This window comes from Lachnoclostridium sp. An118, from assembly GCF_002160985.1.
Taxonomy (GTDB): Bacteria; Bacillota; Clostridia; order Lachnospirales; family Lachnospiraceae; genus Claveliimonas; species Claveliimonas stercoravium.
In genome coordinates, this window is record NZ_NFLQ01000001.1 from 1 (window position 1) to 57,671 (window position 57,671).

General features: G+C 55.3%; 53 protein-coding genes, 1 tRNA gene and 1 pseudogene (1 of these 55 running past the window's edge). 45 read left to right on the forward strand and 10 right to left on the reverse strand.

Translation table 11 applies throughout. The annotated features are described in order from the left end of the window. Positions 1-124: 124 nt before the first annotated feature. The 12 genes from B5E62_RS00005 (at position 125) to thrS (ending at position 14,704) form a co-directional block, all read left to right on the forward strand. Positions 125-1,675: a YifB family Mg chelatase-like AAA ATPase gene (locus B5E62_RS00005; RefSeq protein WP_087172739.1), complete on the forward strand. Its 1,551-nt coding sequence runs from the start codon at positions 125-127 to the stop codon at positions 1,673-1,675. A gap of 75 nt (positions 1,676-1,750) precedes the next feature. Further along, positions 1,751-2,872, forward strand: coding sequence for a DNA-processing protein DprA (dprA, locus tag B5E62_RS00010; RefSeq protein WP_442911345.1), 1,122 nt, complete (start codon positions 1,751-1,753; stop codon positions 2,870-2,872). A gap of 99 nt (positions 2,873-2,971) precedes the next feature. Next, entirely contained in the window at positions 2,972-5,047 is a 2,076-nt protein-coding gene (gene topA, locus B5E62_RS00015) for a type I DNA topoisomerase (protein WP_087172741.1), read from the forward strand. A 95-nt stretch (positions 5,048-5,142) separates the two neighbouring features. After that, on the forward strand, positions 5,143-5,925 hold the full coding sequence (codY, locus tag B5E62_RS00020) for a GTP-sensing pleiotropic transcriptional regulator CodY (protein WP_087172742.1): 783 nt from the start codon (positions 5,143-5,145) through the stop codon (positions 5,923-5,925). 11 nt (positions 5,926-5,936) lie between these two features. Continuing rightward, positions 5,937-6,308 (forward strand): hypothetical protein, encoded by a 372-nt coding sequence (locus tag B5E62_RS00025; protein ID WP_143468778.1) that lies wholly within the window; start codon positions 5,937-5,939, stop codon positions 6,306-6,308. Positions 6,309-6,432: 124 nt separating this feature from the next. Further along, positions 6,433-6,717, forward strand: a complete 285-nt coding sequence (locus tag B5E62_RS00030; RefSeq protein WP_033125856.1) for a co-chaperone GroES — start codon at positions 6,433-6,435, stop codon at positions 6,715-6,717. 76 nt (positions 6,718-6,793) lie between these two features. After that, complete coding sequence (groL, locus tag B5E62_RS00035; protein ID WP_087172744.1) at positions 6,794-8,413, forward strand: chaperonin GroEL; 1,620 nt, start codon at positions 6,794-6,796, stop codon at positions 8,411-8,413. 125 nt (positions 8,414-8,538) lie between these two features. Further along, positions 8,539-9,033 carry a DUF6106 family protein gene (locus B5E62_RS00040; RefSeq protein WP_087172745.1) on the forward strand — a complete coding sequence of 165 codons (495 nt, stop codon included), beginning with the start codon at positions 8,539-8,541 and terminating at the stop codon, positions 9,031-9,033. Between the two features lie 105 nt (positions 9,034-9,138). Continuing rightward, positions 9,139-10,593 (forward strand): IMP dehydrogenase, encoded by a 1,455-nt coding sequence (gene guaB / locus B5E62_RS00045; protein ID WP_087172746.1) that lies wholly within the window; start codon positions 9,139-9,141, stop codon positions 10,591-10,593. Between the two features lie 65 nt (positions 10,594-10,658). After that, positions 10,659-11,693 carry an aldose epimerase family protein gene (locus B5E62_RS00050; protein ID WP_087172747.1) on the forward strand — a complete coding sequence of 345 codons (1,035 nt, stop codon included), beginning with the start codon at positions 10,659-10,661 and terminating at the stop codon, positions 11,691-11,693. Between the two features lie 82 nt (positions 11,694-11,775). Next, positions 11,776-12,471 carry a peptidoglycan recognition protein family protein gene (locus B5E62_RS00055; RefSeq protein ID WP_242957675.1) on the forward strand — a complete coding sequence of 232 codons (696 nt, stop codon included), beginning with the start codon at positions 11,776-11,778 and terminating at the stop codon, positions 12,469-12,471. Between the two features lie 481 nt (positions 12,472-12,952). Next, the gene (thrS, locus tag B5E62_RS00060; RefSeq protein WP_087172748.1) at positions 12,953-14,704 is read left to right on the forward strand and encodes a threonine--tRNA ligase; all 1,752 of its coding nucleotides are present in this window, start codon (positions 12,953-12,955) and stop codon (positions 14,702-14,704) included. A gap of 162 nt (positions 14,705-14,866) precedes the next feature. Here the strand turns inward: thrS and B5E62_RS00065 are convergent, their stop codons facing one another. After that, positions 14,867-15,061, reverse strand: a complete 195-nt coding sequence (locus tag B5E62_RS00065; RefSeq protein WP_087172749.1) for a hypothetical protein — start codon at positions 15,059-15,061, stop codon at positions 14,867-14,869. 143 nt (positions 15,062-15,204) lie between these two features. Between B5E62_RS00065 and B5E62_RS17095 the strand changes: the two genes are divergently transcribed. Beyond that, complete coding sequence (locus B5E62_RS17095; RefSeq protein ID WP_206414288.1) at positions 15,205-15,393, forward strand: hypothetical protein; 189 nt, start codon at positions 15,205-15,207, stop codon at positions 15,391-15,393. A gap of 67 nt (positions 15,394-15,460) precedes the next feature. Here the strand turns inward: B5E62_RS17095 and B5E62_RS00075 are convergent. Both B5E62_RS00075 and B5E62_RS00080 read right to left on the reverse strand, forming a co-directional pair. Continuing rightward, a pseudogene (locus tag B5E62_RS00075) lies at positions 15,461-15,943 on the reverse strand (dicarboxylate/amino acid:cation symporter); the annotation flags it as partial. Between the two features lie 321 nt (positions 15,944-16,264). Continuing rightward, positions 16,265-18,265 carry an NAD(P)/FAD-dependent oxidoreductase gene (locus tag B5E62_RS00080; protein WP_087172752.1) on the reverse strand — a complete coding sequence of 667 codons (2,001 nt, stop codon included), beginning with the start codon at positions 18,263-18,265 and terminating at the stop codon, positions 16,265-16,267. Between the two features lie 262 nt (positions 18,266-18,527). Here B5E62_RS00080 and B5E62_RS00085 point away from each other — a divergent pair, with 262 nt between their 5' ends. The 4 genes from B5E62_RS00085 (at position 18,528) to B5E62_RS00100 (ending at position 21,577) form a co-directional block, all read left to right on the forward strand. Next, positions 18,528-19,313 carry a shikimate kinase gene (locus B5E62_RS00085; RefSeq protein WP_087172753.1) on the forward strand — a complete coding sequence of 262 codons (786 nt, stop codon included), beginning with the start codon at positions 18,528-18,530 and terminating at the stop codon, positions 19,311-19,313. Further along, positions 19,313-19,822: a YqeG family HAD IIIA-type phosphatase gene (locus B5E62_RS00090; protein ID WP_087172754.1), complete on the forward strand. Its 510-nt coding sequence runs from the start codon at positions 19,313-19,315 to the stop codon at positions 19,820-19,822. The genes B5E62_RS00085 and B5E62_RS00090 overlap by 1 nt, the downstream gene beginning before the upstream one ends. A gap of 84 nt (positions 19,823-19,906) precedes the next feature. Then, positions 19,907-20,464 carry an elongation factor P gene (gene efp / locus B5E62_RS00095; protein ID WP_033125844.1) on the forward strand — a complete coding sequence of 186 codons (558 nt, stop codon included), beginning with the start codon at positions 19,907-19,909 and terminating at the stop codon, positions 20,462-20,464. 186 nt (positions 20,465-20,650) lie between these two features. Then, positions 20,651-21,577, forward strand: coding sequence for a DUF5688 family protein (locus B5E62_RS00100; protein WP_087172755.1), 927 nt, complete (start codon positions 20,651-20,653; stop codon positions 21,575-21,577). 96 nt (positions 21,578-21,673) lie between these two features. Here the strand turns inward: B5E62_RS00100 and B5E62_RS00105 are convergent. After that, positions 21,674-21,745 (reverse strand) — tRNA-Arg (locus B5E62_RS00105). Positions 21,746-21,900: 155 nt separating this feature from the next. On the opposite strand from B5E62_RS00105, the gene B5E62_RS00110 reads away from it, so the two are divergent. From B5E62_RS00110 to B5E62_RS00120, 3 genes are all read left to right on the forward strand, one after another. Further along, a complete protein-coding gene (locus tag B5E62_RS00110; RefSeq protein WP_087172756.1) occupies positions 21,901-22,551 on the forward strand; it encodes a hypothetical protein in 651 nt (216 codons plus the stop codon). A 62-nt stretch (positions 22,552-22,613) separates the two neighbouring features. After that, a complete protein-coding gene (locus B5E62_RS00115) occupies positions 22,614-23,321 on the forward strand; it encodes an AzlC family ABC transporter permease (RefSeq protein ID WP_087172757.1) in 708 nt (235 codons plus the stop codon). Next, the gene (locus B5E62_RS00120) at positions 23,312-23,644 is read left to right on the forward strand and encodes a branched-chain amino acid transporter permease (RefSeq protein WP_087172758.1); all 333 of its coding nucleotides are present in this window, start codon (positions 23,312-23,314) and stop codon (positions 23,642-23,644) included. The genes B5E62_RS00115 and B5E62_RS00120 overlap by 10 nt, the downstream gene beginning before the upstream one ends. Positions 23,645-23,668: 24 nt before the next feature. Here B5E62_RS00120 and B5E62_RS00125 read toward each other — a convergent pair whose 3' ends face one another. The 4 genes from B5E62_RS00125 to B5E62_RS00140 all read right to left on the reverse strand — a co-directional run bounded on the left by B5E62_RS00125 (position 23,669) and on the right by B5E62_RS00140 (position 26,569). Beyond that, complete coding sequence (locus B5E62_RS00125) at positions 23,669-24,499, reverse strand: hypothetical protein (RefSeq protein ID WP_087172759.1); 831 nt, start codon at positions 24,497-24,499, stop codon at positions 23,669-23,671. After that, positions 24,493-25,194, reverse strand: a complete 702-nt coding sequence (locus tag B5E62_RS00130; RefSeq protein WP_087172760.1) for an ABC transporter ATP-binding protein — start codon at positions 25,192-25,194, stop codon at positions 24,493-24,495. Before B5E62_RS00130 ends, B5E62_RS00125 begins: the two co-directional genes overlap by 7 nt. A gap of 2 nt (positions 25,195-25,196) precedes the next feature. Then, positions 25,197-25,565, reverse strand: coding sequence for a GntR family transcriptional regulator (locus B5E62_RS00135; protein WP_087172761.1), 369 nt, complete (start codon positions 25,563-25,565; stop codon positions 25,197-25,199). A 107-nt stretch (positions 25,566-25,672) separates the two neighbouring features. After that, positions 25,673-26,569 carry a deoxyribonuclease IV gene (locus tag B5E62_RS00140; RefSeq protein WP_087172762.1) on the reverse strand — a complete coding sequence of 299 codons (897 nt, stop codon included), beginning with the start codon at positions 26,567-26,569 and terminating at the stop codon, positions 25,673-25,675. Between the two features lie 213 nt (positions 26,570-26,782). Here B5E62_RS00140 and argS point away from each other — a divergent pair, with 213 nt between their 5' ends. Together argS and B5E62_RS00150 are read left to right on the forward strand one after the other, a co-directional pair. After that, positions 26,783-28,549 (forward strand): arginine--tRNA ligase, encoded by a 1,767-nt coding sequence (gene argS / locus B5E62_RS00145; RefSeq protein WP_087172763.1) that lies wholly within the window; start codon positions 26,783-26,785, stop codon positions 28,547-28,549. 10 nt (positions 28,550-28,559) lie between these two features. Continuing rightward, positions 28,560-29,750 (forward strand): alanyl-tRNA editing protein, encoded by a 1,191-nt coding sequence (locus B5E62_RS00150; RefSeq protein WP_087172764.1) that lies wholly within the window; start codon positions 28,560-28,562, stop codon positions 29,748-29,750. 60 nt (positions 29,751-29,810) lie between these two features. On the opposite strand, the gene B5E62_RS00155 is transcribed toward B5E62_RS00150, so the two are convergent. Beyond that, positions 29,811-30,302, reverse strand: coding sequence for a prolyl-tRNA synthetase associated domain-containing protein (locus B5E62_RS00155; protein ID WP_087172765.1), 492 nt, complete (start codon positions 30,300-30,302; stop codon positions 29,811-29,813). 180 nt (positions 30,303-30,482) lie between these two features. On the opposite strand from B5E62_RS00155, the gene B5E62_RS00160 reads away from it, so the two are divergent. The 23 genes from B5E62_RS00160 to B5E62_RS00270 all read left to right on the forward strand — a co-directional run bounded on the left by B5E62_RS00160 (position 30,483) and on the right by B5E62_RS00270 (position 56,231). Beyond that, positions 30,483-31,436: a CPBP family intramembrane glutamic endopeptidase gene (locus B5E62_RS00160; protein WP_087172766.1), complete on the forward strand. Its 954-nt coding sequence runs from the start codon at positions 30,483-30,485 to the stop codon at positions 31,434-31,436. Between the two features lie 174 nt (positions 31,437-31,610). Next, a complete protein-coding gene (locus tag B5E62_RS00165; protein ID WP_191383982.1) occupies positions 31,611-32,720 on the forward strand; it encodes a C40 family peptidase in 1,110 nt (369 codons plus the stop codon). A 216-nt stretch (positions 32,721-32,936) separates the two neighbouring features. After that, complete coding sequence (locus tag B5E62_RS00170; RefSeq protein ID WP_076778019.1) at positions 32,937-34,049, forward strand: C40 family peptidase; 1,113 nt, start codon at positions 32,937-32,939, stop codon at positions 34,047-34,049. 184 nt (positions 34,050-34,233) lie between these two features. Then, entirely contained in the window at positions 34,234-34,584 is a 351-nt protein-coding gene (locus B5E62_RS00175; protein WP_087172767.1) for an ATP-binding cassette domain-containing protein, read from the forward strand. A 31-nt stretch (positions 34,585-34,615) separates the two neighbouring features. Further along, positions 34,616-35,107, forward strand: a complete 492-nt coding sequence (locus tag B5E62_RS00180; protein WP_162610233.1) for a LytTR family DNA-binding domain-containing protein — start codon at positions 34,616-34,618, stop codon at positions 35,105-35,107. 21 nt (positions 35,108-35,128) lie between these two features. Beyond that, positions 35,129-35,854, forward strand: a complete 726-nt coding sequence (locus B5E62_RS00185; RefSeq protein WP_087172769.1) for a hypothetical protein — start codon at positions 35,129-35,131, stop codon at positions 35,852-35,854. Between the two features lie 150 nt (positions 35,855-36,004). Then, complete coding sequence (locus B5E62_RS00190) at positions 36,005-36,838, forward strand: ABC transporter ATP-binding protein (protein ID WP_087172770.1); 834 nt, start codon at positions 36,005-36,007, stop codon at positions 36,836-36,838. A 2-nt stretch (positions 36,839-36,840) separates the two neighbouring features. After that, the gene (locus B5E62_RS00195) at positions 36,841-37,560 is read left to right on the forward strand and encodes an ABC transporter permease (RefSeq protein ID WP_087172771.1); all 720 of its coding nucleotides are present in this window, start codon (positions 36,841-36,843) and stop codon (positions 37,558-37,560) included. A gap of 194 nt (positions 37,561-37,754) precedes the next feature. After that, a complete protein-coding gene (gene rpsB / locus B5E62_RS00200) occupies positions 37,755-38,525 on the forward strand; it encodes a 30S ribosomal protein S2 (RefSeq protein WP_157888426.1) in 771 nt (256 codons plus the stop codon). Between the two features lie 66 nt (positions 38,526-38,591). Continuing rightward, positions 38,592-39,512, forward strand: a complete 921-nt coding sequence (gene tsf, locus B5E62_RS00205; RefSeq protein WP_087172772.1) for a translation elongation factor Ts — start codon at positions 38,592-38,594, stop codon at positions 39,510-39,512. A gap of 173 nt (positions 39,513-39,685) precedes the next feature. Next, a complete protein-coding gene (locus tag B5E62_RS00210; RefSeq protein WP_087172773.1) occupies positions 39,686-42,421 on the forward strand; it encodes a DEAD/DEAH box helicase family protein in 2,736 nt (911 codons plus the stop codon). Between the two features lie 30 nt (positions 42,422-42,451). Next, entirely contained in the window at positions 42,452-43,138 is a 687-nt protein-coding gene (locus tag B5E62_RS00215; protein WP_087172774.1) for a response regulator transcription factor, read from the forward strand. Continuing rightward, entirely contained in the window at positions 43,135-43,989 is an 855-nt protein-coding gene (locus B5E62_RS00220; protein ID WP_087172775.1) for a sensor histidine kinase, read from the forward strand. Before B5E62_RS00215 ends, B5E62_RS00220 begins: the two co-directional genes overlap by 4 nt. A 173-nt stretch (positions 43,990-44,162) precedes the next feature. Further along, positions 44,163-44,849: an ABC transporter ATP-binding protein gene (locus B5E62_RS00225; protein WP_087172776.1), complete on the forward strand. Its 687-nt coding sequence runs from the start codon at positions 44,163-44,165 to the stop codon at positions 44,847-44,849. Next, positions 44,842-47,448 (forward strand): ABC transporter permease, encoded by a 2,607-nt coding sequence (locus B5E62_RS00230; protein ID WP_087172777.1) that lies wholly within the window; start codon positions 44,842-44,844, stop codon positions 47,446-47,448. Before B5E62_RS00225 ends, B5E62_RS00230 begins: the two co-directional genes overlap by 8 nt. A gap of 81 nt (positions 47,449-47,529) precedes the next feature. Further along, positions 47,530-48,192 (forward strand): hypothetical protein, encoded by a 663-nt coding sequence (locus B5E62_RS00235; RefSeq protein ID WP_143468779.1) that lies wholly within the window; start codon positions 47,530-47,532, stop codon positions 48,190-48,192. 32 nt (positions 48,193-48,224) lie between these two features. Then, a complete protein-coding gene (locus tag B5E62_RS00240; RefSeq protein WP_087172779.1) occupies positions 48,225-49,097 on the forward strand; it encodes a LysR family transcriptional regulator in 873 nt (290 codons plus the stop codon). 165 nt (positions 49,098-49,262) lie between these two features. Beyond that, positions 49,263-50,132, forward strand: a complete 870-nt coding sequence (locus B5E62_RS00245) for a YitT family protein (protein WP_087172780.1) — start codon at positions 49,263-49,265, stop codon at positions 50,130-50,132. 155 nt (positions 50,133-50,287) lie between these two features. Then, a complete protein-coding gene (locus B5E62_RS00250) occupies positions 50,288-51,682 on the forward strand; it encodes a peptide MFS transporter (RefSeq protein ID WP_087172781.1) in 1,395 nt (464 codons plus the stop codon). 73 nt (positions 51,683-51,755) lie between these two features. After that, complete coding sequence (gene pepT, locus B5E62_RS00255) at positions 51,756-52,982, forward strand: peptidase T (RefSeq protein WP_087172782.1); 1,227 nt, start codon at positions 51,756-51,758, stop codon at positions 52,980-52,982. A gap of 2 nt (positions 52,983-52,984) precedes the next feature. Then, positions 52,985-54,298 (forward strand): M18 family aminopeptidase, encoded by a 1,314-nt coding sequence (locus B5E62_RS00260; protein WP_087172783.1) that lies wholly within the window; start codon positions 52,985-52,987, stop codon positions 54,296-54,298. Between the two features lie 28 nt (positions 54,299-54,326). Then, positions 54,327-55,187: a YitT family protein gene (locus B5E62_RS00265; RefSeq protein ID WP_087172784.1), complete on the forward strand. Its 861-nt coding sequence runs from the start codon at positions 54,327-54,329 to the stop codon at positions 55,185-55,187. 33 nt (positions 55,188-55,220) lie between these two features. Continuing rightward, on the forward strand, positions 55,221-56,231 hold the full coding sequence (locus tag B5E62_RS00270) for an asparaginase (RefSeq protein ID WP_087172785.1): 1,011 nt from the start codon (positions 55,221-55,223) through the stop codon (positions 56,229-56,231). A 41-nt stretch (positions 56,232-56,272) separates the two neighbouring features. Here the strand turns inward: B5E62_RS00270 and B5E62_RS00275 are convergent, their stop codons facing one another. Next, on the reverse strand, positions 56,273-57,671 hold the 3' portion of the coding sequence (locus B5E62_RS00275; RefSeq protein WP_242957676.1) for a choice-of-anchor I family protein. 1,511 nt of this gene lie beyond the right edge of the window; only the last 1,399 of its 2,910 coding nucleotides appear in the window; the start codon falls outside the window, past its right edge — the gene reads right to left on this strand; its stop codon occupies positions 56,273-56,275.

Genomic DNA, 57,671 nt, shown 5'->3' on the forward strand with positions numbered 1-57,671 from the left:
ACGGTAAGGAAACAATAACATCTGATGGAGAGGGAAGCCCTCCTTCAGTTATTCATTTAGACTTTGTAACTATTAACCCGTAGTCATTATTGACTACACCATTATTATACTAGGAGGAGTGCCTATGAGTCTTGGCATGGTATATTCCGCAGCCCTTCATGGCATGGAGGTGAAATTCATCCGCGTGGAGGCGGATCTGAGCAACGGTCTGCCCATGTTCCACATGGTGGGCTATCTGTCCTCAGAGGTGAAGGAGGCGGGAGAGCGGGTGCGCACAGCCATCCGCAACAGCGGTCTGGAGGTCCCTGTGAAAAAGACAGTCATCAATCTGTCACCCGGCAGCGTGCGAAAGAGGGGGGCTTCCTTTGACCTGCCCATCGCTCTGTCTATCCTGGCGTCCCAGGGCCTGGTGGGCCGGGAGGCGCTGGAGCAGGTGCTGGCAGTGGGGGAGCTGGGGCTGGACGGCAGCATCCGGGACGTGCCGGGCGTGCTGCCCATAGTGTGGGAGGCAAGGAAGCAGGGATATAAGCTGTGCATTGTGCCGGCAGGCAACGAGGCGGAGGCAGCCCTTGTGGAGGGTATCCCTGTGCTGGCAGCAGGCAGCCTGGCCCGGCTTCTGGACCTGCTGTCAGGAAAAGATCTGTCCCAGCCTAGGTCTGTGAACTCCCTGTCGGCAGGCAGCGTGGAGCCAGTCTTTGAGGGTGATTTCCAGGAGGTGAAAGGGCAGGGAGCTGTGAAGCGGGCGGCGGAGATTGCTGTGGCGGGCGGCCACAATTTCCTCATGATTGGCCCTCCCGGCAGCGGAAAGTCCATGATCGCCAGGAGGATTCCCACCATACTGCCGCCTCTTGAGATGGAGGAGGCTTTGGAGATCACAAAGATATACAGTGTTCAGGGGCTGCTGGAGAAGGATACGCCCCTCATCCGGCGGCGCCCCTTCCGGGAGGTGCACCACACGGCCACAAAGGCAGCTCTCATAGGAGGAGGGTTGATCCCGGCCCCAGGGGAGATATCCCTGGCCCACAAGGGCGTCCTCTTTCTGGACGAGCTGACGGAGTTTCCCCGGTCTGTGTTGGAAGTGCTGCGCCAGCCCCTGGAGGAGAAGAGGATACGCCTCACAAGAAAACAGGGAGTCTACGAGTTCCCGGCGGATTTTATGCTGACGGCTGCCATGAACCCCTGTCCCTGCGGCTATTATCCGGACATGGACAGGTGCGCCTGCACGCCCGTCGGCATCAGCCAGTATCTGGGGAAGGTCAGCCAGCCCTTCCTCAGCCGCATCGACATCTGCATGGACACCCCTGCCGTGGACTACAGGAACCTGAAGGGCGGTCCGGGGCAGGAGGCGGAGGAGACGTCGGAGAAGATACGGGAGAGGGTCTGGCTGGCCAGAGAGAGGCAGATGAGGCGGTATGAAGGGGAGCCGGGCAAGACAAACGCGTCCCTTCCGGCTAAAAAGATACCGGAGTACTGCGCCCTGGGCACGAAGGAGGAGCGGGTCATGGAGAGAGCCTTTGAGCAGATGGGGCTGACCGCCAGGACCTATCACAAGGTGCTGAAGGTGGCCAGGACCATCGCGGACCTTGACGGAAAAGAGGAAATCCAGTCCTGCCATCTGGCGGAGGCCATCGGATACCGCCTGCCGGACGCGAAATACTGGGGAAACCTGCGCTGACAGCGCCGGGACCAGGTCGGAGAAAATAAGACAGGAAAAGACATGATAGGACAGAGAGTGCAAAAAAGAGGAGGGATGAGTGTGAAGTACGAGTACTGGCTTGCCTGTATCCGCCCGCTGGCGGGAGGGAAAAAGGAGAGGCTGAGAAGCTGCGCCGGCAGCGGGGAGGCGGTATATAATATAGAAGAAAAAAGGCTTGAGGAGATGGAGTTCCTGACAGAAAAGGACAGGCAGGTGATCTTAAGCTTCCAGAAAAAGAAGGACCTGGCGGCAGAATACGACAGGCTCCTGGAGAAGGGGATACGCCTTGTGCCCTGCCATGACACGGCCTACCCCAGACGGCTGAGGGAGTGCGCCGGTCATCCCTACGCCCTGTTCGTGAAGGGCCGCCTGCCCGCTGATGACAGGCTCTCGGTGGCCATCGTGGGAGCCAGGCAGTGCAGCGCCTACGGGGAGAGGCAGGCCCTGGCGTTCTCGGAGTACCTGGCGGGCCGGGGCGTCCAGGTCATCAGCGGCATGGCCAGGGGCATCGATGGCGCGGCGGGAAGAGGAGCCATAAACGGAGGTGGAGACACATATGCTGTACTGGGGTCAGGAGTGGATGTGTGCTACCCTCGCCAGAACAGAGGGCTTTACGGGGATATCCTGAAAAAGGGAGGCATCCTGTCGGAGCAGCTTCCGGGCGCTGCCCCGAGGAGAGAGAATTTCCCCGCCAGGAACAGGATCATCAGCGGCCTGGCGGACGCGGTCCTTGTGATGGAGGCCAGGGAGCGCAGCGGTTCCCTCATCACGGCGGACATGGCTCTGGAGCAAGGAAGGGACGTGTATGCCCTGCCCGGGCCCGTGGACAGTCCCCTGAGCCGGGGCTGCAACCAGCTGATCCGGCAGGGGGCGGGGATACTTCTTGGACCGGAGGAACTGCTGGAGGAGCTGGTCAGCGAGCCTGCTCTGGCGGCTCTTTTGACGGGCGAAACGAGGGGAAAAAGAGAATGTGAAAAATCAGACAAAAATAAAAAAGTGCTTGAAAGTGCCGAAAATATAGTGTATAGTTGTCTCGGTTTGTATCCCAGGGACATCAGCTCGCTGCTGGAGGAGACAGCTCTTGCGCCGGCAGCCCTCATGGAACAGCTGGTATCTTTGCAGCTTAAGGGATACGTCAGGGAAATTTCAAAAGGCCATTACATCCGCGCCGTATGACCGGCCAGGGAAAACGGACGGGGAAATCGGACGGAAAAATCGGACGAAGAAAACGGGCGGGGAAATGGCACCAGGAAGTATTGGAGGAAGAAAATAAAAATGGCTCATTATCTTGTAATCGTGGAGTCTCCGGCAAAGGTGAAGACGATCAAAAAATTCCTTGGGAGCAGCTATACAGTCATGGCTTCCAACGGACATGTGAGGGACCTGCCCAAAAGCCAGCTCGGAATTGACGTGGAGCATGACTTTGAGCCCAAATATATCACCATACGCGGAAAGGGAGAGATCCTCGCGGCCCTCAGGAAGGAAGTAAAAAAGGCTGACAAGGTCTATCTGGCAACCGACCCGGACCGGGAGGGGGAGGCCATCTCCTGGCATCTGTGCAAGGCCCTGAAGCTGGAGGACAAGAAGACCTACCGCATCAGCTTTAACGAGATCACAAAGAACGCGGTGAAGGCTTCCATCAAGAGCGCCAGGGAGATCGATATGGACCTGGTGGACGCCCAGCAGGCCCGCCGTGCCCTGGACAGGATCGTGGGGTACGAGATCAGCCCTCTTTTGTGGGCCAAGGTCAAGAGGGGCCTCAGCGCCGGGCGGGTGCAGTCCGTGGCGCTGCGTATCATTGCGGACAGGGAGGATGAGATTAACGCGTTCATCCCGGAGGAGTACTGGACCCTGGAGGCTATCCTGAATGTAAAAGGGGAGAAGAAGCCCCTCCGGGCCAAATTCTACGGCACGGAAAAAGAAAAAATGACCATCCACTCCAAAGAGGAGCTTGATAAGATACTGAAGGATCTGGAGCATGCATCCTACAGCGTGGAGGAAGTGAAGAAGGGAGAGCGCTTTAAGAAGGCTCCCGTCCCCTTCACGACCAGTACCATGCAGCAGGAGGCATCCAAGGTCCTGAACTTTGCCACCCAGAAGACCATGCGCATCGCCCAGCAGCTCTACGAGGGAATTGACATCAAGGGCAACGGCACGGTAGGTCTGATCACCTACCTGCGTACAGACTCCACCCGCGTGTCTGAGGAGGCGGAGAGCAGTGTCCGGGACTTCATCGGAAAAAGCTACGGGGAGCAGTTTGTGGCCACCGGCACCGCGAAGCAGTCTGACAACAAGAAGATACAGGACGCCCACGAGGCCATCCGCCCCACGGACGTGACCAGGACTCCCGCAGCCATGAAGGACTCCCTCACAAGGGACCAGTTCCGGCTGTATCAGCTCATCTGGAAGCGGTTTGTGGCGAGCCGCATGCAGCCCGCCAAATACGAGACGACCTCCGTGAAGATAGACGCAGACGACTATCGGTTCACAGTGGCTGCCTCCAAGGTTGTCTTTGAGGGCTTCCGCACCGTGTACACGGAGTCCGACGAGGAGAAGGAGGAGTCCAACGTGCTGCTGAAGGGACTGGATGAGAATTCCGTCCTCACCAAGAAGGAGTTTGATACAAAGCAGCATTTCACACAGCCCCCGGCACACTACACGGAGGCAGCTCTCGTAAAGACGCTGGAGGAGCTGGGCATCGGGCGGCCAAGTACCTACGCCCCCACCATCTCCACCATCATTGCCAGAAGGTACGTAGCAAAGGAGAACAGGAACCTGTATCTGACGGAGCTGGGAGAAGTGGTGAACAACATCATGAAGCAGTCCTTCCCGGCCATCGTGGATGTGAACTTTACCGCCAACATGGAGGGCCTCCTGGACAAGGTGGCAGAGGGAAAGGTGGAGTGGAAGTCAGTCATTGAGAACTTCTACCCGGACCTTGACCAGGCGGTGAAGACAGCGGAGAAGGAGCTGGAGACCGTGAAGATCGAGGACGAGGTCACAGACGTGATCTGTGAGGAGTGCGGACGCAACATGGTTATCAAGTACGGCCCCCACGGCAGGTTCCTGGCCTGTCCCGGCTTCCCGGAGTGCCGCAACACAAAGCCCTATCTGGAGAAGATCGGCGTCAAGTGTCCCAAGTGCGGAAAGGACATCGTGATACGCAAGACGAAGAAGGGCAGAAGATATTACGGCTGCGAGGACAACCCGGAGTGCGATTTCATGTCCTGGCAGAAGCCGTCGGAAAAGAAATGCCCGAAATGTGGCGGATACATGGTGGAAAAGGGCAGCAGGCTTGTCTGTATGAACGCGGAATGCGGATACAATGAAAACAACAGAGAAAACCCATAGAAATTATTTATAAAAAATGCGCAGAAATTAACAGAAGATTGTTGATGTTTCCAGAATTGTATGATAATATATTCAACAAAGGATGGAGGTTGCGTATGAGTGTACAATTATTAGATAAAACAAGAAAAATCAATAAATTACTGCACAACAACAACTCCAGCAAGGTTGTCTTTAACGATATCTGTGAGGTGTTGACGGAAATCCTGAATTCCAACGTGCTGGTCATCAGCAAGAAAGGGAAGGTCTTAGGTGTCAGCAGGTGCAGTGGTGTAGGTGTGATCACGGAACTCATCAAGGGAGAGGTCGGATGCCATATAGACGAGATGCTCAACGAGCGTCTGCTGAACATCCTCTCAACAAAGGAGAACGTCAATCTGGAGACCCTGGGATTTTCGCAGGAGACGGCAAAGGGCTACCAGGCTATCGTCACCCCCATTGAGATCGCGGGAGAGAGGCTCGGGACCCTGTTCATTTACAAACAGGGAGAGGACTACGAGATTGACGATATTATCTTAAGTGAATATGGAACGATGATCGTAGGGCTGGAGATGCTCCGGTCCGTCAATGAAGAAAATGCGGAGGAGACGCGCAAGGAGCATATCGTTCAGTCAGCTATCAGTACACTTTCCTTTTCCGAGCTGGAGGCCATCATCCATATTTTCGACGAGCTGGAGGGCACGGAGGGCATACTGGTCGCCAGCAAGATTGCCGACCGCGTCGGCATCACCAGGTCTGTTATCGTAAATGCGCTGCGCAAGTTCGAGAGTGCGGGCGTGATCGAGTCCAGGTCTTCGGGCATGAAGGGGACATACATCAAGGTAGTCAATGACTATGTCTTCACAGAGCTGGAGAAGATAAAGGCAGAGAGAAATAAATAAACAATCTGAGCGTGATCAATACAGATGAGGAAGAGAAAGGGTATCGGGAAACTGATGCCCTTCTTTTGGGAAGGAGGACGACTATGTACGAGGGAAGCACTGCAGTGCTCAGGATGCTCCACGTCTACCTGGAGGGGGAGCTGATGGATGAAAGAGAATATGTCTGCAGGATCACTGCATATGACCCGGACAGAGAGTATATGTATATGACAGTGGAGGAGGGGGAGCTGACGGACCTCTCCCTGGATGCAGAGTACGACTGCAGCATAAGGCCGGAGGAGGTGAGCTGTCAGGGCTCGGTGAAGGAGCGGTATTTTGACAGAGAGGGGAGCCGGCTCATTTTCTCTGTGGAAAATGGATTTTATAAAAATAATATAAACTGAAATAAAGTGTGTTGACAAAACAAATGGAGAGTGCTATTTTATTACTAGAGTTTATTAGCACTCTCCATTTAAGAGTGCTGACAAATATAAAATTTATATAGATAGCTTAAAGGAGGAACCATTCATGAAATTAGTACCATTGGGAGACAGAGTTGTATTGAAACAGTTAGTTGCTGAAGAGACTACAAAGTCCGGTATCGTCCTGCCGGGACAGTCCAAAGAGAAACCCCAGCAGGCTGAAGTGATCGCAGTTGGCCCGGGCGGAGTAGTGGACGGCAAAGAAGTGGAGATGCATGTGAAGGAAGGCCAGCAGGTTATCTATTCCAAATATGCGGGAACAGAGGTGGAGCTGGACGAGGAAAGCTACATCATCGTGAGACAGAGCGACATCCTTGCAGTGATCGAGTAGTAAGCAGTACAGAGATAGAGAAGATAAGCAATATAAGCATAGAAACCTAAATCGGAAAACAGGAGGATTGATTATCATGGCAAAGGAAATCAAATACGGAGCAGATGCCAGGGCAGCACTGGAGTCAGGCGTAAACCAGCTGGCAGATACAGTAAGAGTGACACTTGGACCTAAGGGAAGGAATGTTGTCCTCGACAAGTCATTCGGCGCACCTCTTATCACAAACGACGGTGTGACCATCGCAAAGGAGATCGAGCTGGAGGACGCTTTTGAGAACATGGGCGCACAGCTCATCCGTGAGGTTGCCTCCAAGACAAACGATGTGGCTGGTGATGGTACTACAACAGCTACTGTACTTGCACAGGCAATGGTACACGAGGGAATGAAGAACCTGGCAGCAGGGGCCAACCCCATCGTGCTGAGAAAAGGTATGAAGAAAGCTACAGATAAAGCGGTAGAGGCTATCCAGGGCATGAGCAGCAAGGTGACAGGCAGAGACCAGATCGCAAGAGTAGCAGCTATCTCAGCCAGCGACGACGAAGTAGGCGAGATGGTAGCAGAGGCTATGGAGAAGGTTTCCAACGACGGTGTTATCACTATCGAGGAGTCCAAGACAATGAAGACAGAGCTGGATCTGGTAGAAGGTATGCAGTTCGACCGCGGATATGTATCTGCTTACATGTGCACAGACATGGATAAGATGGAGGCAAATCTGGAAGATCCATATATCCTTATCACAGACAAGAAGATTTCCAACATCCAGGAGATCCTTCCGCTGCTTGAGCAGGTTGTGCAGGCAGGCGCAAGACTCCTCATCATCGCTGAGGACGTGGAGGGCGAGGCTCTCACCACACTTATCGTAAACAAACTGCGCGGTACATTCAACGTGGTAGCTGTCAAAGCTCCCGGATATGGCGACAGAAGAAAAGCCATGCTGGAAGACATCGCTATCCTGACAGGCGGACAGGTGATCTCTGACGAGCTTGGACTGGACCTGAAAGAGACAACACTGGATCAGCTTGGACGTGCAAAATCCGTAAAAGTCCAGAAAGAGAACACAGTCATCGTAGACGGACTTGGAGAGAAAGACGCTATCCAGGCTCGTATCGCTCAGATCAAAGCACAGATCGAGGAGACAACATCTGACTTTGACAGAGAGAAGTTACAGGAGAGACTTGCCAAACTGGCAGGCGGTGTTGCAGTCATCCGTGTGGGAGCTGCCACAGAGACAGAGATGAAAGAGGCAAAACTCCGCATGGAGGACGCTCTTGCAGCTACAAGGGCAGCCGTTGAGGAAGGTATCATCGCAGGCGGCGGTTCCGCATACATCCACGCTTCCAAGGAAGTGGCAAAACTTGCCGACACTCTGGAAGGTGACGAGAAGACAGGTGCAAATGTTGTGCTGAAGGCTCTTGAGGCTCCTCTGTTCCACATTGTTGCCAACGCCGGACTGGAGGGCGCTGTCATCATCAACAAAGTAAGAGAGTCCGAGCCCGGACAGGGATTCGACGCATACAAAGAGGAGTATGTGGACATGGTGAAAGCCGGAATCCTGGATCCTGCAAAGGTTACAAGGAGCGCTCTGCAGAATGCGACAAGCGTGGCATCCACACTGCTGACAACAGAGTCCGTTGTTGCAAACATCAAAGAAGAGACTCCTGCAGCACCGGCAGGCGGCGGAATGGGCATGATGTAATCACGCTTCTTTATAAAGATGAAAATTTAGAAAACTCCCCCCGGGGAGTTTTCTTTTTATATTTGGATGTGCTATAATGTCCACAGGCAAATCCTGCCTGAGAAACTGACATTGGAGGAAGAAAGATGGGTGACTTCTATACAGAGCAATTGGTCAAGAAGAAGACAGACGGGAAGGATATAGCGATGAAAATCCTGCTGATCGTGCTGACAGTAATCAGCTTTTTTATCGCTTTTTTAATGCCCCTTTTAATTCTTGTGCCTATACTGTTTGTTGTGGCTGACGTATTTCTGTTCAGGAGGATGGATGTGGAGTACGAATACATTTACATTAACGGAGACCTGGACATTGACAAGGTGATGCACAAGGAGCGCAGGAAGCACATGCTCTCTGTAAATGTGAAGGATATGGAGCTGCTTGCCCCGGAGGGAGCCTTCCAGCTGCAGTCCTACAAAACAGGAAAGATTTATGATTACAGCAGCGGCATCACATCTGCCCCGAACCGCTATGTCCTCGTATTTACAAGGGCAGGGGAGACGGCAAAGATACTTATTGAGCCAAACAGCGACCTGGTGGAGGGCTTTTTCCTCATGGCGCCAAGAAAAGTTATCCGGAAATAGCAGGCACGACAAAATTGGTGCAATAAAGGAAAAGTTGTTGACAAAGACAGCAGTCTTTGGGTATGATAGCAGTTAAACATGACAAAAGAAAGAGAGGAATAAACGATGGGTAAAATTATCGGAGAGGGAATCACATTTGACGATGTGCTTTTAGTGCCAGGATACTCAGAGGTAATCCCAAATCAGGTAGACTTGTCCACATATCTTACAAAGAAGATCAGACTGAATATTCCCATGATGAGTGCCGGAATGGACACGGTCACAGAGCACCGCATGGCTATCGCCATGGCGCGCCAGGGCGGCATTGGTATCATCCATAAAAATATGTCTATTGAACAGCAGGCGGAAGAGGTAGACAAGGTAAAGCGTTCAGAGAACGGCGTTATCACGGATCCATTCTATCTTTCCCCGGAAAACACACTGGCAGACGCCAATGAGCTGATGGGCAAATTCCGGATTTCCGGTGTCCCCATCACCGAGGGCAGAAAGCTGGTGGGTATCATTACCAACCGTGACCTGAAGTTTGAGGAGGACTTTACAAAGAAGATCAAGGAGTCCATGACATCTGAGGGACTGATCACCGCAAAGGAGGGCATCACCCTGGAGGAGGCCAAGAAAATCCTGGCCAAGGCGAGAAAAGAGAAATTACCCATCGTTGATGATGATTTCAACCTGAAGGGGCTGATCACCATCAAAGATATAGAGAAGCAGATCAAATATCCTCTGTCTGCCAAGGATGAGCAGGGACGTCTCCTGTGTGGCGCTGCCCTTGGGATCACAGCCAACTGCCTGGAGAGAGCCCATGAGCTGGTGAATGCCAAGGTGGACGTTGTGGTGCTTGACTCTGCCCACGGACACTCTGCCAATGTGCTGCACACCATTGACATGGTCAAGAGCAAATTCCCGGATCTGCAGGTCATTGCAGGTAATGTGGCAACAGGCGCGGCTGCTGAGGCGCTCATCAAGGCCGGCGCTGACGCGGTCAAAGTCGGCATCGGTCCGGGGTCCATCTGCACGACACGTATCGTGGCCGGTATCGGCGTGCCCCAGATCACGGCGGTCATGGACTGCTATGAGGTGGCGGACAAGTACGGTATCCCGATCATTGCCGATGGAGGGATCAAGTACTCCGGCGACATGACAAAGGCCATTGCCGCAGGCGCCAATGTATGTATGATGGGAAGCATCTTTGCGGGATGCGACGAGAGCCCGGGAACTTTCGAGCTGTTCCAGGGAAGAAAGTACAAGGTATACAGGGGCATGGGATCTATTGCAGCCATGGAGAACGGAAGCAAGGACCGCTACTTCCAGGAGAACGCCAAGAAGCTTGTTCCCGAGGGCGTAGAGGGCCGCGTGGCATACAAGGGAACTGTGGAGGACACGGTGTTCCAGCTCATGGGCGGACTCCGGTCCGGTATGGGATACTGCGGAACATCTACCATTGAAGAGCTGAAGACCAATGCGCGCTTTATCAAGATCTCAGCAGCATCCTTAAAGGAGAGCCATCCCCATGATATCCATATCACGAAGGAAGCTCCCAACTACAGCGTGGACGAATAGAAAGAGATTTCAGGACGAAGCCTGCCCTTTTTGGGCGGGCTTCTGACAGACAGGGGGTAAAGCATATGACAGAGACATTTGGAAAGACATCCGCAGGGTGGGAGACCACTCTGTACACACTGGAAAACAAAAACGGCATGCAGATCGCAGTATCAGATTACGGCGCCACTCTGGTGAAGGTGCTTGTGCCGGACCGGGAAGGAAAGCTGGTCGATGTAGTTCTTGGCTATGATGATGCGGCCGGATATGAGGCCGGAGACAAATTTTTCGGAGCTATCGTGGGAAGAGTGGCCAACCGCATCGGAGGCGCCTCCTTTGAGCTGAATGGAAGGACGTATCAGCTGGACAAAAATGACAATGGAAACAATCTCCACAGCGGCATGGACTTCTACAGCAAGCGGATGTGGAGAGTGGAAGAGTACGGGAAGGATCACATCGTGCTGAGCCTTCACAGCCCGGACGGAGATCAGGGATACCCGGGAGAAGTGGATATCACAGTCACCTACACCCTGACAGGGGACAATGAGGTGAAGATCCACTATCACGCTGTGCCAAAGGAGGATACCCTTCTCAACATGACCAACCACAGCTACTTCAACCTTGCAGGGCAGAGCTCGGGCACTATCCTGGACCAGGAGGTGTGGATCGATGCGGACGCCTACACAGAGGCGGACGCCCAGTCCATCCCCACAGGAGAGATCACACCGGTGGAGGGAACTCCCATGGATTTCCGGGAGGAAAAGCCTGTAGGCCGGGATATAGAGGAGGACTACCAGGCCCTGAAGTTCGGCGGCGGCTACGACCACAACTGGGCCCTGAATGGCTCCGGCTTCCGGAAGGTGGCCAGCCTGAGCTGTGAGAAGAGCGGCATCTCCATGGAGGTGTACACGGACCTTCCGGGCATGCAGCTCTACTGCGGCAATTTCCTGGAGGGAGATGCGGGAAAGGGCGGATGCGCTTACGGAAAGCGGAGCGGCGTCTGCTTTGAGACCCAGTATTTCCCGGACGCTGTGCACAAGGAGGATTTTGCCGGTCCCGTGGTGCGGGCGGGGGAGACATACGACACAGTCACCAGCTATAAATTTACATCCGGCAGATAAAATTTATAAAATCATAAGTAAGTCTTCACATTTTCTTTTTCTGAATATGATAGAATAAACAGGTAAAGAGGTTGGAGATCATATGATGAACAGCAGAGCGGGAAGAATAAAGAAGAGAAGGACTAAAGTACAGCATCAGAGACAGATGAAAAAATACTGGAAGGCAGGGCTGATCATTCTGGCAGCCCTGCTTGCTGCTTTAGCGGTCGTCCGGGTGGTCCGCCCCCAGTGGCTGGGCGGCGGGTACATAGAGTACGACAGCGCCCAGGTGGATGCCTCCAGGCCGGACATAGACGTGGAACTTTTGACTGTCAATCCCTACTCCAGACCGGGGGACGCCACCGGGCGCATCAACGGCATCGTGATCCACTACACGGCCAATCCCGGCTCCACGGCCATAGATAACCGGAATTACTTTGAGGGCCTCAAGGACAGCCATGAGACCCAGGCCAGCAGCAACTTTATCGTGGGCCTGGACGGGGAGATCGTCCAGTGTGTGCCTACCTGGGAGGTGGCCTACGCCTCCAACTCCAGGAATATCGACACAGTGTCCATCGAGTGCTGCCATCCTGATGAGTCGGGGAAATTCAACGATGCCACCTACCGCTCCATGGTGCAGCTCACCGCCTGGCTCTGCCTGAAGTTCGGGCTGGATGAAAATGACGTCATCCGCCACTACGACGTCACAGGCAAGAACTGTCCCAAGTACTTTGTGGAGAACCAGGAAGCCTGGGACCAGTTCCGGGCGGACGTGGGGGCGGCCATAGAACGGACTTAGAGGCGTTATGCCTTTTCATCCTTGCCTTTTCGCGGATAAAAGGATTGACTTTTTCCGCCAGATGGATATAATAAAAAATAGCTGGCAGGTCCAAAGCATGGACAAAAAAGCTGGCGAAGAATAAAAACACAATCTCAGACAGGAAAGGCACAGACGGAAACGAGTAGTCCTCCGGAGCTATCCAGAGAGAGGGGCAGGATGCTGGAAGTCCCTTATAGCAGATGGACGATGAAAACCATTCCCGAGCCGCACTGCAGAACGGCCAGAAGGCCCAGTAAGCGGTGACGCAGCCCGCGTTAAGGGACAGGATTTTATTTTGAGGAAATGAAATCCTTTTGAGTGAAAAATAAAGGTGGAACCGTGCAGAGAATTGCACCCTTGCGGAGGACGAAGAAGCAGTCCCGGCAGGGGTGTTTTTTGTTTTAGAGAAAAGTCCTCTGATAGCTGTCTGGATGAAAGCAGAGAAAGGAGAAGAAAGACTATGAAAGTGAGCATGAAAGACGGGTCTGTCCAGGACCTGACATTCGCGGACGATGTGGGACAGGAGGCGTTCCGCCACACCACATCCCACATCCTTGCGCAGGCAGTGAAGCGTCTCTGGCCGGACACAAAATGTGCCATCGGACCGGCTATCAAGGACGGATTTTACTACGATTTTGAATTCAGCTTCCCGTTCACAACAGAGCATCTGGCAGACGTGGAAAAAGAGATGAAGAAGATCGTGAAAGAGGCCCTTCCCCTGGAGAGGAGCGCGGTCAGCAGAGAAGAGGCATTAAAGCTCATGGAGGACAGAGGCGAGCCCTACAAGGTGGAGCTTATCGAGGAACTTCCCGAGGGCGAAGAGATCAGTCTCTATAAGCAGGGCGAGTTCGTGGACCTGTGCGCAGGCCCCCACGTGTCCAACACAAGCGTAGTGAAGGCGTTCAAGCTCCAGAGCGTGGCGGGCGCCTACTGGCATGGCGACGAGCACAACCAGATGCTGACAAGGATCTACGGCACCTCCTTCCCCAAGGCGGCGGAGCTGGACGAGTATCTGGCCAAGATCGAGGAGGCGAAGAAGAGGGACCACAGAAAGCTGGGCAAAGAGCTTGGACTTTTTGCTATCATGGAGGAGGGGCCGGGCTTCCCGTTCTTCCTTCCCAAGGGTATGGTGCTCAAGAACCTGCTCATCGATTACTGGAGAAAGCTGCACACGAGAGAGGGCTATGTGGAGATTTCCACACCTATCATCCTGAGCCGTCATCTCTGGGAGAACTCCGGACACTGGGATCACTATAAGGACAATATGTATACCACAGTCATTGATGATGAGGACTATGCAGTGAAGCCTATGAACTGTCCCGGAGGCATGCTTGTCTACAAGGTGGAGCCCCGATCCTACAAGGACCTGCCCATGCGGGTGGGTGAGCTGGGACTGGTGCACCGCCACGAGAAATCCGGACAGCTCCACGGCCTGATGCGGGTGCGCTGCTTTACGCAGGATGATGCCCACATTTTTATGACAGAGGACCAGGTCCAGGATGAGATCAAGGGCGTGGCCAGACTGATCGACGAGGTGTACTCCAAATTCGGCTTTAAATACCACGTAGAGCTCTCCACAAGGCCCGAGGACAGCATGGGTACGGACGAGGAGTGGGAGATGGCTACAAACGCCCTCAGAGGCGCTCTGGAGTCCCTTGGACTGGACTATGTGGTGAACGAGGGAGACGGAGCCTTCTACGGCCCGAAGATCGACTTCCACCTGGAGGACTCCATCGGAAGGACATGGCAGTGCGGAACCATCCAGCTTGACTTCCAGATGCCCCAGAGATTTGACCTGGAGTACACGGGAGCGGATGGAGAGAAGCACCGCCCCATCATGATCCACAGAGTGGCATTCGGCTCCATCGAGCGTTTCATCGGTATCCTCATCGAGCACTATGCCGGAAAATTCCCGGTATGGCTCTCACCTGTGCAGGTGAAGATACTTCCCGTATCCGAGAAATTTGCCGACTATGCAGAGAAGGTGTCTGACGCGCTGAAGGCGGCAGGCGTCCGCGTGGAGACGGACGACAGGAGTGAGAAGCTGGGCTACAAGATCCGCAGCGCCCAGATGGAGAAAGTTCCCTACATGCTCATCGTCGGCGAGAAGGAAGTGGAGGGAGAGTGCGTCTCCGTCCGCAGAAGAGACGAGGGAGACATCGGCAGCATGAGCGTGGATGAGTTCGCAAAGCTTGTGCTGGGAGATAAATAGGACGCTTGTAAGCAGGACGCTTCTGGACTGCGGTAAAACAGGGGACTGAAAGATAAAATATAAAAGGAAAAGGCAGCAGTGCCCGGGGAAAACGCTATGTGCATGACCCGGTGCGCTGCTGCCTTTTTCTGTAATGCTGTTTTCTGCTATTGCTATTTGCTGTTATCCCATCATGACCATGTGGGCGATGGAGGCCGCGTCGTCAGAGTGGCTCTGGCGGCAGACCAGGATGCTGCAGATGTAGTCCTCCTCCAGGTCCAGCTCCTGGCTGATCTTTGTTACGGTCTGGCCTGCGTCGTTGAGCTCCAGGACCTGCTCTATCTCCCTTGTGACCTGTTCCAGTGTTTTTTCTGCCATTGGTTTATCCTCTCTTTTGCTTGAAATGTAGTTTCTATTTTATAAGAAGAGGGTGGAAATGTCCAGAGGAAGATCGTTTTATATCACTTTGTAGATATAGTAGGAGCGGGAAAGGAGTGAAAGCATGAGGATGCGCGCCTGCGATGAAGATCATCCTGGAACTGCCCAGCGCATCCTTGAGGATATGCGGGACTTTCCCGGAGAGAGCTGGCAGAAAGATCGGGGGTCTCCATCAGGCAGATCCAGCTTTTGGAACAGAGGCAGAGAGATCAACAGGGCTCTCCCGGAAATCTGGCCGGCGGGCTGATACGAAAAATCCTAGGCAGGCGTGAACTCGTACGAGCGGCGCCTGCCCAGGATGGATTTGGGTTTTGTGATCTGTTTAAAAATCTGTCTGCCTTAGCTGTTATATACGTCCTCGTCCAGCATCTTCAGGCTCTTTGACACTAGCGTGGTGCCGGTCAGGTCTCCCACGTTGTTTGCCATTGTGGCGAATGGGTCAAGGATCGGCCATACAGCCGCCATGACCGGGATGAGCGTCAGGCCCACATCTCCGATGATGGTCTGGATGATGATGGTGGACATGACGATTCCGGAACCCTTTACGCCGGCGGCGCCGATGGAGAGGATCAGACTTAAGAAAATAAACTGGAAGATCCTTTCCGGCGTGATGTCAAGCCCGAACAGGTTGCAGGCGAAGATCGCGATGACACTGTACTGGATAGCGGCTCCGTCCATGTTACATGTATTTCCCAGGGGAAGGGTAAATCCGTAAACCTTTTCCGAACATCCCAGCCTCTCCTCCGCAATCTTGATGGATACAGGAAGTGTGGCCGCTGATGAGGTAGTGGTGAAGGCAACCAGCATGGATGTGGATATCTTTTTAAAGAATTTCCCTCACATTCCTTTCTGTAGAGCATTACATACAAGAAGTTACAATGTTCTGGTAAATCGGCCGTCCTACCTAAAACTATTTGATCGTATCACGGGTTAAAGTGTATTAAAAATTCATATTATTTATAAATATTATGTGGAATGTTTATTTATGCATTGCGGTCTGTCAGGGAAAAGAAATGCCCCCGTGATGCTCCAAAGACCCAGGCGGGTCCGGATATCACGGGGGCATTCGCCTGTGAACACAACCGGGTTCATCTATAAAAAAGGATATTTCGACTGGCCCCGGAGCTTTTATCGGGGTGCGCTCTACAGGTATCCCAGTCTGTCTAATGTGGCAAGCACCATGTGGCGGCCTGCGTCGGTTCCGTCTATGATGCGGCGTGCCCGCACGGAGTCACCGATGTTGAGGATCTCTGTGTCTTCACCCTCGAAGCCTTCCACAATGTCGTTCCAGAGGGGCGCGTGAGCCTTCATGCCCAGGCATACAAAGCCGTAGTCGAATGGCAGCTCCTCCTCCTGGCCGTCGCGTTTCACCGTGAAGGAGTGGGGGTTGACTTTCAGCAGAGCTGTGTTCACAAGCTGTGTCACGCTGTGCTTTTTCATGCACTCCTTCATGCTGGAAGTGGTGGAGGCATCCAGCCCCTTGCCGATGACGGGCATCATTTCGATAATGGTTGTCTCTGCGCCTCTGGGGGCGAAGAATTCTACCACGTCAAGACCTACCGCGCCGCCGCCGATGACGATGACCTTCTTGCCGTTCATGTCTTTGTCAAAGGCCGGGATGTCATCCATCAGATCCTTGATGCCGTACACGCCTGTATCCTCTTTGCCCAGATTTTCATGAAGTCCTTCGATGGGCGGAAGAAGCGGTACAGAGCCGGTAGCGTTTACAACCAGGTCCGGGCTGTAGGGTCTGATCATATCCACAGTCACGTCCACACCTGTCTTGATAGTCAGGTTTTCCAGGCTCTCTGCCCGGTGCTTCAGGTATGTCGGGAAATCTGCCAGACGTTTCTTGGCCGGAATTCTGGAGATTTCCACGGAAAGTCCGCCTACATGATCCTGCTTTTCCAGAAGTGTGACATGGCAGCCCACCTCAGCAGCTGTGCAGGCAGCTTCCAGTCCGGCTGTACCGGCGCCCACAACAACGACATTGCAGGGTTTGTTCACTTTCTGTTTTTTGTAGGCCTCTCCGTTGATAAGATCCGGGTTCACGGTACAGCGCAGCGGCTTGTTGCCTCCGATACGGTTGCCCACGCAGCCGATGTTGCAGGAGATACATTTGCGGATGTCTTCCACGTTGCCGTATCTTGCCTTGTTGCACCAGTCAGGATCTGCGATCAGGCCGCGGCCCATGCCGATCAGGTCTGCGTCGCCCCTTGCCAGGATGTCCTCTGCCACCTGGGGGTTGCGGATGTTTCCAATGGCAATGGTAGGCTTGTGGAATTTATCCCGGACAGCCTTTGCCATGTAGGAGCGCCATCCGTCCTCTAAATAGTTGGCGTCGATCTGGTACTGGATGGAAGGGTTCAGGGCAGAGGAGGTGTCGAACATGTCCACACCGTCATTTAAAAACTCCAGGTACTCCAGGCAGTCCTCCACTGTGTTTCCGCCCTCTACCAGCTCGTCCACGCTCAGACGAAGGGAGATCGGCACTCTCGGACCAACGGCCGCGCGGACTTCGTCGATGACCATGCGGCAGAAGCGTGCGCGGTTCTCGGCACAGCCGCCGAACTCGTCTGTACGGTTGTTCATGGTAGGTGAGAGGAACTGGCTGATCAGGTAGGAGTGTCCGGCGTGGATCTCCACCATGTCAAAGCCTGCGTTTACCGCGCGGCGCGCAGCAGCGCCGTAATCCTTTGCAATGCTCTCAAGCTCTTCTCTTGTCAGCGGGCGTGGCTCTTCGCCGCCTTCTTTGGAAGGAAGATTGGAGGCGGAGACAGGCTGCATGCCGATCCTTGAGGACATGGCAGAAGCGCCGGCGTGGTTCAGCTGTACGCCCATGCAGGCGCCGTATCTGTGACAGGCCTCTGTCAGATTGAAGAGACGGGGAATGTAGCAGTCCTTGTCAATGCGCAGCTGTGTGGTTCCGTTGGAGCCCTCCGGATATTTCACGCACACATTTTCCACGATGATGAGCCCCGTGCCGCCTCTTGCGCGCAGCTCATAGTATTTGATGTGCTCATCACTCAGCTCTCCTGTATGCCCGGCAAAGTCGCTTCCCATGGGCATCATGACAACACGGTTCGGGAGTGTCATACCGTTGATCGTGAGGGGGCTGAAGATGTGTTTGAAGTTGTTCTTCATTTGATTTACCTCCGTTAATGTAGTTTTTCAGATAAGCAGAACTTCGCTATAACAACAGTATAAAACATTGTTAAAGATAAAACAAATTCATGTTTTTGCGGCTGACGATAGAATATATCTATGGTTTTCGGAAAAGGGCTGCAGGAAAGGGGAGAGCCACTGATTTTTCACTCATTCTCATTGAAAATCCGCATATGTTTTGATATAATATGAAAATGTATTTTCGGAAGACATATCATAGACATAATAGGAGAGAAAAGCGATGAACGATTTGGAGATGTACCGTGAACAGCTTGCGCTGTGTGACGACAAGATTATTGACGCGCTGGTAGAGAGGAACGCCATAGTGGAGAAGATCATGGCGTACAAAGAAGAGTACGGTATGCCGATCCTCCAGCCCCAGCAGGAGGCAAAGCAGGCGGCGCGCCTGAAGGAAAAGCTTGGAGACAACAAATACAGAGAAGAGATATACGATGTTTTCCGCCGGATCAACCGCAACAGCAAGCGCATCCAGGCAAGGAAGCTGTTTGACTATAATATCATCCTTATCGGATTTATGGGAGCCGGCAAGACGACCATCTCCGATTACCTGAGCACCATGTTTGCCATGAACATCGTGGAGATGGACCAGGTGATCGAGGAGCGGGAGGAGATGAGCATCCAGGATATTTTCGCTACATACGGAGAGGAGTACTTCCGCGAGCTGGAGACAGGTCTGCTGGTCGAGATGCAGTCCAGGAAGAACACGGTCATCTCCTGCGGAGGCGGCGTGGCCATGCGGGAGAGAAATGTGGCTGAGATGAAGAAGAACGGCCGGGTCGTGCTCCTGACCGCAAGTCCTGAGACTATTTACGAGAGAGTGAAGGACAGCAACAGCCGCCCTGTCCTCAATGGAAGAAAGAATGTGCAGGGGATTTCAGAGCTGATGGAGCAGCGCCGGGAGAAGTATGAGGCGGCTGCGGACATCGTGGTGAACACAGACGGAAAGACTGTGCTCCAGGTCTGCGAGGAGATGATCCAGAAGCTGACGGAGATGGAAGGAAAGTGATGTTTGAGCGATTTTTTCCCGACAGATATGTGGCTTCCACATATATAATAGATTACGAAAAGCTGTATGAGGAGGGCGTGCGGGGCCTGATCTTTGACATCGACAACACCCTGGTCCCCCACGGAGCCCCTGCTGACGAGCGTGCGGTGAGGCTCTTTGCAAGACTGAAGGATATCGGCTTCCGGTGCTGCCTTATCTCCAACAACCAGGAGAAGCGGGTGAAGACCTTCAACGAGCCCATCCGGGTGGACTATGTCTACAATGCCCACAAGCCCTCTGTGAAAAACTACATCAAGGCCATGGAGATCATGGGCACAGACCGGGAGAGCACGGTCTTTATCGGGGACCAGCTCTTTACCGACGTGTGGGGGGCAAAGAGGGCAGGCATCCCCAATATCCTCGTAAAGCCCATTCATCCCAGGGAGGAGATCCAGATCGTGCTGAAGCGCTATCTGGAGAAAATCGTGCTCTATTTTTACAGAAAGAGCCTGAATGGAAAAAAAGGTTGAAAAAAGCCCCAGAGTATTATAAAATGGAACAAGTGAAAAAGAACGACATGTACTATCTGAAGGTACAGTTTAAGGAGGATCATAATGGTTTCAGCAGGAGATTTTAAAAACGGATTAACCGTGGAGATTGAGGGAAATATCTATCAGATCCTTGATTTCCAGCATGTAAAACCCGGAAAGGGTGCGGCTTTTGTCCGTACTAAATTAAAAAACATCATCAACGGCGGTGTTGTGGAGAAGACCTTCCGCCCAACAGAGAAGTTTGAGACAGCCCATATCGACAGAAAGGATATGCAGTATCTGTACTCAGACGGAGACCTCTACAACTTCATGGATATGGAGACATTTGACCAGCTGGCTGTCAATGCGGACGTTGTGGGTGACTCCCTCAAATTCGTAAAGGAGAACGACACAGTAAAGGTCATCTCCCACGAGGGCAATGTATTTGCCATTGAGCCGCCTATCACGGTCGAGCTCCGTGTGACAGAGACAGAGCCGGGCGTGAAGGGAGATACAGCTACAGGAGCTACAAAGCCGGCTATCGTGGAGACAGGCGCGCAGATCATGGTTCCGCTCTTTGTAAACCAGGACGATGTGCTGAAGATCGACACACGTACAGGCGAGTATCTGTCCAGAGTTTAGTATGCAGTTTGAAAAGTAAAAGAATGATGAAAAGGCCTTGCATTTTATGCAGGGCTTTTTTATAATATAAGTCACCATAATATTCATTCCGGCAAAGCCGGGTCGTACCATTTTTGAGTGTCTGTCTTCAGATCAGCCTTTTTCCAGGCAGCGTTTCACAAAAAAACATGCAGAGAAAGGAGCAGTATGTCATATGAACAGTTTATAGAGCAGATGGAGGCGGAGCTTAAGGGCCGTCTTGGCGCAGGCAGGACCCTCTATGTCAGGGAGGCGACGAAAAACAATGGGAAGGAGAGAAAAGGGGTCGTGTTCTGCGAACCCGGAGTCAATGTGTCACCAACCATTTACCTGGAGGAGTACTACGAGAGATACCGGCAGGGCTGTTCCCTCGAGCAGGTGGCAGACCAGATCATGAGCCTCTACAGTCATGTGCGGATGCAGCACTCCTGGGAGGGGGAGTTCGTGACAAAGTATGTCAATGTGAGGCCCAGGCTGATCTATCAGCTCATCAGCAGGGAGAGGAACAGAGAGCTGCTTCTGCAGGTGCCCCACTTCCCCTGTCTGGACCTGGCCATTGTCTTCCATGTGCTGGTGGACATGAAGGAGGAGGACAGGATTGCCACCATGCTTGTCAGAAACGAACATTTGAAGTGGTGGAAGGTCACCAGGGAGGAAATATACCGTGAGGCCTGTGCCAATACACAGAAGCTCCTTCCGGAGCGGTTCACCACCCTTTACGCCCTTCTTGCCGGGAGCGGGGAGGAGCCGGGCGCGCTGGAGGAAGGACCGGAGGAGCCGGGGGGAAGCATGTACGTCCTCAGCAACTGTATCCGGAATTTCGGAGCCGCGGCTGTCCTGTATCGGAATGTCCTGAAAAATATAGGGAAATACCTGGAGGAGGACTTTTACGTGCTCCCCAGCAGCGTCCATGAGGTGATCATCGTTCCGGACAGCAGCGCTCCCTCCTGGCAGGAGACTGCCACGATCGTAAAGGAGATAAATGAGACACAGGTGAGAGAGGAGGAGGTCCTCTCGGATGTTCCCTATCACTACAGGAGAGAGGAGGACAGGCTGGCCATGCCCCCCTGGGCGGCAGACAGCCCGGAGAGCTGAAGGAGGATCATGTGGGGGCGCGTGCAAGCACCGCGGTCACCATCCGGGTGTATCGCACAAAAAAAGAGGAACAGCCGTTGAAGCTGTTCCTCTTTACGTCTCTGACCAGAGTCGAACTGGCGCACCTGCCTCCGGAGGGCAGTGCTCTATCCACTGAGCTACAGAGACAAGTAGTATAATAGCATAACCAGCCTGGAAATTCAAGGGGTAAATTTTAAAAAACTGCCCGGCGGGCTGCCTTGACTTTTTAAATATTTGCGAGTATCATTTGTAGTGCCCCTTGTCTGCCGGCGCCTGATGATCACATTGTAATGGAGGTTGTCATGAAAGAAAACAGAAAAAAAGGCAGTCAGGGCGCGGGGAGCAGAAGACGCATGACAGGGATTGCTGTCTGTGTGCTGCTGGCCGTGACCGCGGTGGCTGCCGGAGCCGTTTACAGAGGGGAAAAAGCTGCCAGGGACAGAGAGGAACAGACCGTACCTGTCCAGAGTGAAGACGTGCAGACAGAGAACAAAGGATGGCGGGAGGCGGAGAGTAATCCGCTCAGGGAGGAGACAGACTCCGAGATCACGGAGGCAGTCCGGAGATACTACGAAGAGAGGACTGCGCAGAGCCCGTTTGCGGAAGGGTATGAAAATCTGAAGACCTACACGAAGCGGGGAAAGTACAAGGACACATATCTGGCGTTTGTCCGCTATGATATGAAGATAAAGGATATCTACACCATGGCTCCCGGATTGGAGATCCTCTATATAGAGCCGGATGAAGAGACAGGAGAGCTCTGTGTGGAGGAGGAGCTGCCGGATGAAGGGACCCGGGATGCAGCGCAGCTTCTGGCATCTCAGGAGGATGCCGGGCAGCTGATGGCGGAGGTGCAGGCGGCCTACGACCAGGCCGTGGCGTCAGACGCCATCCTGGCGGAGGCCCTGGCTGACCTGGAGGCGGCCTCGGCAGGGCAGCAGAGTGGGGAGTAAGGCGGGACGGCCAATGGCCGGACCGGATAAGATACGAGAAAGATAAAAAGGACGCAGGAAGTATGACAGGATACAGACATGCATTTCGGAAGGCGTTCCCGTATACGATACCTGTAATGACGGGGTATCTGTTTATCGGGATCGCCTTCGGCGTGATGTACGCGGAGAAAGGGTATAATTTTTTGTGGGCCATGCTGATGAGCCTTCTGGTGTACGCAGGCTCGGGACAATATCTGGCAGTGAATTTTTTCGTGCCGGGTATTTCTTTTGTCCAGGTCATTTTTATGACGCTGATGGTGAATGTAAGACATATTTTTTATGGGATATCCCTGCTGGACAGATTTCATTCCATGGGGAAGAAGCGATGGTACATGATATTCGGACTGACAGACGAGACCTACTCTCTTCTGTGTACCACAAAGGTGCCGCCTGATGTGGAGGAGGAGAAATTCCTCTTTGCCATCTCCATCATGGACCAGTCCTACTGGGTCATCGGCTCGGTCATCGGCTCCCTGGCGGGAACACTTATCCCCTTCAGCTCGGAGGGGATAGACTTTGCCATGACGGCTCTGTTCGTGGTGATATTTGTAGAGCAGTGGATGGATAAAAAGAACAGGGTGCCGGAAGTGACCGGGGTGGCGGCGGCGTTTGTCTGCCTGCAGATATTCGGGGCGGACAGCTTTGTCCTTCCCTCTATGCTGCTCATTGTGCTCGTCCTCTTTGTGGGGCGCACACGCCTTGAGGGAGAGGAGGCGAAGGTATGCCGTTGAGTGTGGGAATGTCGCTGCTCATCATCCTTGCGGTGGCCCTGACCACCTTTGCGACAAGAGTGGTCCCCTTCCTCATCTTTCCCAGGGGGAAGGAGATACCGGATGTGGTCCAGTATCTGGGAAGGGTGCTGACGCCGGCTGTCATCGGCATGCTGGTGGTCTACTGCCTGAAAACAACGCCGGTGCTCTCGGCCCCCTATGGGATACCGGAAGCAGCGGCGGTGCTGGTCACGGCCGCGCTCCATGTCTGGAAGAGGAACAACCTCCTCAGCATCGGAGCCGGCACAGTGCTGTATATGTTTCTTGTGCAGGCGGTCTTTTAAAGGGCCGCCTGCCATTCTTTTGCTTTATGAGAGATTGATCTTCTTCCGCATGACAAAGTAGGACAGGAGGTAGAGGATGACTGTCAGGCAGAGGGACAGGACAAGGCTCAGGTTCATGATGTCCATGAGATAGCCTGCCAGGTCAATGGACTCGGCAGCTGTGCTCGCGGCGCTGGAGTTGATGGCAATGCTGTTGCTCAGGATGCCCTGCACGCCCATGGCCACTGTGGCCGCGATGGAGGTGATGGTGGTGATCACAAAGTAGGAGACCACAGCGCCCAGCACCTTGTGGCTGTTAAAGAGCTGCCCCAGGACGACCGATGCCTCTATGACGATCACATTGCCAAAGGCGCTCACAACAACGAGGAGCAGCATGTAGAGCAGGAAGAGGTTGAAGTCTCCCTGGCCCTGGAAGCCCAGCAGGCGGATGAACTCATCCCAGTGTTCGCTTAAGGGCACCGTGATGACGGGGACAGCCATCAGGATGTAGGCGCACAGGTAGATGAGCAGCATGTCGATGAAGCTCCAGATGCTCCCGGCAATGGTCTTGGACAGGAGGTGCATCCCCCTTGTCACCGGGAGGGTGTTGGTCAGATACCCCTCGTCTGAGAACAGATTTTTGTAAAATCTCACGGCGATGACAATGCAGGTCCCAAAGGAGACACCGGCAAACAGGATGATGTAGATCACAAAGGTCAGTGTCAGGAGGAACTCGTTGATCTCATCTGCCTCAAAATCAATCCTTCCCGTCAGGAAAACGCGCCCGAACACGGTGGCGACCACCAGGAAAATATGGATGATGAGCAGGAATTTTGTGATGGATCTTAAGTCGTATTTAATAAGTTTTCCTAGCATCTGAACACCTCCCTGAATAAAGCGTCTACAGATTTGCCCTGGTCCATCCGGATCTCGTCCACTGTCTGGTTCAGCACGAGCTGCCCCTGCCTGAGGAAGAGCACCCGGTCGAGGATGTTCTCAATGTCCGTGATGAGATGGGTGGACAAGAGGATGGTGGCATCCTCGCTGTAGTTCGTGAGGATGGTGCGCAGGATGTAATCTCTTGCGGCGGGGTCCACGCCTCCGATGGGTTCGTCCAGGATGTACAGGCGGGCGTCCCGGCTCATGACAAGAGCCAGCTGTACCTTCTCCTTTGTGCCCTTGGACAGAGTGCGCATCCTGGCGTTCACGTCGATCTCCAGGTCCGTCATCATGTGGTAGGCTCTGTCCGTCACGAAGTTCTCGTAAAAATCCGCAAAATAGGAGATGATATCTCTGATCTTCATGGACGGGTCCAGATAGCTGCGCTCCGGAAGATAGGAGACAAGCTTCTTTGTCTCTACCCCGGGTGCCATGCCGTCCACCAGGACCACGCCCTCCGTGGGGATGAGCAGGTCGTTGACGAGCTTGATCAGCGTGCTCTTTCCGCTGCCGTTTGGTCCCAGGAGCCCTACGATCTGACCGGGGGCCAGTGCCAGATTCAGATTGGTGAGGGCGTAGCACATGTTGTTATACTTTTTGGAAAGCCCCTTACATTCTAATATCGGCTTCATACTCAGTGTTCCTCCTTTACTGCTTCCTCGATGAGAGAGAGCGTCTCTTCGTCCCGGAAGCCTAGACTTCTCATTTTCTCAAAGAACTCCGCGATATGGCGGGAAGCCTGTTCTTTTTTCATTTCCTTTAGCATCTGTTCATCCTCCGTGATAAAACGTCCGCTGGTCCGCTGGGCATATACAAGACCGCTCCGCTCCAGCTCGGAGAGAGCCTTCTGCATCGTGTTGGGATTTACCGCGGCCTCCACCGCCAGGTCCCGCACGGAGGGAAGCTTGTCACCGGGCTTGTATATTCCGGCTATGATGTCCTGCTGGATCCGTTCCATAAGCTGCAGGTAGATGGGGCGGTCATTATCTAAGTCCCATGGCATGTGATCACCTCGCTTTTCTTGTGACATGTATGGCTGTAAAAAATAAAATGTATTATCTATATAGTACAATAATACATTTGGAGGAAAAAGTCAAGAAAAAAGCCGGACTAAAAGCCGGCAATTTTTTTTAGAAGTTCCGGGTCAAAGGAGCCCTGCCGGAGCATCTCGATCTCATATTTGTAGGGAGCGAAGGATTTCTTCGGCTGGGTGGGGGAGGGGACGTAGGGGGTCTCCAGTATCTTCGGCACATCCTCAAAATCCGGGTGGTGTACAATGTAGTTCAGCGCCTCAAAGCCAATCTGTCCGAAGCCGATATTGGCGTGCCTGTCCTTGGCGGCGCCGGCCGGATTTTTGCTGTCGTTGATGTGGAAGACGGCAATCTGGTCCTTCCCGATGAGGTGGTCAAACTCCTCCATCACGCCGTCGAAATCGTGGATGATATCGTAGCCGCTGTCGCTGGTGTGGCAGGTGTCAAAGCAGACCCTCAGCTTGTCGCTGCAGGTGACACCGTCGTAGATGCGGGCCAGCTCCTCGAAGCTGCGGCCGATCTCAGAGCCCTTTCCGGCCATGGTCTCCAGGGCGATGCACACCGGGGTGTCCGGTGTCAGGATGTGGTTCAGGCCCCGGATGATCTGGCCGATGCCTGCGTCCACCCCGGCTCCCACATGCGCCCCGGGGTGCAGGATGAGGACCCGGCTCCTGCAGGCGGCGGCCCGCTCCAGCTCCAGGGCCAGGAACCGCTCTGCCAGTTCATAGGTCTCAGGCTTGACCGTGTTCGCCAGATTGATGATGTAGGGAGCGTGGACGACGATATCATCGATCCCATGTTCCTCCATGTACTCCCAGGCGGGCCCTATGTTCAGCTCACTGATCTCTTTTCTTCTCGTGTTCTGGGGAGCGCCGGTGTAGAACATGAATGTGTCCGCCCCGTAGGAGACAGCCTCCTTCGCGGAGCCCAGGAGCATGTCCTTCCCGCTCATTCCCACATGAGAACCTATTTTCATATTGTGATCCCTCGTTTCTGAAAAGTCTGTTGTCAGCCCGTTTTGCGTCCGGGTCTGGCAATGAGGGTAGCACACCCGGGCGGAAAATGCAAGAAAGAAAAAAGTGCATAATATGGAAAAGAGGATGTTGAGAGAAAAGCCCGATCATGGTAGACTTATATAATAGTGTCAGGATGCAGAGGGCATCCCGGCCGCAGGAATGGAGGAAAAAGAATGAAACAGCTGATAGATATGATCACGGAAGAGATGGAAGAGGCGTTTGAGGCGGCGGGGTATGACCGCTCCTACGCCAAGGTCACCCTGTCCAACAGGCCGGACCTGTGCGAGTACCAGTGCAACGGCGCCATGGCGGGAGCGAGGGCCTACAAAAAAGCTCCCTTTATGATCGCCCAGGACGTGGTATCCCAGGTGAGGGGGGGAGGCTGCATCCTGTCTGTGGAGGTAGTGAAGCCCGGCTTCATCAATATCAAACTGGACGATAAATATATAGCAGGCTATCTGAATGAGATGGGGGAGGACAGAAAGCTGGGAGTGGAGGAGAGCAGCACACCCCAGACGATCCTCATCGACTACGGCGGACCCAATGTGGCCAAGCCTCTCCATGTGGGACATCTCCGCTCCGCCATCATCGGGGAGAGCATTAAGCGTATCTGCCGGCTCATGGGACACAAGGTGCTGGGGGACATCCACATGGGAGACTGGGGCTACCAGATGGGCCTCATCATCACAGAGCTGAGGAAGCGCCAGCCGGAACTCCCCTACTTTGACGACTCCTATGAGGGAGAGTATCCCGAGGAGGCACCCTTTACCATCGGGGAGCTGGAGGAGATCTACCCCACAGCCAGCGCCTACGCAAAAGAGCATGAGGACTACCGGGAGGAAGCATTGCATGCGACCTATCTCCTGCAGAACGGGCACAGGGGATACACGGCTGTGTGGAAGCATATCATGGCGGTGTCTGTGGCGGACCTGAAGAAGAACTACAGCAATCTGAACGTGGAATTTGACCTCTGGAAGGGAGAGGCCGACGCCCAGCCCTACATCCCGGATATGATCGAGAGGCTGAAAAAAGAAGGGTTCGCCCGGGTGGACCAGGGGGCTCTCGTCATCGACGTGAAGCGTGAGGATGACACAAAGGAAATCCCGCCCTGCATGATACAGAAGTCAGACGGAGCTTCCCTCTACGGCACCACGGACCTTGCCACCTTAGTACAGAGAGAGAAGGACTATCATCCGGACCAGGTCATCTACGTGGTGGACAAAAGACAGGAGCTCCACTTTACGCAGGTGTTCCGGGCTGCCAAGAAGACAGGCATCGTGCCGGAGGAGACAAGACTGAGGTTCCTGGGCTTTGGCACCATGAACGGCAAGGACGGAAAGCCCTTCAAGACAAGGGAGGGAGGCGTTATGCGCCTGGAGAGCCTGATCGCGGAGATCGACGAGGAGATGTACCGCAAGATCACGGACAACCGGACCGTGGGAGAGGAGGAAGCAAAGGAGACGGCGAAGACCGTGGGACTTTCTGCCATCAAGTACGGCGACCTCTCCAACCAGGCGGCCAAGGACTATGTCTTTGACGTGGACAGGTTCACCTCCTTTGAGGGAAATACAGGTCCCTACATCCTCTACACCATCGTGCGCATCAAGTCCATCCTGGCCAAATATACAGAGGCAGGCGGGGCGCTTGAGGGACTTGCCATCGCGGGAGCCCACGGGGATGAGGAGAAGGCCCTCATGCTGGAGGCGGCCAAGTACAACGGCATGATGGAGACAGCCTTTGAGGAGCTGGCGCCCCACAAGGTATGCGCCTACATCTATGAGCTGGCCAACGCCTTCAACCGGTTCTACCACGAGACGAAGATCCTGGCAGAGGAGGATAAGGAAGTGCAGAAGAGCTACATCGCCCTTCTCGTGCTGACAAAGAGGATACTGGAGAGCTGTATCGACGTGCTCGGCTTCGAGGCGCCGGAGAGGATGTAGGTGTCGGGAAATGACTGGAAAACTGTTTTACGAGGACAGCCACATGAAGGAATTTGAAGCCCGGGTCCTCTCCTGCGAGGCCTGCGAGGAGGGAGGCGGCTTCTGGACCGTGCTGGACCAGACCTGCTTTTTCCCGGAGGGGGGCGGCCAGTATGCGGACACCGGATACCTGGGAGAGACAAAGGTGGTGGATGCCCGGGAGAGGGACGGCATTGTGTACCACAGGACAGAAGCTCCCCTGGAGCCGGGGAAACTGGTCCGGGGCCGGATCGACTGGGAGGAGCGCTTTGAGAAGATGCAGCAGCACACCGGGGAGCACATCGTCTCCGGCCTCGTCCACAGCCGCTTTGGATACAACAACGTGGGCTTTCACCTGGGCAGCGACTACTGCACCATGGATTTTGACGGCCCCATTTCCCCGGAGGAGCTCCGGGAGATCGAGTGGGAGGCCAACCGGGCGGTGGCCCTGGACCTGGAGGTCATTGTGCAGTATCCCTCAAAGGAGGAGCTGGGGCACATGGAGTACCGGAGCAAGATAGAGATAGAGGGACAGGTCCGTATCGTGAGCGTGCCCGGCTATGACGTGTGCGCCTGCTGTGCGCCCCATGTGGACCGGACGGGTGAGATCGGGCTCATCAAGCTGGTGAACCGGATGAACTATAAGGGCGGCGAGCGCATCACCATGCTCTGCGGCTTCCGTGCCCTTCGCGATTACGATTCCAAGCTGACGGCCGCCAGGGAGATAGGAGCTCTCCTGTGTGAGAAGGAGGACCAGATCGCGGGGGCAGTGAGAAGGCAGAAGGAGGAGCTGGAAAAGCAGAAGTATGAGAATGGAAGGCTCATGCATCAGCTCCTTGTTTTCCGGGCAAAGGAAATTCCTGTTGAGGGATCGATGACCGCGGTTTTTACTGACGACATCAGGGGCGATGTGCCGAGGGAGCTGATGAACCTCCTGCTGGAGAGGGGGGCTTTTATCTGCGGCGTATTTGCGGCGGCCGGGGACGGAGGATGGCGGTATGTGATCGGCAGCAGGCAGGCGGACGTGCGGCCGCTCGGGAAGGCCCTGAACAGCCGGTTTGAAGGCAGGGGCGGAGGAAAGCCGGGCATGGTCCAGGGGACCCTGACAGGCAGCGAGGCGGATATCCGCGCGGCGGCAGAGGGATTTATAAAAGGATCCGGGACAGAAAAGGGAACGGAATAGAAAAGAGACAGGAGTATCTCCCCGAGAGGGGCTCCTGTCTCTCTTTCTGTCAGGATGGCTTTACAGCCTGATCTTGATCACGTCCACATCCAGGTCCCAGAGGAACTTGTCCAGGTCCTTGAAGGACAGGAAGACAGTGGCTGTGTTCTCCAGGGGATGGATGCCCAGGCTCTTGCAGCGGCTCAGATCCTTGTCGATGAAGAATTCTACCGCGTGGTCCGTGTCGTTCATCAGTCCGAAGGGGGATACGCTTCCCTGTTTCAGCCCCAGATATTTTTCCAGGCGCTCCTCAGAGGCAAAGCTTAAGTTGCCGGCCCCGAGCGTGCGGCTCAGTGCCTTCAGGTCCACCTTTTTCTTTTCATCGCAGGTGACAAGGAAGTGACGTTTTCCCTTGGCGTCCCGCAGGAACAGGTTCTTGCACAGAGTCCCCTTCTGAGGCAGGCCGAGACGGTCCATGTCCTCCATCGTGTGGACGGGCTCGTGCTCGACCACTTCATATTTAATGCCCAGCCTGTTCAGGGCATCGTAAACGCGCTGTTTCTGATCTTCCATGATAAATCAAGCTCCTTTCGTGGGGTGTTTCTATTATTATAGGGCGAAACCGGGAGAAATGAAAGAGTTTATAGTTTTTTAATTGCAACTTTTCTGTTTCGGAAGTAGAATATAGAAGAATTTTGAGGTCCTGCCGGAAGGCGGGGCGTACAATGATCCAGAAAGCGAGGCTTATGATATATGAGTAATCCGTGGGAAGATCCAAACCAGGAGCAGAGAGCAGGCGGCGAACCCCACAAAATGCCCCAGGGCATGCCGACGGGGCCGGTGATGCCCCCTGTCAGGAAGGGTATCTGGTACGCCTGGACCCCCCTGATCATCAAATACCTCATCAGTATCTGCGTCAGCATGGCGGCTGTGATGGGGTACACATTTATCTATATTTCACGCCACTATGAAGAGACGGTGGGAGCCATGCAGGACCAGCAGGATATGCTGGACCTCTCTGTCTCCATCTCGGAGAGGATGCTGCAGTACACCACTCAGCTGGAGGGGATCACAGCCCTCATCGTCATCCCTGTCATTTTGTATATGTTCCACAGGGACAGGAAAAATGAGCGGCTGGCGGGCGTGATACCCAACCGGAAGGCGCCCCTGTGGAAGTACGGGGCCGTGGCCGGGATAGCGGCAGCACTGTGCGTGGGGCTGAACGATCTGATCCTGATATCAGGTATTTCCAGCTACAGCGCCAGCTACCAGCAGACCTCCGACTCTCTCTACAGTGCTCCCTTCGGAATGCAGCTCCTCTGTCTGGGAGTCCTGGTCCCCATTTCGGAGGAGCTAGTCTTCCGGGGGATGATGTTCAAACGGCTGAGAGAGCAGTCCGGATTTATGCACGCGGCCATCTTCTCCAGCGTGGTGTTCGCCCTCCTCCATGGGAATATGGTACAGATGCTGTACGCCTTTGCCACGGGCATGATGCTCAGCTATGTCTATGAAAAATATGGCTCCGTGAAGGCGCCGGCCACGGCCCATGTGGTGATGAACCTCATCTCTGTCACGGCCACCCGGTTCGGCCTTTTTGGATGGCTGATGGAGGACAGACTGCGCATCAGTGTTGTAACGGTGCTGTGCGGGGCCCTTGCGGCTGCCATGTTTGTCCTGATCCAGAGGATTGATGAGCGGCCGCTGTGATAACGCCGGGTTTGTAAAAATGTGTACAGAATGTGACGAAAGTGTGAAAATGTTACAAAAATATTAAAAAATATTGCGAAACGGTGACTGGTCCAGTATAATAGAGGCTGTTGAAGACAGAAATGAAGGCAGGATAGCCATAGCAAAATGACCGGAAAGGACGATGCAATAACGATGAGGAGATATGGGAGAGTGTTTCTCGCTGCGGTCCTGGCCAGCTCCGTGGCCGTGACACCCGTACTGGCAGCGCCGGACACAGAGGAACTTGAGAGCAGTAAAGCAGCGGCCCAGAGTGAGGCGGATTCGCTGCAGGAGCAGCTTACAGAGCTCCTCAATAAAGCGGGGGAGCTTGAGGAGGAGATGATCGCCACCGGCGAGAAGATCATACAGGCGCAGGACGACCTGGAGGCTGCCCAGCAGAAGGCGGAGGAGCAGTACGCATCCATGAAGGTGCGCATCCAGTACATGTATGAGAACGGACAGTCCACTGCCATAGAGACGCTCCTGTCCGCTACGGATTTTTCGGATTTTATCAACAAGGCGGAGTATATATCCAATGTACATACCTATGACAGGAAGCAGCTCCAGGCTCTGGAGGAAACAGAGAATGAGATCAAGGAGCTGAAGGACACGCTGGAGGAGGAGCAGGCCAAGCAGGAGTCCATGCAGGCCGAGTACGAGGCCCAGGAGACAGAGCTGAACGCGACTCTCGAGGCGAAGAAGGCTGAGGTAGCCGACTATGACCAGCAGATCCAGGCGGCAGCCGAGGCGGCGGCAGCGGAGGCAGCCCAGCGGGCGGCGGAAAGCCAGAGCTCACAGACTGACAGTGCCGTCTCTTCGACAGGAAGCGGCGGCTCCGGAGGCAGTTCTACAGGGACCTCGAGCGGAAGTGGAACGTCCGGCTCCACCGGTTCATCCGGAAGTTCATCCGGCAGTACCTCCAGTGGAAATACATCGACTGCCCAGGCGATCGTAAACGCGGCTTACAGTCAGCTGGGAGTTCCCTACGTGTACGGCGGCTCCACGGCAGGTGTGGAGTTTGACTGCTCCGGACTTGTCCAGTACTGCCATGCGGTGGCAGGCATTTCTCTTCCCAGGACCTCCCAGGCACAGGGAGGCTGCGGCGTGGCGGTCAGCGATCCCCAGCCGGGAGACATTGTGTGCTACGGAACTCATGTAGGTATCTACATAGGGAACGGTCAGATGATCCATGCGCCCAAGCCGGGGGATGTGGTCAAGATCGCCAGCGTGTACGGGTCGCCCTGGTACAGAAGATGCTGGTAGGGACCTGCGGGGAAAGCAGGAGATATGGAAAAAGGACAGTGCTCTGTCGCCGCTGCGGCGACAGGGCGCTTTTTTCTGTCAATGCGGACAAATTTCCTTCTGCGAATTTTCGGAAATTGTTGAAATAAATGAAAAGATGTAGTAACATGTAATTTGAATAAGTGGAAACTGAATTCATAAGAGTATAAATAATTTACAACAGACAGGTGGGAGAATATGAAGAGAAAAATCGCACAGGCTTTTATCACGGCAGCGCTGATCAGCTCCATGGCAGTCAGCCCCGTCTTCGCTACGCCCTCTGTGGAGGACCTGCAGAATGACAAGGCGGCGGCAGAGGACGAGGTGGTTTCGCTCCAGTCAGAGCTGACAGGCATCCTGGACAAGATCAGCACGCTGGAGGCAGACCTGCAGAAAAAGCAGGAGGAGATCGACCAGGCGAACATAGACCTGGAGGAGGCTATTGTCCAGCAGGACCAGCAGTACGAGGATATGAAAAAGCGTATCCAGTACATGTACGAGTCCGGAAGCGGAAATGAACTGGAGCTGCTCCTGTCGGCGGAAAGCTTTTCCGATCTGGTGAACAAGGCCGAGTACATAAAAAATGTGCATACATATGACAAAGAAAAGCAGGAGGAGTACATAGCTACAACGAAGAAGATAGAGAAGCTCTCCGAGAGCCTCCAGGAGGAGGCGGAGAGCATGACGCAGATGCAGAGCCAGCTGGAGGAGGACAAGACTTCCCTGGGCACCATGATCGAGGGAAAGCAGTCCGAGATTGCCCAGCTGGACGCGGACATCCAGGAGGCGGTGGCGGCCCAGCAGGCGGCGGAAGAGGCCCGCAGGCAGCAGGAGGCGGCAGCGGCAGCAGCCGCAGCCCAGGACACCGCACCCAGCCAGCCGTCTAACGGCGGCTCCGGCGGGGGCAGCTCCAGCGGAGGCAGCGGTTCCGGAGGCGGCAGCAGCACGGTGGTACCTCCCCAGGGGAGGGACGGATGGGCGGTAGTGGCCTATGCGAGACAGTTCCTGGGCAATCCCTATGAGTATGGCGGCAACAGTCTGACCAATGGCATCGACTGCTCCGGATTTACCCAGCAGATCTATGCGGCTTTTGGAGTCAGCCTCGGCAGGACGGACACAGCCCAGGCATCGGCGGGAGTGGAAATCCCTCTCTCCCAGGCTCAGGCGGGAGACCTGGTTGTCTACTATGGACATGTGGGTATCTACAATGGAAGCGGCGGCCTGATACATGCGTCGTCGCCGTCGGTGGGGATCATCGAGTCTCCGAGCTGCACGTATCGTCAGATACGCTGCGTGAGGAGAGTTCTCTGATCCTTGGTGGACAGACAGAGGGTCTGCGCTTTGTGGCGCAGGCTCTTTTTTCGCCCTTCATCCGAAGGAGTTCCGGCCATGCTTCCTCCCCGTATATTGCATTCTGCGTCTTCATCCAGCACAATGGAGGAGTATTTTGACTGTTGCGGAAAATGGCAAGAGTGATGACAAAGGAGAACAGACTATGGAAGAGCTTTTGAGGGAGGTTTTATCCGGCAGCCGGATGCTCCACTTTGAGGGGACCAAAAAGGACGAGGCACCTCTGGTGGAGGCGGCGGGCCGGGGCGCGGGATATGTGGAAGATGAGGGAGCCCTGTATGAAAAGATGACAGTGAGGAAATATCTGAAGTTTTTCGCGGGGCTGTCCGGCACGGAGAAGAGGGTGCGCTCCGCGGTGGAGCAGATGCATCTTTCGGAGCTGCTCGGGAAAAGGCTGAGCTCCTGCACGGAGGGGCAGAAGAAGCGGGTGCGTATCGCGCGGGAGATCGTCAGGGGGGGCAGAGGATTACTTTATCCTGAACCCCATCGCCTTTGAGGAGGAGTCAAAGAAGGTCATCCTCGGCTGGGTGGAGAGCTTCTGCGAGCGGGAGGGGCGGCTCATAACACTCTCCTGGTCCCACCGGGACACCTGCATCTGCCCCGGGGACCACTATGAGATTGCCCGGGACGGTGTGCGGTGCATTGACCAGGGGGAGAGCACACAGGACAGCCCGGAGCTTCCCCAGGTGAGCAAGATCTCTGTCTCCTACAATGAAAAGAATTTCCTTTTTAATCCGGAGGAGATCGACTACGTGGAGGCGAACGACGGAAAGGTTTTTGTGTATGTGAGGAGGGAGCAGTATGCAGGGGACTTCAGGATGAGTGACCTGGAGGAAAAGCTGGCTAGGTTCGGCTTCTTCCGGTGCCACCGCTCCTACATCGTGAACATGCAGAAGGTGGTGGAGCTGGTGAAGCGGACGAGGAATTCCTACTCCCTGCGCCTGGCGGGGTATGAGAAGACAGATGTTCCCCTGTCCAAGGGAAAGATACAGGAGCTTCGGAGCATGTATGAGTTTTAGAGGTAAGGGAGGAAAACAGCTATGAAGAAAATGTGGACGCTGCTGAAAAAAGATATCTGGACATCCTTTACGGACAAGACGATCCTCTTGATGGTCCTGACGCCGGCCATCCTGGCCCTCATCTTCCGGGTGGTGTACTTTGATCCCTGGATGCTGCTCCTGACCATGGCTCTTTTTAACATCGTGCTGGTGCCGCTGACAGATTATCCCCTTCTTCTTGTGGAGGAGAAGGAGAGAGATACCCTGTCCCTTCTGTCCCGGTCCGGCGTGTCGCTGGCCTACTTTGCGCTGTCCAAGGCAGGGGCCTGTCTTGTGGTGGGAGAGCTCATGGCTGTGGTGGTGTTTCTGATCGCGGGGGCGGATATGTCGCTCCTGCCGGAGTACCTGCTGGTCCATCTGGCCGGGGTGACGGCCCTTCTGCCCTGGGGCTTCCTGACCGGTGTGTACGCGAAGGACCAGAACAGCGTAAATGTGTACGCGGCCGTCAGTGTGGTGGCTGTCTATGTGGCTCCGGTCTTTTCCTACTGGAACGTGGCATTTGGAAGGCTGGCAGAGTTCCTGCCCACCGGCATCCTGGGCGTGGTCCTGAAGAAGCTGCAGCCCATGGAGGGCTTTATGGATGTGTCCCTGGTCTGGGGAGGGGCCGTGTGCGCGGTCTGGTTCCTGGCAGGAATCGCTTCCCTCTTTGTGATCCGGAAAAAGAGACCTTTTTTCCCCACCCTGGAGGCCGGGACGCGTCAGAGATAAGAAATAAAAAAGTGACTTTTGGAGGTGAGGCATTGCAGGTCTCACCCCTTTTTTTGCTCCGTTCATCCTCTGACAGGCTCCATTTACCGGGAAAATAAGGTGAAAATCCAGAGAAACGGTAAGATAGGAGCTGTAAGGAGGACGAAAGCCATGACAAACATCGTAAAAGCAGATCAACTGACAAAGACCTTTGGAAATGTAAAGGCGCTGGATCACTGTGATCTGGAGATCAAAAAAGGAGAGATATTCGGATATCTGGGACCCTCCGGCGCGGGAAAGACAACCACTATCAAGCTCCTCACCGGGCAGCTCCACAGCGACAGCGGGGAGGTGACGGTACTGGGGAAGGACCCGTTTTCTCCGGATATAAAAAAGAAAATAGGCATTATGAGCGACATGAGCGGCCTGTATGAGAAGATGACGGTCTATGAGAACCTGGACCTGTTTGCGGATATTTACGGGATCAGGGACAAAAAGGAAAAAATACGGAGGACGCTGGAGGCGGTGGAGCTCCTGGACGCCGCCAAAAAGAAGGTGGAGAAGCTCTCCAGGGGCATGAAGCAGAGGCTGGTCTTCGCAAGGACCATCCTCCACGATCCGGGCCTTCTCTTTCTGGATGAGCCCACGGCCAACCTTGACCCGGCCACGGCGGACGAGATACGGGATCTCATAAGAAGGCTGAACCGGGAGGGGGCCACCGTCTTTCTCACCACCCACAACATGGAGGAGGCGGATGAGCTCTGTCACAGAGTGGCCCTTCTGAACAAGGGGAGCATCGTGGAGAGCGGCTCGCCGGAGGAGCTGAAGCTGAAATACTCACACAAAAGGGTGGTCATCACCACGAAGGAGGGGAAAAGGGAAGTGCCCCTTGAAAGAGAAGCCCTGCTGGAGTCTCTGGGGCAGGCCGGAGAGGTCCTCATAATCCACTCCGAGGAGCCCAGTCTCCGGGACGTATTTCTTACACTGACAAAGGAGGAGCAATAGCTATGAGCGGAAAGATTATTTTTACGTTACTGAAAAAGGACCTGAAGGGGTGCCTGACCAACAAGAATATCCTGGTGAGCTTTCTCATTCCCATCGTATTCTGTTTTATCTACCAGAACGTCTTCAGAGACCTGGGAGATGAGGCGGGGGATCATGTGCTCGGTATGTGCGCCGTATTTTCCATCGCCATCAGTCCCACCAGCATCCTGCCTGTGATGATCGCCGAGGAGAAGGAAAAATACACCCTCCGGTCCCTCATGATGGCCCGGGTGAGAGGGCAGGAGTTCCTGGCCTCCAAACTGCTGGTCTGCCTTCTGATGACGCTCCTGGACGCGGCGGCCGTGTTCTTCATCACAGGGGGCGATATGAAGGATTTCCCGGTCTACACAGGGGCTGTGCTGCTGGCTTCAGCGGGCCTGTGCTTCCTGGGGGCGCTGGCGGGACTTCTGGCCAGGGACCAGGCGTCGGCGGGGACCATCGGGGCGCCCCTCATGCTGCTGACCATGCTGCCTCCTCTTTTCGGGGGACTGAATGAGACGCTGGAGAAGGTGTCTGTAGCTGTGCCCACCACCTCCTTTCAGACGATCTACAATGGAGTGACTCAAGATCAGGAGCTGCTGGCAAAGAGCAATCTCATCGCCCTGGGCGTGTGCGCCCTGTGGATCGGGGCCGGGTATATCCTGTTCAACCTTTTCTATCAGAGAAAGGGCATTGACTGCTGATAAATCCTGCAAAAACAGCGGCACAAAATGAGGAGAAGTGCTTGCAACAGGGCAGGTTTTATGATAATATATGACCGTTGCAAAAAAACACGCATATGTCTGCCCGCACCGGTGCCTAAGCTTTTTTCAGGAAAAGACGGTCATGCGGGAAATGAAATGTGCGGAAGAAAGAAAACCAAATGGAGGAAAGAAACATGAGTGTTATTTCAATGAAGCAGCTTTTAGAAGCAGGTGTTCACTTTGGACATCAGACAAGAAGATGGAACCCTAAGATGGCTCCCTACATCTACACAGAGAGAAACGGTATCTACATCATCGACCTGCAGAAATCCGTTGGAAAAGTAGATGAGGCTTACCAGGCAGTATCTGATATCGCGGCAGAGGGCGGCACGATCCTGTTCGTAGGAACAAAGAAACAGGCTCAGGACGCTATCAAGACAGAGGCAGAGCGCTGCGGTATGTTCTATGTAAATGAGAGATGGCTCGGCGGAATGTTGACAAACTTCAAGACCATCAAGAGCCGTGTGGCACGTCTGAAAGAGATCGAGGCAATGGCTGAGGACGGAACATTTGATGTCCTTCCCAAGAAAGAAGTCATCAAGCTGAAAAAAGAGTGGGAGAAGCTGGAGAAGAACCTTGGCGGTATCAAAGAGATGAAGAGACTGCCGGATGCGATCTTCATCGTTGACCCGAAGAAGGAGAGGATCTGTGTGCAGGAGGCTCACACACTGGGAATCCCGCTGATCGGTATCGCTGACACAAACTGCGATCCTGAGGAGCTTGACTATGTGATCCCGGGAAATGACGACGCTATCCGCGCTGTAAAACTGATCGTTTCCAAGATGGCAGACGCTGTTGTTGAGGCGAACCAGGGCGCTGCTGAGTACAGTGAGGAAGAGTACGCAGAGGGCGAGGAAGCTTACGACGAGACAGCAGAGGAAGCTGAGGAGACAGTGGAGGCCTAAGCTCCGGAGAGAGGCGTACAGACCGGTAATTCGTATATATTCGTATATAATATGGAGGAAAGAGAAATGGCAGTAACAGCTAGTATGGTAAAAGAGCTGAGAGAGATGACAGGCGCAGGCATGATGGACTGCAAGAAGGCCCTCAGCGAGACAAACGGAGATATGGACGCAGCAATCGAGTACCTGAGAAAGAACGGCGAGGCAAAAGCTGTTAAGAAAGCCGGCAGGATCGCTGCAGAAGGTCTTGTTATGGCTGAAGTAAAAGATGATAAGACAGCCGCTATCGTAGAGGTTAACTCTGAGACTGACTTCGTTGCAAAGAACGCGGAGTTCCAGGGATTTGTTAAGGCAGTTACAGAGCAGGCTCTGGCGACAGAGGCAGCGGATATGGACGCTTTCATGGCAGAGCCCTGGATCGAGGACAGCTCCAAGAGTGTTCAAGACGCCCTGACAGAGAAGATTTCTGTCATCGGCGAGAAGCTGAGCATCAGAAGATTTGAGAAGATCGTTTCCGACGGATGCGTTGTGTCCTACATCCACGGCGGCGGACGTATTGGTGTCCTTGTAGAGGCAGCTACAGATGTGATCAACGATGAGATAAAGACATGTCTGAAGAACGTGGCTATGCAGGTTGCAGCTATGTCTCCGAAGTATGTGTCCAGGGATGAGGTTTCCCAGGAGTTCATGGACCATGAGAAGGAAATCCTGCTCGCACAGGCCAAGACAGAGAATCCGGATAAGCCGGACAACATCATCGAGAAGATGATCATCGGACGTCTCAACAAAGAGATGAAAGAGATCTGTCTGTTAGACCAGGTATACGTACAGGACAGCGATCTGACAGTTGCCAAGTATGTGGCAAAAGTTGCTAAAGAGAACGGTGCAAACATGACAGTTAAGAAGTTTGTACGTTTTGAGACAGGCGAAGGAATCGAGAAGAAGGTAGACGACTTCGCGGCAGAGGTTGCAGCTCAGGCCGGGATGTAATCCGAAAAGCAGCAAGACAGATAAACGCATTTTGCATTAGTACTGTGTAAAAGTTACGAAGCCCTGCAGATAGTGTGGATACACTGTCTGCAGGGCTTTTTTGCGAGTTTGGTCTGCGAGTTTTCCCTTTTCACAGCATTGCTATTTTCCGCCGGCAGATATAAAATGGACCTATGAGCGAAGAAACAGATGACCGTGAGGGGGAACAGGAGATGAAGGATTTATACGACAATGTGCTGCAGTTTAAGGGGAAATGGAGAGACTACCAGGATAGGGTCCTGCAGAACTCCCAGAAATATCTGGCGGACGGGAAGCTGCATATCGTGGCGGCACCCGGGTCCGGGAAGACGACCCTGGGCATTGAGCTGCTCCGGCGGTTGGGAGAGCCATGCCTGATCCTCTCCCCCAGCATCACCATCCGGCAGCAGTGGCTGGAGAGGATCATGGAAGGCTTTCTGCTGCCGGGGAGGGAGCCGGAGGAGCTTTTGTCCAATGACCTGAGACATATGAAGTGTATCACCGCCATTACCTACCAGGCCCTGTACAGCGCCATGAAGCATTACCAGGGGCAGTTAAGTGACGGCGACGATGAGTCGGAGGAGGATGAAAGGGAGTCCGAGGCAGTGGATTTCCGCGATTTTGACATTTTCGACGCAGTGAAGGCTGCGGGGATCAAGACCATCTGCCTGGATGAGGCGCATCACCTGAGGAGCGAGTGGTGGAAAGCCCTGGAAGCATTTATGAAAGAGCTGGCGGGAGTGACTGTCATTGCCCTTACAGCCACCCCTCCCTACGACAGCACGCCGGGGCAGTGGAAGCGGTACATCGACCTGTGCGGCTCCATTGACGAGGAAATCTTTACGCCGGAGCTGGTAAGAGAGGGAAGCCTGTGTCCCCACGAGGACTACATTTATTTCAACTGGCCCTCCAGGGAGGAGCTGGCTGAGATCGAGGCCTACCAGAAGAAAGAGAGGGAAATCTGGGAAAAGCTGCTGACGGGAAGCAGATTTACGGAAATGATCGCCACTCACAGGGGACTTAGAAACCCGGAGGAGTACAGCGAAAAATTTCTGGACGATCCCAAGTACTTTTCGGCCCTTCTGATCTTCTGCCAGGCCCAGGATATCCCCTTTCCCTCCTATCTGCGGGAGCTGATTGGCACAGAGGGAAAGCTGCCAAAGCTGACTCCCGAATGGCTGGACGCTCTGCTGCAGGGGTTCCTGTATGACGATGCGCAGTCCTACGAAGTGACGGAAGGGGAGAGGGAGGCGCTCCTGAAGGAACTGAAAGAGGCGGGCTGTGTGTACCGGAAGAAAGTCTCCCTCACCCACAGGGATGCCATGCAGAAAATCCTGGTCAAGAGCAGGGGAAAGATGGAGAGCATCAGAAGGATCGTGGAGGCGGAGCATCAGTCGCTTGGGGAAGAGCTGCGGCTTCTGATCCTGTGCGACTATATCAAGAAGGACAAGCTGCCCCTTGTAGGGACAGACCAGACACTGGCGGCCGAGATAGGAGCCGTGCCGATTTTCGAATATCTGAGGAGAGAGGCCGGGGAAGGGATCCGTCTGGGATGCCTGAGCGGCAGCGTGATACTGGTCCCTGTGGACACGAAAGAAAAGCTGGAGATCCTTTTGCAGGAGAAGGGCTGCCAGGGCACTCTGTCCCCTGTCCGGGACACCGGCTACGGCCAGCTTAAAGTGAAGGGGAAAAATACCCATGTGGTGGCGGTCATCACAGAGCTGTTCCGGCAGGGGCAGATCAATACACTGGTGGGGACCAAATCCCTCCTGGGGGAGGGGTGGGACGCCCCCTGCATCAACTCGCTTATCCTGGCTACCTATGTGGGCTCCTTCATGCTCAGCAACCAGATGCGGGGCCGCACCATCCGGACGGACCGGGATCACCCGGAGAAGACAGGCAATATCTGGCATCTTGCCTGTATCTTTCCGCAGAAATCCGGGAAGACAAAGCACCCGGACCTCTCCGGGGATTACGAGATGCTCAAAAGAAGATTTGAGTCATTTCTCGGCGTCTCATGGAAGGACAATGTGATAGAGAGCGGCATGGAGCGGCTTGCCATCCCGGAGTTTGACACAAAGGAGAAGATGGAGAAAGTCAACCAGATGATGCTGCGGCGGGCGGTGGACAGGGATGGCCTGAGAGCCCGGTGGCAGGAGTCGCTGCGGGAGATCCACGGCGGCATGGAAGTCCAGCAGGTGGAGACGGTCCCCAGGGAGGAAGAAAAGACCGGATTTCTCTTTTTCAATGCACTGTGGTATGAGATTTTCAGCGTGGTCCTGGCGGTGATGGCCGGGATGGGGCGCATGTTTGTGGAGGCGGCTTATGGAACCAGATCCGCTCTGGCGGCGGCCCTTGGCCTTCTGATGCTGGCCGCCTGCGTCCTGGTGGCCAGGTACGGGATCAGGCTGGCCCGCTTCAGCACGCCGGAGCGGCGGATGAGGCGGCTCAGCCAGGCGGTGGCCGACGCCCTGGCGGAGACCGGAGAGCTGGAAGACCCGCAGCACTGCCGGGCCCAGGTGGAGTCTGTGGAGGGCATGCTCATCGGGACATGGCTCAAGGGCGGCACCATGCGGGATAAAACCACCTTTGCGGCCTGCATGGAAGAGATCTGGGGCGTCATCGACAATCCCAGATACCTGCTGATGCGGGAGAAGAGAAGGGGGCGGGGGGAAGAATATTACAGCGTCCCGGAAATTTTCGGCAGACAGAAAGACCGGGCCCTGGTCTTTGAGAAGCATATGCGCAGGGTGCTGGGACGGTACCGGGTTGTCTACACCCGTACGCCGGAGGGCAGGAAGATCCTGCTTCGGGCCCGGACCAGGTCTTTTGTCAACAAAAATCAGAGCGCTCTGCAGGGCCGGAAAGTGGCAAAGGGAAAATACGAATGATTAGTAAGAAATCATGCAAGGAGAGGACAGATGTATAAAATCCTGATCGTGGAGGATGACAGAGGACTGAACCAGGGCATTACCCTGGCTCTTGAAAGGGAGGACACAGCTTTTTTGCGGGCTTTTACTGCCGGTGAGGCCAGGGAGATACTTGAGAGGGAGCAGGTGGACATGGCTCTGCTGGATGTGAACCTGCCGGACGGCAGCGGGTACGACCTTTTAAAAGAAATCCGCAGCCACTCGAAGATCCCGGTGCTCCTCATCACGGCCAATGACCTGGAGAGCGATGAGATCACCGGTTTCTCCATGGGGGCGGACGACTATATCACCAAGCCCTTCGGGCTTATGGCCCTGCGGGCCAGGGTGGACCGGATGCGGCTCCGCACAGGCGGTGAGCCGGAGAACAAAAAGGACGACTATGCGGACAGCAGGTACCATTTTCAGTTTGAGGAAATGCGGTTCTACGTGGACGGACAGGAGATCGTCTTAAGTAAGATCGAGCAGAAGCTCCTCCGGTTTTTCGTGCGGAACCCGGGGCAGACCCTTACAAGGGAGCGGCTGATGGACGTCCTCTGGGGCGCGGAGGCTGCATATGTGGAGGAAAATGCCCTCAGCGTGGCGGTGAACCGCCTGCGCCGCAAGCTGGAAGGCCGGGCCGGGTACAGGCCCATTGAGACAGTGTACGGACTGGGATATGTGTGGGAGAAGAGAGTATGAGGATACAGATCGGAGCCAGGCAGACCATGGAGCGGCTGGAGGAGATGCTGGATGGCGCCATGGACGGCACATTTGAGGAGGACCATTACGATGAGACGGAGCTGTCCCGCCTGGAGTCCAGGTGGAAACAGTATGTTGCCTCCACACAGAGAGCCCTGGAGGAGACGCGGCGGGAGCGGGAGGACATGAAGGCCCTTGTGTCCGACATTTCCCACCAGACAAAGACGCCCCTTGCCAACATCCTCCTCTACGGGGAGTTGCTGGAGGAGAAGGCGGCGGATGAGGAGGAGCGCAGGCTGGCACGGCAGATACTGGGGCAGACAAAGAAGCTGGAATTTCTCATCCAGGCCCTTGTAAAAATGTCCCGCCTGGAGTCCGGCATCCTGGAGATCCAGCCCGTGAAGCAGAGCCTTAAGCCCCTGCTGGAAGGGGTAGCGGAGACGTTTGGACCCGGGGCAGGGGAAAAGGACATGACCCTGGAGTGCGTCCTGCCTCCGGAGGAGGTCCTGTGCCGGTACGACAGAAAGTGGACCGGGGAGGCGCTGGGCAATGTGGTGGACAATGCCATCAAGTATTCTCCTGCCGGTTCCCGGGTGAGGATCCGTGTCCGGGAGTTTGAATTCTACGTCTGCATCCAGGTGGAAGACCAGGGACCGGGCATCCCGGAGGAGGAGAGGGCCCGGATCTTTGGCAGGTTCTGCCGGGGCGGGCAGGTGCAGCAGGAGGAGGGCGTGGGCATCGGCCTCTACCTGGCAAGACAGATCCTCGAGCGGCAGGACGGCTATATCAGGGTCACCTCCCGGGAGGGGGAGGGAAGCTGCTTTGGGCTTTATCTTCCCCGGAAAGATTAAATCTGTCAATTGTGTAAGATTTGGGAAAGAATGTGGAAAGATTGATGTTATATAGTGGTCTTATAGAAAAACGGTTCTATAGGGCCACTCCTTTATTGGGCGCCCGCAGATATGCTGCCGGCAGCGCAGAAGGTGCAGGGCCAGGCGGGACCGTCAGCGAGGAGGCAATGCATATGAGTATACTGAAGACCAGTCAACTGAAGAAATATTACGGCAGCGGGGACACCCTGGTGAAGGCGCTGGACGGGGTGGACCTGTCCGTGGAGCTGGGGGAGTTCGTGGCCATCGTGGGCACCTCCGGCAGCGGGAAATCCACCCTCCTGCACATGTTGGGAGGACTGGACCGGCCCACCTCGGGAAAAGTGTGGGTGGACGGCAGGGACATCTCCAGGCTGAAGGACGAGGAGCTGACCATCTTCCGGCGCAGGAAGATCGGGTTTGTGTTCCAGAGCTACAACCTGGTCCCGGTGCTGAACGTATACGAGAACATCGTGCTGCCGGTGGAGCTGGACGGAAACAGGCCGGACAAAGCGTTTGTGGAGGATATCGTCGATGTCCTGGGACTTGGGACCAAGAAGTTCAGCCTGCCCTCCCAGCTCTCCGGCGGGCAGCAGCAGAGGGTGGCCATCGCCCGGGCACTGGCGGCAAAGCCGGCCATCCTTTTGGCCGACGAGCCAACAGGCAACCTGGACTCCGTCACCAGCCAGGATGTGCTGAGCCTTCTGAAGGTCACCAGCAGCCGCTTCGGGCAGACGGTGGTGATGATCACCCACAACGAGGAGATCGCCCAGATGGCGGACCGCATCGTGCGCATCGAGGACGGGCGCATCCGGGGAAAAGGCGGTGAGGCAGATGCGTAAGGTGAAGAACAGGAAAGTCATAGGAAGGCTGGCGGACAGGAGCTTTAAGGCCAGCAGGACAAGGAACGTCATCGCATCGCTGGCCATCGCCCTGACCGCCATGCTCTTTACGGCCCTTTTCACCATCGGTCTGGGGACGGTGGAGAATTTCCAGCAGGCCACCATGCGCCAGTCAGGGGGTGACAGCCACGGCGTCATCAAGAACGTGACCATGGAGGAGTACGGGAAGCTGGCGGCCCATCCCCTGGTAAAGGAGAGCGCGGCCTGTGAGGTGCTCTCCGACGAGGTGCTGAACCCGGAGTTCCTGAAGCGGCATGTGGAGCTCTGGTATGTGCCGGAGTACCACTATCCCCACCGCTTTCTCACCATCAAGGAGGGGACGGCTCCCGAGAGGGCGGACGAGGTGCTGGTGGACGATATGACGCTTAAGCTCCTGGGACTGCCGGAGAAGACCGGGCAGCAGATCACCCTGTCCCTCCAGCTTGGACAGCTGGATCCTCTGGTGGAGGAGAGGACTTTTACCGTGACCGGCATCCTGAAGTCCGACCCGGCCCTGAACGTGGGCTTTGTCATCACCTCGGAGGCTTACCTGACAGAGCATGCCGGGGAGCTGGACGCCTTTCGGGATGAAAGCGGCAATGCTATCGGGAGCACCGGAAACATCCAGATGGATGTGAATTTTTCCAACTCCTGGGGCATCCAGGAGAAGCTGGACCGGGTCATCACAGAGAGCGGATACTCGGTGACCGAGGGGGATGAGGACTATCTGTCCAGCAACGCCAACTGGGCTTACATCTCCGACGGCGCCGGTGAGGATCCTCTGACGATCGCGGCCGCTGTGGGAGGACTTGGCATCATCCTGCTGACGGGATACCTCATTATCTACAATGTGTTCCAGATTTCTGTCATCCGGGATATCCGGTACTACGGGCTTTTGAAGACTGTGGGGACCACCGGCTCCCAGATCAGGAGGATCGTCAGGAGGCAGGCCTGGAGGCTGGCGGTGCTCGGCATCCCGGCGGGACTGGTGCTTGGATTTTTCATCGGGAAATGGATCGTGCCCCTTGTACTGGCAAGGAGCGCCTACGCGGGAGGGGAGGTGGAGGTATCCTTAAACCCCTTCATTTTCCTGGGGGCTGTCCTCTTTACCCTCGTTACGGTGGGAATTTCCACCAGGAAGCCAGCCCGGATCGCGGCCCGGGTGTCCCCTGTGGAGGCGGTGCGGTACACAGAAGGGGCGAAGGGCAGGAGGAAGGAGAAGCGCACCACCGACGGAGGGAAGCTCTGGCGGATGGCTCTGTCGGGTCTGGGGAGGAGCAAGCGCAAGACGGTGATCGTCATCCTGTCCCTGTCCCTCTCCGTGGTACTTCTCAACAGCATTTTCACAGTGACCAGCTCCTTTTCTATGGATAAATTCCTGAGCAGGTTTGTCACCTCGGATTTCCTCATCGCCAGCGCCAGGTACTTTAATTATGAATACTTCGGCATGGAGGAGGGGATCGAGGAGGAGAACCTGACCGAGTCCTTCATAGAGGCCTGCCAGGAGCAGGATGGCTTTGAGAGGGGCGGGCGCATCTACATGACGGCGGAGCTTTCTCTGGAGGCGTCCACCTACAGGCCGACGGAACATATGATGACAGATGAGAACGGGGATCTCTACTACATGATAGGCAGCAGCAAGCAGCCCTGCTGGCAGGATGAGAACGGAAATTATATGGCGTCAGTATACGGGATGGAGGACTATCCCCTGGAGAAGGTAGAGCCTGTGGAGGGGGAGATGGACCTGGACGCTATCAGGGAAAAGCTGGCCACAGGGAAGTATGTGCTGGGTCAGGTGGACACGGACGACAACGGGAATGTGGAGGAGGACCAGATACGCTATCACGCCGGGGACGCCATCACTCTTGTCGCGCCGGACGGGCAGAGGAGACAGTTTGAGATCCTCTCTCTTGTGAAGGAGAATTACTACGGGCTGACTACCAGAAAGGGGGAAGCTTTTTCCTTCTACACTGCGGCGGATGTGTTTAAGGAAATGGCCTCGCCGGAGTGTCTCATGAGCTACCTGTTTGACGTGGAGGACGACAGGGAGGATGACTTTGCCACATTTATTGATACCTACACGACTTCTCAGGAGCCTCTGATGAACTATGAGTCCAGGCAGAGATATACCAACGAGTTCTCCGGCATGACCGGACTCATCACTCTTGTGGGAGGTGTTTTAACCACTGTGGTGGGCGTCATCGGCATCCTGAACTTTGTCAACTCCATCCTCACCGGCATTGTCACCAGGAAGCGGGAGCTGGCCATGATGGAGGCCATCGGTATGACGAGGCGGCAGCTGGCGCGGATGCTCATGCTGGAGGGAGTATGCTACGCCGGGTTTACCATCCTTGCCTCCCTGGCAGCGGGCTGTATCCTGTCCCTGACCCTTGTGCGGGCTCTGTCGGAGGGACTGTGGTTCATGGACTACCATTTTGTCATATGGCCCATGCTGCTGGTGTTCCCGGTACTGCTCCTTTTGGGCGTCGTCGTGCCATATCTTGCCTGGCTTCCCCAGAGAAAGGAGAGCGTGGTCAGCGTCATCAGCCGGGAGGCGTAGACGGGATCTTTTTTAAGTGTTGAAAAATCTTTCCGAAAGTTCTATGATAGAGAAAGACAATGTGCAGCAGACTCTGACAGGATGAAGAGAGGAGAACGGGAAATGGGCTTTTGGAAGAAGATGGCAGATGAGCTCAAAGAGGGGTTCGACATCGGCAAAAGGATTGTGCAGATTAATAATAAGATGCAGAAAGCCGGGACCACGGCCGTCCTGACGGACGAGGAGAGACAGTTTTATCTCGCCAACGAGAAGATGTCCCCGGAGGAGTACCTGGCAAAATATCAGGAAAAGCAGGCGCGCATAGCGGAAAAGCAGAGGATCAGCGCACTGAAACAACAGGAGACCCAGTACCACATCGGGGGCCTGAACTTCAGAAGAGGAGGAAACGGGCTCTACTACTTCGGGGACGCATTTGTGGAGAACGCCGCCTGCTGGGCCCTGGTCAGCTTTATATGGGGAGGCCCGCATTATGAGACGTTCACAACGACGACGGGCACGACCCGCCCCAAGGGAAAACTGACAGGCGCTATCATCGGCGGGGCCGTCGCTGGCTTTGACGGCGCTTTTGTGGGGGCGCTGAACGGGACCCACAGGCACACAGACCTGAAGACGACAGTGCAGCAGGTGGAGAAGGACACGGTGGCCTACCTTGTGTTTGAGTCTGTGCGCACGGGAGAGCGGGTGCAGAAGCAGATCCGCTGCAACACGAAGATCGCAGGTCAGGTGGGAAAACTGATGGGGTAGATGTCCCGCGACGCAAGTAGGAGGGCCGCCAGGTGAGCAGCATATGGAAGTACAAATATTTTGTGGATGTGATCGAGAGCAAGAGCTTTACAAAAGCCGGAAATATGAACTATGTCTCGCAGACCGCCATCAGCCAGAACATCTCCTCCCTGGAGAAGATGGCGGGCGGGAAGCTGGTCAACAGGGGCAAGGGGGAGATAACGCCCACTGAGCTGGGGAGAATCGTGTACCGCAGAGCCAAGGAGATGCTGGCGGTGGAGGACATGATGATGAAGGAGATCGAGCAGCTCCGCAGCCGGGAGGTCACCTATGTGGGAATCGACAGCGCCATCAACAAGAAGATGTGGATGACCTATGAGCAGATATACGACCCCTTCTTTCTCCGGGCCGGAGAGAAGATGGAGTGCTACAAGATTGACAGCAAGATCGGGGCCAGGATGATGAAAAAGCGTGAGCTGGACATATTCATCGGGTATGACGACAATGAGCTCCTTGGAGAGCCGGGCATAGAAAATCAGTACCTGACAAGCTCCAGACTGGGCGTGTATGTGGGAAAGAACACGTCCATCCCATATGGGGCCCTCAGACTGGAGGATCTCAAGGGACACAGGTGCTATGCGGCTCCCCACTACAGCTGCAGCGTGCAGAGGGAGGCCTGCAGGCGCCTGGAGGGAGACTGTGATTTCATCGAAGTGAGGAACGTGGAGACCATGAAGCTGAAGGTGGAGTTCAACGATGCCTTCGCCTTTGTGGACAGCCGCTATTTCTACTGTAACGACGGCGAGATCCGGAGCCTCACGGACTATGAGAAGGACTGTGAGATACGGATGTACTATCCCACCAACTGTGACAAGAAGAATGTGCACAGGTTCATGAAGATGCTAAAAGAGAAGATGGAGAGCTGAACAGACAGGCGCAGAGCAAAGAGACAAAGATACGGCATGTCCCGGGAGGGGCATGCCATAATTTTTTCTTATCCTTCCACGATTATTTCTCGTTTGTTGCCCCCGGACCATTTGGGATAAAATAAAAGCAGACGACAAATACTGAGAAAAAAGGGGAAAGCTGCTATGGAGAATGATCTGAAGAAAGCTGCCGGCACTGTTGGGGCTGTGCTGGCAGGGAATGTGGTCCTGGCCTTCACGGTCACGGCCTTTATCGTACCCCAGGGCATCATCATGGGAGGCGCCACCGGCGTGGGGCTGACTATCGGTCACTATGTGCCCCTGCCCCTGTCTGTCATCGTGCTGGCGGTGAACCTGGCCCTCTTTGTTCTGGGAGCCGGGACCCTGGGAAAGAAATTTGCTCTCACCACTCTTGTCAGCACTTTCGCTTACCCGGCCATCCTCTCGGTGGTGCAGAGGATCCCGGCCATCGGCGCCCTGACGGACAACCGGATGCTGGCGGCCCTGTACGGGGGCGCACTGCTGGGGATCGGCGTGGGCGTCATCGTCCGGGTGGGGGCCTCCACAGGAGGGACGGATATCCTGGCTCTGGTGCTCCATAAATACACCCACATCCCGGTGGCCGTGCTCATCTACGGGGTGGACTTTGCCGTGCTGGGCTGTCAGCTCTCCTTCTCCGACACGGAGCAGGTGCTCTACGGTATCCTCACCCTGGTGACAGAGACGCTGGTGCTCAACCGGGTAATGGTCATGGGGGCGTCGCAGATGCAGCTCTTTGTCATATCAGAGGCCTACGAGGAGATACGCCAGAAGCTCATCGGAAGCCTGGATGCAGGCGTGACCATGGTACACATCGAGAACGGATACGGAAAGACCCAGAGCAGGGGTGTCCTGTGCATCGTGCCGGACCGGAAGCTCTTCCAGGCTAAGGAGCTGATCCAGGGGACGGACCCGGGGGCCTTTATCACCATCTCCAAGATCAATGAGGTCCGGGGGCGGGGCTTTACGCTGGAGCGCCGCTACAGAAAGGCATAACTTTTCCTTATCAGTGCATTTGTTTTTCTCGTTTGTCTTCGGCCTTCTGACGCTATACAATTTTAATCATAAGATATTTTGCCAGGCGCACGGACCGGTTTATGCAGCTTACCGCCGTGCAGATGAAACAAGACTGATTTGGAGGAAACAAAAAAATGGGAGAAAGTACAACAACAGTAAAGAAGAAACACCCCTGGGGCTTCTATGTCTGCAATCTGACATTCACGTTTGAGAGACTGGCCTACTACGGGGCAAAACCGATCCTGCTGCTCTTCCTCATCACAGCTCTGGGAGAGGGCGGACTGGGGATTGACAATGCGCAGGCGACGGTTATTGCGGCCAACCTGACGGCCTACACCTACCTGGCGCCGATCATCGGCGGCTACATCAGCGACCGCTGGCTGGGAGCCAGATACGCCATTCCCTTAGGAAGCGTGATCATGGCCGTCGGCTACCTCATTGGCTGGAAGGCCACAAGCGCCGCCATGGTGAACCTGATGGTGATCGTCATCTCTATCGGGACCGGATTTTTCAAGGGCAACCTGTCCGCCATCCAGGGGCGTATGTACGACGACAAGAGCATGCTGGACTCTGCCTTCTCGATCCAGTACTCCTTTGTAAACATCGGCTCCTTTGTGGGGTCCGTGGCGACCGGCTATCTGTATCTGAATACTTTTAAAAACGGCGACGTGCTGGGCTTCAGGCAGTGTTTCTTCTTAAGCGCCGTGTTCTGCCTGATCTCCGCTGTGTGGTTCGTGGCCAACTGGAAGTCCCTGCAGGGCCAGGGTAAAAAGCCCTTCAAGTACTTAACAGACACCCAGGGCAACATCATCGGTGAGGACAGCAAGAAGGACAAGAAGAACGAGAAATCCACCGAGCCTCTGACCCGCGCTGAGAAGAGACGTATGTGGGCCATCATCCTTGTGTCCGCCTTCTCCGTCATCTTCTGGCTGTTCTACTACCAGAACGAGCTGGCCCTTACGATCTACATGACCGAGTATGTGGACATGCACCTCTTAGGCATCGAGATCGCACCTGGCTGGATCAATACATCCCTCAACGGCCTTCTGTGTGTGGCTCTTGGCGGCGTGATGGCGGCTGTGTGGAGAAAGCTCTCTGAGAGACCCCAGGGTGACCTGAACATGTTCCAGAAGATCGGCCTTAGCTTCCTCTTCCTGGGATGTGCCTTCGGTGTTATCGTGCTGGCAGAGTTCACCCGCGGTGTCGGCTCTTCAGGGGACAACAAGGTAAGCGTTCTCTGGATGGTAGGATTCGTATTCCTCCTCACCATCGGCGAGATGTGCTTCTCACCGCTGCGCAACGCCTTTGTCAGCAAGTATGCGCCGAAGAAGTACCTGTCACTGCTCATGGGCGTGATCACGGTCGCCACCTTCTGCGCATCCAAGCTGAGCCCGTATGTGCAGGTGATCATCGAGAATATGAACATCTTCCCCGTCCTCGTGGCGATTCTTGTCCTCCTTCTTCTCTGCGCGGCATTTATGTTCGCGACAGACAAGAAGCTGAACAAGCTGGTGGAGGATGAAGACTGATAAAATGAGCATAAATGTCAGGGACCCGCAGAGATGCAGGTTCCTGGCATTTCAAGAATAGGAGGTAAAAATGATGAAGGCTTATGAGAGATTTTTAAAGTATGTGAGCGTCTGGACGACAAGCGACGAGACGAGCGAGACTGTGCCGTCCACCAAGAGACAGTTTGACCTGGGCAGGCTCCTTGCGCAGGAGCTGAAGGACATGGGAGTTGAGAAGGTGGAACTCAACGATATGTGTTACCTCTATGCGGAGATCCCGGCCACTCCGGGCTGTGAGGAGAAGCCGGCCATCGGCCTTGTCGCCCACATGGACACGGCGATGGACTTTCCGGGACATGACATCCATCCCCAGATCATTGCGGACTATGACGGTGAGGATGTGAAACTGGGCGAGAGTGGAAGAGTGCTCTCCGTCAAAGAGTTCCCCCACCTGAAGGACATGAAGGGGCGCACCCTCATCACAACAGACGGTACGACTCTCCTGGGGGCGGACGACAAGGCCGGCATCGCCGAGATATTGACCGCTGTGGACGAGGTCCTGAAGGAAGGCATGCCCCACGGGAAGATCTGCATCGGCTTTACCCCGGACGAGGAGATCGCGCGGGGAGCGAAGAACTTTGACGTGGAGCGCTTCGGCGCCGATTATGCCTACACCCTGGACGGGGATATCGAGGGCGAGATACAGTTCGAGAACTTCAATGCCTCCACAGCCTACTTTACGATCCACGGTGTGAACGTGCACACGGGCAGCGCCAAGGGCATCCTGGTGAACTCCCAGCTCATCGGCATGGAGATCCAGTCCATGCTGCCGGACGAGCGGCCGGAGACGACGGAAGGGTACGAGGGCTTCTTCCACCTGATGGCCTTTAACGGCAATACAGAGAAGACCCAGATGCGCTATTTTGTCCGGGACCACAGCAAGGAGAAATTTGCGGAGAGGCACGAGACGCTGCGCCGTATCCAGAAGGCTATGAACGACAAGTATGGTGAGGGTACCGTGGAGCTTGAGATCGCAGAGTCCTACTACAACATGCGGGAGAAGATCGAGCCCTGCATGCATCTTGTGGAGACTGCGAAGAAGGCTATCACAGACGCGGGGCTGACGCCGGACGTATCTCCGGTGCGTGGCGGCACGGACGGGGCAAGGCTCAGCTTCAAGGGCCTGCCCTGCCCCAATCTTGGGACAGGCGGTTCCGCTTTCCACGGTCCCTATGAGCACATTACCGTGGAGGGTATGGATCTTGTCGTCGGCATCGTGAAGGATATCCTGAAGAGCTATGCTGCGTATGAGGAGAAATAGAGATGGAACATTATGAGGAGGATGTAAGAGGGCTGGTCCGCTTCCTGGCGGACAGCCCCACTGCCTTCCACGCAGTGGAGGGATTCGCCCGCATGCTGGAGGAGCGCGGATACCGGGAGCTTCCGGAGCGGGAACACTGGGATATCCGGCCGGGCGGAAACTACTATACGGTGCGGAATGGATCCAGCATTGCCGCCTTCCAGGTCGGCTCCACACTGGAGGATTATAGTTTTAAAGTGGCGGCGTCCCACAGCGACTCTCCCACCTTCAAGCTGAAGGAGAAAGCGGAGCTGGAGGTGCGGGGCCATTACACGCAGCTCAACACAGAAGGATACGGGAGCATCCTTTGCTCTACCTGGATGGACCGGCCCCTCTCTGTGGCGGGCAGGGCCATTGTCAGGAAGGACGGCGGATTCAGGGAGCGGCTGGTCCGGATCGACAGGGACATGGTGCTGATTCCAAGTGTGGCGATCCACATGGACCGGAATGTGAACGAGAAGAGCGCCTTCAACAAGCAGGTGGATATGCTCCCCCTGTTTGCGGGAGGCGCGGATGATGTGCAGGGAGCTGTGAGGAGGATCGCGGCGGAGGAGCTTGGGGTCAGGGAGGAGGAGATTTTTGGCATGGATCTCTATCTCTACAACCGCATGCAGCCATCCGTCTGGGGAAAGGATGGGGAGTTCTTGTCAGCACCGCGCCTGGACGACCTGCAGTGCGCCTACACCTCCTTCGCCGGCTTCCTGAGAGGTGCCGACGACAGGGCTGTGAATGTCTTCGCCTGCTTTGACAACGAGGAAGTAGGATCCAACACAAAGCAGGGGGCCGGCTCCACCTTCCTTAAGGACGTTCTGGAGAGGATCAACGAAGGACTTGGAAAGACGCGGGAGGAACTGCGCCGCGCGCTGGCCTCCAGCTTCCTGGTCAGCTGCGACAACGCCCACGCTGTACACCCGAATCATCCGGAGAAGACAGATCAGAGCAACTGCGTCTACATGAACGAGGGGATCGTTATCAAGTCCCACGCGGGACAGCAGTATACCAGCGATGCCTTCAGTATTGCCGTGTGGAGAGGCGTCTGTGAAAGGGCGGGCGTGCCGGTCCAGTTTTTTGCCAATCGATCCGATATGCGGGGCGGCAGTACCCTGGGCAATATCGCCATGTCCCAGGTGTCTATGAACGCCGTGGACATCGGACTTGCGCAGCTTGCCATGCACTCGTCCTACGAGACGGCGGGCGTGCGGGACAGCGAATATATGATCCGGGCTGTCAAGGCATTCTTCGACAGCGGGATCTGTGAATACACCCTCGGCCGATAGGGACAAAAGGAGAGGCTTCTAAAGAGTTATGAAATTTGAACCACAAAAGGATATAAAGAGGATCATTGTCATAGTCATTGCGTCTTTTCTCATGGCGCTGAACATCAAGACCTTCGTGCGCACGGGAGGACTCTTCCCGGGCGGGGCTACGGGACTGACCCTGTTGTTCCAGCGGGCGGGTGAGATGTTCTTCCGCGTGGAGATCCCGTACACAGTGCTGAACGTGGCTATCAACGCTGTGCCGGTGTACATCGGGTTCCGGTTCATAGGGAAGAAGTTCACCCTGTTTTCCGGCCTCTCCATTGTGCTGACCAGCGTGCTGACTGATATCCTCCCGGGGTATGCGCTCACCTCTGATACGCTTCTCATCTCCGTGTTCGGCGGCATGATCAACGGCCTTGTCATCAGCATGTGCCTGGCGGCCAACGCCACCACGGGAGGGACGGACTTTATCGCTATCTATCTGTCTGAGAAGAAAGGGGTGGACTCCTTCAATATCGTGCTGGGGATCAACGCGGTGATCCTTGTGTCAGCGGGCGTCCTGTTCGGCTGGGACAAGGCGCTGTACTCCATTATCTTCCAGTATGCGTCCACACAGGTGCTGCACATCCTCTATAAAAAATACCAGCAGCAGACCCTGCTGGTCGTCACGAACCATGCGAAGAACGTATACGAGGCGATCTCCCGGACAAGCAACCACGGGGCAACGGTCCTGGAGGGGGAGGGGTCCTACGAGCACCGGGAGCGGAAGGTGGTCTACTCCGTCGTCTCAAGCGCGGAGCAAAAGGACGTGGTGCGGGCCATCCGGGAGGCGGATCCCCACGCCTTCACCAATGTGCTGCGGACGGAGCAGGTGTCCGGGCGGTTCTATTTCAAACCGAATGAGTAACATGCAGACTGAGTGAGTCACAGGAGGCCGCAGATGAAACAGATACTGATGATCGGAACCGGAGGCACCATCGCCTCCACCCAGACGGAGCAGGGACTGCGGCCGGGGCTTGGCACGGAGGATATCCTCCGGTATATCCCGGCGGTGCAGGATGTCTGCGAGGTGGACGCCATCCAGGTGTGCAGCCTGGACAGCACGAACGTGACGCCGGAGCACTGGAAGCTGCTGGCGCGCACGGTGGAGGAGAACTACGAGACATACGACGGATTCGTGATCTGCCACGGGACAGACACCCTGGCCTACACGACGGCGGCCCTGTCCTACATGATCCGCAATTCGGAGAAGCCCATCGTCATCACCGGCGCCCAGAAGCCTATCTGCATGGATGTGACGGACGCCAAGACGAACCTGCTGGACAGCTTCATCTATGCGGCGGACGACGGCTCCCGGAATGTGAGCATCGTCTTTGACGGCAAGGTCATCGCGGGGACCCGGGCCAAGAAGGAGCGGGCCAAAAGCTACGACGCCTTCTCCAGCATCAACTTTCCCTACCTGGCAGTCATCCAGGACGGGCTTCTGGTGCGCTATATCAGGGAGGAGCCCTGCGCGGGCGTGCCGGAGTTCTTCTACGACATGAAGGACAGCGTCTGCGTCCTCAAGCTCATCCCCGGCATGCGGGGGGACATCCTTCCGTGGGTCTTTGAGCACTACGACTGCATCGTCATCGAGAGTTTCGGCGTGGGCGGCATTCCCCAGACGCTGCTGCCCGCCTTCTACGAGGAGATGGAAAAGTGGAAGGATAAGGGGAAGTACGTGGTCATGGCCACCCAGGTGGCGAAAGAGGGCAGCAACATGACGGTCTACGAGGTGGGCAAGCAGGTGAAGCAGGACTTCCAGCTCCTGGAGGCCTACGACATGACCCTGGAGGCAGTGATCACCAAGATGATGTGGCTGATGGGCCGCGGCGTGCCGGGCTACGCGCGGGTGAAGCGGGAGTTCTACACAGAGATCAACCACGATGTGCTGTTTACGAAGAGAAAATAGTGAAAAAGCGTGGGCTGGCACGGGTTTTTATCCGTGCCAGCCTACGCTTTAACTTTGTCTGTCCTGTCCTGCGAGAGGATGTTTGCTTTTTGCTGTGCTTTTCTGCGGCGGATCACGATGACAGCAGTGGCAGAACCTGCTGCTGCCAGTGCCAGAAGAAGATACAGTGTGTAATTGCTGCCGTCTCCGGTCCTTGCCGCTTTCTTTCCGGAGGTGTTCTGCCCGCCTGTCTGGCTATCGGCTGTGCCGGGCTTTTGATCCTCGCCGCCTGTTCCTGGCTTCTGCCCGTCATCAGGGTTCTCATCCTCGCCGTCTCCGGGCTTTTGCCCGTCATCCGGGTTTCCTGTGCCGGGATCATAGGCTGTGTTGGCGGCAGCGCTGTAGACGGCGACTGTGCCGGACACCTCGCATGCAGCCACCAGATAAGCGTTTCCGTCCCAGCTCTCGCCTGCCGGGATGAAGCACAGCCCCTCCGGCGAGTTGTCGCCTGCGATATCCTCGCTGTAGTCTCTGGAATTGATGTAGTTTGCAAAGCTGATGTGTGCCGGGTCTGTGATGTCGTAGACCATCACGCCGCCGACTCTCTCAAGTCCCACGAACGCATAGGTTTTCTCTCCGACAGTCCCGAGTGTCACGCTCTCGGACTCGGGCCCCTTCTTTCCGGAGCGGTCGTCGATCGTCTTATCGTCATTGGAGCAGTTGAAGTTCTCCGGCACATAGACCGCTGTCTTCGCCTCGAAGTCGCTGCCGCTGTCAAACACCTCGGTCAGGCCGTTTCCGTCCGCCTCGTATACGGTGAAGGAGCGCCCGCCGAACAGGTAATCCAGGTTTGCATCCAGCCCGTCGTGATCACTGCTGTCGAAGAATACCACCTTCCCTGTCAGGCCGCTGTTCTCCTCCGTGATCTTTCCTGTCGGGGAGGTCTGGCCGTCCTTGAAATCTCTCTCGTCTTCGTTGAGATAGTCGCCCCACTCTCTGGAGTCCCCCTCGTTTGCCGTTACAACATAGTCGGTGCCGTCCACAGAGTAAAGCGCAATGCTGTCCGGCATGCGGATGCCCCGCAGGGATCCGTAGGTCTTCGGATCATAAGCCTCATCTTTTTTATCAATGTCAACTGCTACAGTGCTGTAGTCTTCATAGCCTGCGGAGTAGATGCCTGTCACTTTCAGGCTGTTCAGGTCGATGGCTGCGATGGCGTTGGCCTCCTGCAGCGTCACGTATGCCGTGCTGTTTCCCGCTGCGATATACTCCGGCTCCAGGTCTGCTGACGGAACGGATCCCTTTTTCAGCACGATCCCCGCATCTGTGAGAGCCTGTCTTGCCTCCGTACTGTCATATGCCTCAAATCCGATGTTCACTGCCTTGTCGTCCGCAAGAGAGATCACCGTCACGGTTCCCGCCGGATCTGTCGCGCCTCCTTCGTATCCTTCCCTCGGCTCG

Excerpts from the sequence above, each read along its gene's own strand:
- B5E62_RS00005 (WP_087172739.1), top strand. The coding sequence starts at position 125 with ATGAGTCTTGGCATGGTATATTCCGCAGCCCTTCATGGCATGGAGGTG.
- dprA (WP_442911345.1), top strand. The coding sequence starts at position 1,751 with ATGAGTGTGAAGTACGAGTACTGGCTTGCCTGTATCCGCCCGCTGGCG.
- topA (WP_087172741.1), top strand. The coding sequence starts at position 2,972 with ATGGCTCATTATCTTGTAATCGTGGAGTCTCCGGCAAAGGTGAAGACG.
- codY (WP_087172742.1), top strand. The coding sequence starts at position 5,143 with ATGAGTGTACAATTATTAGATAAAACAAGAAAAATCAATAAATTACTG.
- B5E62_RS00030 (WP_033125856.1), top strand. The coding sequence starts at position 6,433 with ATGAAATTAGTACCATTGGGAGACAGAGTTGTATTGAAACAGTTAGTT.
- groL (WP_087172744.1), top strand. The coding sequence starts at position 6,794 with ATGGCAAAGGAAATCAAATACGGAGCAGATGCCAGGGCAGCACTGGAG.
- B5E62_RS00040 (WP_087172745.1), top strand. The coding sequence starts at position 8,539 with ATGGGTGACTTCTATACAGAGCAATTGGTCAAGAAGAAGACAGACGGG.
- guaB (WP_087172746.1), top strand. The coding sequence starts at position 9,139 with ATGGGTAAAATTATCGGAGAGGGAATCACATTTGACGATGTGCTTTTA.
- B5E62_RS00050 (WP_087172747.1), top strand. The coding sequence starts at position 10,659 with ATGACAGAGACATTTGGAAAGACATCCGCAGGGTGGGAGACCACTCTG.
- B5E62_RS00055 (WP_242957675.1), top strand. The coding sequence starts at position 11,776 with ATGATGAACAGCAGAGCGGGAAGAATAAAGAAGAGAAGGACTAAAGTA.
- thrS (WP_087172748.1), top strand. The coding sequence starts at position 12,953 with ATGAAAGTGAGCATGAAAGACGGGTCTGTCCAGGACCTGACATTCGCG.
- B5E62_RS00065 (WP_087172749.1), bottom strand. The coding sequence starts at position 15,061 with ATGGCAGAAAAAACACTGGAACAGGTCACAAGGGAGATAGAGCAGGTC.
- B5E62_RS17095 (WP_206414288.1), top strand. The coding sequence starts at position 15,205 with ATGAAGATCATCCTGGAACTGCCCAGCGCATCCTTGAGGATATGCGGG.
- B5E62_RS00080 (WP_087172752.1), bottom strand. The coding sequence starts at position 18,265 with ATGAAGAACAACTTCAAACACATCTTCAGCCCCCTCACGATCAACGGT.
- B5E62_RS00085 (WP_087172753.1), top strand. The coding sequence starts at position 18,528 with ATGAACGATTTGGAGATGTACCGTGAACAGCTTGCGCTGTGTGACGAC.
- B5E62_RS00090 (WP_087172754.1), top strand. The coding sequence starts at position 19,313 with ATGTTTGAGCGATTTTTTCCCGACAGATATGTGGCTTCCACATATATA.
- efp (WP_033125844.1), top strand. The coding sequence starts at position 19,907 with ATGGTTTCAGCAGGAGATTTTAAAAACGGATTAACCGTGGAGATTGAG.
- B5E62_RS00100 (WP_087172755.1), top strand. The coding sequence starts at position 20,651 with ATGTCATATGAACAGTTTATAGAGCAGATGGAGGCGGAGCTTAAGGGC.
- B5E62_RS00110 (WP_087172756.1), top strand. The coding sequence starts at position 21,901 with ATGAAAGAAAACAGAAAAAAAGGCAGTCAGGGCGCGGGGAGCAGAAGA.
- B5E62_RS00115 (WP_087172757.1), top strand. The coding sequence starts at position 22,614 with ATGACAGGATACAGACATGCATTTCGGAAGGCGTTCCCGTATACGATA.
- B5E62_RS00120 (WP_087172758.1), top strand. The coding sequence starts at position 23,312 with ATGCCGTTGAGTGTGGGAATGTCGCTGCTCATCATCCTTGCGGTGGCC.
- B5E62_RS00125 (WP_087172759.1), bottom strand. The coding sequence starts at position 24,499 with ATGCTAGGAAAACTTATTAAATACGACTTAAGATCCATCACAAAATTC.
- B5E62_RS00130 (WP_087172760.1), bottom strand. The coding sequence starts at position 25,194 with ATGAAGCCGATATTAGAATGTAAGGGGCTTTCCAAAAAGTATAACAAC.
- B5E62_RS00135 (WP_087172761.1), bottom strand. The coding sequence starts at position 25,565 with ATGCCATGGGACTTAGATAATGACCGCCCCATCTACCTGCAGCTTATG.
- B5E62_RS00140 (WP_087172762.1), bottom strand. The coding sequence starts at position 26,569 with ATGAAAATAGGTTCTCATGTGGGAATGAGCGGGAAGGACATGCTCCTG.
- argS (WP_087172763.1), top strand. The coding sequence starts at position 26,783 with ATGAAACAGCTGATAGATATGATCACGGAAGAGATGGAAGAGGCGTTT.
- B5E62_RS00150 (WP_087172764.1), top strand. The coding sequence starts at position 28,560 with ATGACTGGAAAACTGTTTTACGAGGACAGCCACATGAAGGAATTTGAA.
- B5E62_RS00155 (WP_087172765.1), bottom strand. The coding sequence starts at position 30,302 with ATGGAAGATCAGAAACAGCGCGTTTACGATGCCCTGAACAGGCTGGGC.
- B5E62_RS00160 (WP_087172766.1), top strand. The coding sequence starts at position 30,483 with ATGAGTAATCCGTGGGAAGATCCAAACCAGGAGCAGAGAGCAGGCGGC.
- B5E62_RS00165 (WP_191383982.1), top strand. The coding sequence starts at position 31,611 with ATGAGGAGATATGGGAGAGTGTTTCTCGCTGCGGTCCTGGCCAGCTCC.
- B5E62_RS00170 (WP_076778019.1), top strand. The coding sequence starts at position 32,937 with ATGAAGAGAAAAATCGCACAGGCTTTTATCACGGCAGCGCTGATCAGC.
- B5E62_RS00175 (WP_087172767.1), top strand. The coding sequence starts at position 34,234 with ATGGAAGAGCTTTTGAGGGAGGTTTTATCCGGCAGCCGGATGCTCCAC.
- B5E62_RS00185 (WP_087172769.1), top strand. The coding sequence starts at position 35,129 with ATGAAGAAAATGTGGACGCTGCTGAAAAAAGATATCTGGACATCCTTT.
- B5E62_RS00190 (WP_087172770.1), top strand. The coding sequence starts at position 36,005 with ATGACAAACATCGTAAAAGCAGATCAACTGACAAAGACCTTTGGAAAT.
- B5E62_RS00195 (WP_087172771.1), top strand. The coding sequence starts at position 36,841 with ATGAGCGGAAAGATTATTTTTACGTTACTGAAAAAGGACCTGAAGGGG.
- rpsB (WP_157888426.1), top strand. The coding sequence starts at position 37,755 with ATGAGTGTTATTTCAATGAAGCAGCTTTTAGAAGCAGGTGTTCACTTT.
- tsf (WP_087172772.1), top strand. The coding sequence starts at position 38,592 with ATGGCAGTAACAGCTAGTATGGTAAAAGAGCTGAGAGAGATGACAGGC.
- B5E62_RS00210 (WP_087172773.1), top strand. The coding sequence starts at position 39,686 with ATGAGCGAAGAAACAGATGACCGTGAGGGGGAACAGGAGATGAAGGAT.
- B5E62_RS00215 (WP_087172774.1), top strand. The coding sequence starts at position 42,452 with ATGTATAAAATCCTGATCGTGGAGGATGACAGAGGACTGAACCAGGGC.
- B5E62_RS00220 (WP_087172775.1), top strand. The coding sequence starts at position 43,135 with ATGAGGATACAGATCGGAGCCAGGCAGACCATGGAGCGGCTGGAGGAG.
- B5E62_RS00225 (WP_087172776.1), top strand. The coding sequence starts at position 44,163 with ATGAGTATACTGAAGACCAGTCAACTGAAGAAATATTACGGCAGCGGG.
- B5E62_RS00230 (WP_087172777.1), top strand. The coding sequence starts at position 44,842 with ATGCGTAAGGTGAAGAACAGGAAAGTCATAGGAAGGCTGGCGGACAGG.
- B5E62_RS00235 (WP_143468779.1), top strand. The coding sequence starts at position 47,530 with ATGAAGAGAGGAGAACGGGAAATGGGCTTTTGGAAGAAGATGGCAGAT.
- B5E62_RS00245 (WP_087172780.1), top strand. The coding sequence starts at position 49,263 with ATGGAGAATGATCTGAAGAAAGCTGCCGGCACTGTTGGGGCTGTGCTG.
- B5E62_RS00250 (WP_087172781.1), top strand. The coding sequence starts at position 50,288 with ATGGGAGAAAGTACAACAACAGTAAAGAAGAAACACCCCTGGGGCTTC.
- pepT (WP_087172782.1), top strand. The coding sequence starts at position 51,756 with ATGAAGGCTTATGAGAGATTTTTAAAGTATGTGAGCGTCTGGACGACA.
- B5E62_RS00260 (WP_087172783.1), top strand. The coding sequence starts at position 52,985 with ATGGAACATTATGAGGAGGATGTAAGAGGGCTGGTCCGCTTCCTGGCG.
- B5E62_RS00265 (WP_087172784.1), top strand. The coding sequence starts at position 54,327 with ATGAAATTTGAACCACAAAAGGATATAAAGAGGATCATTGTCATAGTC.
- B5E62_RS00270 (WP_087172785.1), top strand. The coding sequence starts at position 55,221 with ATGAAACAGATACTGATGATCGGAACCGGAGGCACCATCGCCTCCACC.